Source organism: Comamonas faecalis, assembly GCF_039538025.1.
Classification (GTDB): domain Bacteria; phylum Pseudomonadota; class Gammaproteobacteria; order Burkholderiales; family Burkholderiaceae_C; genus Comamonas_C; species Comamonas_C faecalis.
This window is the reverse complement of the sequence record NZ_BAABBP010000025.1, coordinates 1-56,459: the sequence shown is the minus strand read 5'-3', so window position 1 is coordinate 56,459 and position 56,459 is coordinate 1. Positions and strand designations below refer to the sequence as shown.

General features: G+C 66.7%; 44 protein-coding genes, 2 tRNA genes and 1 pseudogene. 25 read left to right on the top strand and 22 right to left on the bottom strand.

Going from position 1 to position 56,459, the window contains the following annotated elements:
* Window positions 1–97: 97 nt before the first annotated feature.
* Both ABD767_RS13045 and ABD767_RS13040 read right to left on the bottom strand, forming a co-directional pair.
* Window positions 98–253, bottom strand: a complete 156-nt coding sequence (locus ABD767_RS13045; RefSeq protein WP_344869770.1) for a hypothetical protein — start codon at window positions 251–253, stop codon at window positions 98–100.
* An 810-nt stretch (window positions 254–1,063) separates the two neighbouring features.
* Window positions 1,064–1,687 carry a recombinase family protein gene (locus ABD767_RS13040; RefSeq protein WP_344869769.1) on the bottom strand — a complete coding sequence of 208 codons (624 nt, stop codon included), beginning with the start codon at window positions 1,685–1,687 and terminating at the stop codon, window positions 1,064–1,066.
* Between the two features lie 1,015 nt (window positions 1,688–2,702).
* On the opposite strand from ABD767_RS13040, the gene ABD767_RS13035 reads away from it, so the two are divergent.
* Entirely contained in the window at window positions 2,703–3,560 is an 858-nt protein-coding gene (locus ABD767_RS13035) for a DNA ligase (RefSeq protein WP_425549925.1), read from the top strand.
* Here ABD767_RS13035 and ABD767_RS13030 read toward each other — a convergent pair.
* Window positions 3,557–5,947 carry an Orn/Lys/Arg family decarboxylase gene (locus tag ABD767_RS13030; protein WP_103044134.1) on the bottom strand — a complete coding sequence of 797 codons (2,391 nt, stop codon included), beginning with the start codon at window positions 5,945–5,947 and terminating at the stop codon, window positions 3,557–3,559. The two genes, ABD767_RS13035 and ABD767_RS13030, sit on opposite strands and share 4 nt — an antisense overlap.
* A 146-nt stretch (window positions 5,948–6,093) precedes the next feature.
* Between ABD767_RS13030 and ABD767_RS13025 the strand changes: the two genes are divergently transcribed.
* The 6 genes from ABD767_RS13025 (at window position 6,094) to ABD767_RS13000 (ending at window position 16,183) form a co-directional block, all read left to right on the top strand.
* Entirely contained in the window at window positions 6,094–6,519 is a 426-nt protein-coding gene (locus ABD767_RS13025; protein WP_344869772.1) for an NfeD family protein, read from the top strand.
* Window positions 6,520–6,562: 43 nt separating this feature from the next.
* Entirely contained in the window at window positions 6,563–7,474 is a 912-nt protein-coding gene (locus tag ABD767_RS13020) for an SPFH domain-containing protein (RefSeq protein ID WP_103044132.1), read from the top strand.
* Window positions 7,475–7,493: 19 nt separating this feature from the next.
* Complete coding sequence (gene recB, locus ABD767_RS13015) at window positions 7,494–11,291, top strand: exodeoxyribonuclease V subunit beta (protein ID WP_103044131.1); 3,798 nt, start codon at window positions 7,494–7,496, stop codon at window positions 11,289–11,291.
* A complete protein-coding gene (gene recD, locus ABD767_RS13010; RefSeq protein WP_103044130.1) occupies window positions 11,288–13,408 on the top strand; it encodes an exodeoxyribonuclease V subunit alpha in 2,121 nt (706 codons plus the stop codon). The genes recB and recD overlap by 4 nt, the downstream gene beginning before the upstream one ends.
* Before the next feature lie 56 nt (window positions 13,409–13,464).
* Window positions 13,465–14,481 (top strand): tRNA dihydrouridine(20/20a) synthase DusA, encoded by a 1,017-nt coding sequence (gene dusA / locus ABD767_RS13005; RefSeq protein WP_103044129.1) that lies wholly within the window; start codon window positions 13,465–13,467, stop codon window positions 14,479–14,481.
* A gap of 331 nt (window positions 14,482–14,812) precedes the next feature.
* Entirely contained in the window at window positions 14,813–16,183 is a 1,371-nt protein-coding gene (locus tag ABD767_RS13000) for a flavin-containing monooxygenase (protein ID WP_344869768.1), read from the top strand.
* A gap of 158 nt (window positions 16,184–16,341) precedes the next feature.
* Here ABD767_RS13000 and ABD767_RS12995 read toward each other — a convergent pair whose 3' ends face one another.
* Both ABD767_RS12995 and ABD767_RS12990 read right to left on the bottom strand, forming a co-directional pair.
* Window positions 16,342–16,632 (bottom strand): DUF2249 domain-containing protein, encoded by a 291-nt coding sequence (locus ABD767_RS12995; RefSeq protein WP_103044128.1) that lies wholly within the window; start codon window positions 16,630–16,632, stop codon window positions 16,342–16,344.
* A gap of 123 nt (window positions 16,633–16,755) precedes the next feature.
* Entirely contained in the window at window positions 16,756–17,967 is a 1,212-nt protein-coding gene (locus ABD767_RS12990) for an NnrS family protein (RefSeq protein ID WP_103044127.1), read from the bottom strand.
* 210 nt (window positions 17,968–18,177) lie between these two features.
* Here ABD767_RS12990 and ABD767_RS12985 point away from each other — a divergent pair, with 210 nt between their 5' ends.
* Window positions 18,178–18,384, top strand: a complete 207-nt coding sequence (locus tag ABD767_RS12985; protein ID WP_103044126.1) for a putative motility protein — start codon at window positions 18,178–18,180, stop codon at window positions 18,382–18,384.
* Window positions 18,385–18,441: 57 nt separating this feature from the next.
* Here the strand turns inward: ABD767_RS12985 and ABD767_RS12980 are convergent, their stop codons facing one another.
* On the bottom strand, window positions 18,442–18,777 hold the full coding sequence (locus tag ABD767_RS12980) for an SMR family transporter (RefSeq protein WP_103044125.1): 336 nt from the start codon (window positions 18,775–18,777) through the stop codon (window positions 18,442–18,444).
* 156 nt (window positions 18,778–18,933) lie between these two features.
* The gene (rlmB, locus tag ABD767_RS12975; protein ID WP_103044124.1) at window positions 18,934–19,686 is read right to left on the bottom strand and encodes a 23S rRNA (guanosine(2251)-2'-O)-methyltransferase RlmB; all 753 of its coding nucleotides are present in this window, start codon (window positions 19,684–19,686) and stop codon (window positions 18,934–18,936) included.
* Window positions 19,687–19,919: 233 nt separating this feature from the next.
* Here rlmB and sstT point away from each other — a divergent pair, with 233 nt between their 5' ends.
* Window positions 19,920–21,131, top strand: a complete 1,212-nt coding sequence (gene sstT, locus ABD767_RS12970) for a serine/threonine transporter SstT (RefSeq protein WP_103044123.1) — start codon at window positions 19,920–19,922, stop codon at window positions 21,129–21,131.
* A gap of 22 nt (window positions 21,132–21,153) precedes the next feature.
* Here sstT and ABD767_RS12965 read toward each other — a convergent pair whose 3' ends face one another.
* Complete coding sequence (locus ABD767_RS12965; protein WP_103044143.1) at window positions 21,154–21,870, bottom strand: ABC transporter ATP-binding protein; 717 nt, start codon at window positions 21,868–21,870, stop codon at window positions 21,154–21,156.
* On the opposite strand from ABD767_RS12965, the gene ABD767_RS12960 reads away from it, so the two are divergent.
* On the top strand, window positions 21,863–22,507 hold the full coding sequence (locus ABD767_RS12960; RefSeq protein ID WP_103044122.1) for a GDSL-type esterase/lipase family protein: 645 nt from the start codon (window positions 21,863–21,865) through the stop codon (window positions 22,505–22,507). The two genes, ABD767_RS12965 and ABD767_RS12960, sit on opposite strands and share 8 nt — an antisense overlap.
* Before the next feature lie 15 nt (window positions 22,508–22,522).
* Here the strand turns inward: ABD767_RS12960 and ABD767_RS12955 are convergent, their stop codons facing one another.
* On the bottom strand, window positions 22,523–23,752 hold the full coding sequence (locus tag ABD767_RS12955; protein WP_103044121.1) for a PLP-dependent transferase: 1,230 nt from the start codon (window positions 23,750–23,752) through the stop codon (window positions 22,523–22,525).
* 68 nt (window positions 23,753–23,820) lie between these two features.
* On the opposite strand from ABD767_RS12955, the gene ABD767_RS12950 reads away from it, so the two are divergent.
* The 3 genes from ABD767_RS12950 to ABD767_RS12940 are packed head-to-tail and all read left to right on the top strand — an operon-like array spanning window position 23,821 to window position 27,188.
* Complete coding sequence (locus ABD767_RS12950) at window positions 23,821–25,518, top strand: SulP family inorganic anion transporter (RefSeq protein ID WP_103044120.1); 1,698 nt, start codon at window positions 23,821–23,823, stop codon at window positions 25,516–25,518.
* 37 nt (window positions 25,519–25,555) lie between these two features.
* Complete coding sequence (locus tag ABD767_RS12945; protein WP_425549924.1) at window positions 25,556–26,344, top strand: GGDEF domain-containing protein; 789 nt, start codon at window positions 25,556–25,558, stop codon at window positions 26,342–26,344.
* A 10-nt stretch (window positions 26,345–26,354) separates the two neighbouring features.
* Window positions 26,355–27,188 carry a P-loop NTPase gene (locus ABD767_RS12940; protein ID WP_103044118.1) on the top strand — a complete coding sequence of 278 codons (834 nt, stop codon included), beginning with the start codon at window positions 26,355–26,357 and terminating at the stop codon, window positions 27,186–27,188.
* Between the two features lie 64 nt (window positions 27,189–27,252).
* Here the strand turns inward: ABD767_RS12940 and ABD767_RS12935 are convergent, their stop codons facing one another.
* Genes ABD767_RS12935 through ABD767_RS12925 form a run of 3 tightly spaced genes read right to left on the bottom strand, consistent with a single transcriptional unit; the run spans window position 27,253 to window position 29,949 of the window.
* Window positions 27,253–28,224 (bottom strand): LD-carboxypeptidase, encoded by a 972-nt coding sequence (locus tag ABD767_RS12935; protein WP_103044117.1) that lies wholly within the window; start codon window positions 28,222–28,224, stop codon window positions 27,253–27,255.
* A complete protein-coding gene (tadA, locus tag ABD767_RS12930; protein ID WP_425549923.1) occupies window positions 28,208–29,263 on the bottom strand; it encodes a tRNA adenosine(34) deaminase TadA in 1,056 nt (351 codons plus the stop codon). Before tadA ends, ABD767_RS12935 begins: the two co-directional genes overlap by 17 nt.
* A gap of 53 nt (window positions 29,264–29,316) precedes the next feature.
* On the bottom strand, window positions 29,317–29,949 hold the full coding sequence (locus ABD767_RS12925; protein WP_103044142.1) for an FMN-binding negative transcriptional regulator: 633 nt from the start codon (window positions 29,947–29,949) through the stop codon (window positions 29,317–29,319).
* A 98-nt stretch (window positions 29,950–30,047) separates the two neighbouring features.
* Here ABD767_RS12925 and ABD767_RS12920 point away from each other — a divergent pair, with 98 nt between their 5' ends.
* Together ABD767_RS12920 and ABD767_RS12915 are read left to right on the top strand one after the other, a co-directional pair.
* Complete coding sequence (locus tag ABD767_RS12920) at window positions 30,048–32,027, top strand: U32 family peptidase (RefSeq protein ID WP_103044115.1); 1,980 nt, start codon at window positions 30,048–30,050, stop codon at window positions 32,025–32,027.
* A 117-nt stretch (window positions 32,028–32,144) separates the two neighbouring features.
* Entirely contained in the window at window positions 32,145–33,431 is a 1,287-nt protein-coding gene (locus ABD767_RS12915) for an aminotransferase class I/II-fold pyridoxal phosphate-dependent enzyme (protein WP_103044114.1), read from the top strand.
* Window positions 33,432–33,505: 74 nt separating this feature from the next.
* On the opposite strand, the gene ABD767_RS12910 is transcribed toward ABD767_RS12915, so the two are convergent.
* The 4 genes from ABD767_RS12910 to ABD767_RS12895 form a co-directional block, all read right to left on the bottom strand.
* Entirely contained in the window at window positions 33,506–34,387 is an 882-nt protein-coding gene (locus ABD767_RS12910; protein ID WP_146031441.1) for a hypothetical protein, read from the bottom strand.
* Window positions 34,388–35,086: a C39 family peptidase gene (locus ABD767_RS12905; protein WP_103044141.1), complete on the bottom strand. Its 699-nt coding sequence runs from the start codon at window positions 35,084–35,086 to the stop codon at window positions 34,388–34,390.
* A 176-nt stretch (window positions 35,087–35,262) separates the two neighbouring features.
* Window positions 35,263–35,613, bottom strand: a complete 351-nt coding sequence (locus tag ABD767_RS12900) for a hypothetical protein (protein WP_103044111.1) — start codon at window positions 35,611–35,613, stop codon at window positions 35,263–35,265.
* An 84-nt stretch (window positions 35,614–35,697) separates the two neighbouring features.
* Window positions 35,698–37,341, bottom strand: coding sequence for a hypothetical protein (locus ABD767_RS12895; protein WP_344869761.1), 1,644 nt, complete (start codon window positions 37,339–37,341; stop codon window positions 35,698–35,700).
* A gap of 809 nt (window positions 37,342–38,150) precedes the next feature.
* Between ABD767_RS12895 and ABD767_RS12890 the strand changes: the two genes are divergently transcribed.
* Together ABD767_RS12890 and ABD767_RS12885 are read left to right on the top strand one after the other, a co-directional pair.
* Window positions 38,151–39,539 carry an acetate kinase gene (locus ABD767_RS12890; RefSeq protein WP_344869760.1) on the top strand — a complete coding sequence of 463 codons (1,389 nt, stop codon included), beginning with the start codon at window positions 38,151–38,153 and terminating at the stop codon, window positions 39,537–39,539.
* 39 nt (window positions 39,540–39,578) lie between these two features.
* A complete protein-coding gene (locus ABD767_RS12885) occupies window positions 39,579–40,976 on the top strand; it encodes a sigma-54 interaction domain-containing protein (protein WP_344869759.1) in 1,398 nt (465 codons plus the stop codon).
* 74 nt (window positions 40,977–41,050) lie between these two features.
* Here ABD767_RS12885 and ABD767_RS12880 read toward each other — a convergent pair whose 3' ends face one another.
* A complete protein-coding gene (locus tag ABD767_RS12880; protein ID WP_103044107.1) occupies window positions 41,051–42,313 on the bottom strand; it encodes a class I SAM-dependent methyltransferase in 1,263 nt (420 codons plus the stop codon).
* Window positions 42,314–42,408: 95 nt separating this feature from the next.
* The gene (purL, locus tag ABD767_RS12875) at window positions 42,409–46,416 is read right to left on the bottom strand and encodes a phosphoribosylformylglycinamidine synthase (protein WP_103044106.1); all 4,008 of its coding nucleotides are present in this window, start codon (window positions 46,414–46,416) and stop codon (window positions 42,409–42,411) included.
* A gap of 166 nt (window positions 46,417–46,582) precedes the next feature.
* On the opposite strand from purL, the gene map reads away from it, so the two are divergent.
* From map to ABD767_RS12855, 4 genes and pseudogenes are all read left to right on the top strand, one after another.
* Window positions 46,583–47,398, top strand: a complete 816-nt coding sequence (map, locus tag ABD767_RS12870) for a type I methionyl aminopeptidase (RefSeq protein WP_103044105.1) — start codon at window positions 46,583–46,585, stop codon at window positions 47,396–47,398.
* Between the two features lie 31 nt (window positions 47,399–47,429).
* Window positions 47,430–50,033 carry a [protein-PII] uridylyltransferase gene (locus ABD767_RS12865; RefSeq protein WP_103044104.1) on the top strand — a complete coding sequence of 868 codons (2,604 nt, stop codon included), beginning with the start codon at window positions 47,430–47,432 and terminating at the stop codon, window positions 50,031–50,033.
* Between the two features lie 126 nt (window positions 50,034–50,159).
* Window positions 50,160–51,134: a ChaN family lipoprotein gene (locus tag ABD767_RS12860; RefSeq protein WP_344869758.1), complete on the top strand. Its 975-nt coding sequence runs from the start codon at window positions 50,160–50,162 to the stop codon at window positions 51,132–51,134.
* 23 nt (window positions 51,135–51,157) lie between these two features.
* Window positions 51,158–51,441 (top strand): annotated as a pseudogene (locus ABD767_RS12855) (transposase); the annotation flags it as partial.
* Between the two features lie 95 nt (window positions 51,442–51,536).
* On the opposite strand, the gene ABD767_RS12850 reads toward ABD767_RS12855, so the two are convergent.
* On the bottom strand, window positions 51,537–52,133 hold the full coding sequence (locus ABD767_RS12850) for a cytochrome b/b6 domain-containing protein (protein ID WP_103044103.1): 597 nt from the start codon (window positions 52,131–52,133) through the stop codon (window positions 51,537–51,539).
* 272 nt (window positions 52,134–52,405) lie between these two features.
* Here ABD767_RS12850 and ABD767_RS12845 point away from each other — a divergent pair, with 272 nt between their 5' ends.
* The gene (locus ABD767_RS12845; protein WP_344869757.1) at window positions 52,406–53,365 is read left to right on the top strand and encodes an aldo/keto reductase; all 960 of its coding nucleotides are present in this window, start codon (window positions 52,406–52,408) and stop codon (window positions 53,363–53,365) included.
* Between the two features lie 273 nt (window positions 53,366–53,638).
* On the opposite strand, the gene def is transcribed toward ABD767_RS12845, so the two are convergent.
* A complete protein-coding gene (gene def / locus ABD767_RS12840; RefSeq protein WP_344869756.1) occupies window positions 53,639–54,178 on the bottom strand; it encodes a peptide deformylase in 540 nt (179 codons plus the stop codon).
* 40 nt (window positions 54,179–54,218) lie between these two features.
* Here def and ABD767_RS12835 point away from each other — a divergent pair, with 40 nt between their 5' ends.
* The 3 genes from ABD767_RS12835 (at window position 54,219) to ABD767_RS12825 (ending at window position 54,903) form a co-directional block, all read left to right on the top strand.
* On the top strand, window positions 54,219–54,647 hold the full coding sequence (locus ABD767_RS12835) for a YbaN family protein (protein WP_344869755.1): 429 nt from the start codon (window positions 54,219–54,221) through the stop codon (window positions 54,645–54,647).
* 58 nt (window positions 54,648–54,705) lie between these two features.
* Window positions 54,706–54,781, top strand: a tRNA-Asn gene (locus ABD767_RS12830).
* Window positions 54,782–54,827: 46 nt separating this feature from the next.
* Window positions 54,828–54,903 (top strand) — tRNA-Asn (locus ABD767_RS12825).
* A gap of 370 nt (window positions 54,904–55,273) precedes the next feature.
* On the opposite strand, the gene ABD767_RS12820 is transcribed toward ABD767_RS12825, so the two are convergent.
* Entirely contained in the window at window positions 55,274–56,230 is a 957-nt protein-coding gene (locus ABD767_RS12820; RefSeq protein WP_344869754.1) for a TIR domain-containing protein, read from the bottom strand.
* Window positions 56,196–56,459, bottom strand: a 264-nt coding sequence (locus ABD767_RS12815; RefSeq protein ID WP_344869753.1) for a hypothetical protein, incomplete at its 5' end; no start/stop codon positions are given. The genes ABD767_RS12820 and ABD767_RS12815, both read right to left, overlap by 35 nt.

Here is a 56,459-nt window from a genome sequence, read left to right as displayed (position 1 = left end):
CGCCGATTGGGGGCATCCCTCCCGCAGAAGCTGAGGCAAACTACTGGCGGCAACTCGCCGTCAGCAACACCTCGACAGAGGTGTCAACTTAAACCAATCAGCCTCCTTGAAACCCGGGGCGGTTCAGGGGCAGCACACGGCGCACACGGACGATTCGGGCGGCCTGCTGCGCACCAAAGCCAAGAGCTAGCATGGTTGCGGTTGGGACGGTGTTGATGGTATGGGCGAGGCTGGCTCCGGTGCGTATCGCCATGGGGGTTCTCCTGGTGGGGGCTGGGGGGTTGTAGACAAAGAAACCCTCGGGGCATCCTTTGAGGGCGAGACCTACGAGGGGGAGGAACGAAGTTCCCCGTGTGAGCTGTCCCCCTGAAGGCCACCACCAGGACGTTGTTCAGATGGTCTCTGTGTCGTCCTGGTGAACCCCTTCAGGGGTTAGATCTACGAGGGGGAGGAACGAAGTTCCCCGTGGTGGGGCAGCCCCCTGTGGTTCCCTTATAGGTAACCCTATGGGTTTATCTCTAAAGCCTATGCTGGAAACCGTAGGCTCTCCTACCCCCCCTACCCCCCCTTCCTCACCGCAGGTCACCCGAAGGTGCAAGCCATGAGAACCGGTTGGTAGAGTGAGATAGGGAACCTACGGACTCGACACCGCTAGGCCATGCCTAGCACCTACGTGGTGTACCGTTAGTTATCCCTGAGCACTGCACCTTACGATGCCTGCCATCCCCCACCAACACGGGGAGGATGCCCCCAGATAAGCGCCAGCCGCGAGAACACGGCCCCTTATCCGAATAGGGGGGGGCAATTGATTTCCCTGTCTCCAGCCCCCTGCGGGGCCTGCCCCGGGTGGTCTGAACGACTTTCGCTGAAATTTCAGCGTAAGTCCCGGGGGCGTTCAGTAGCGCTGGGCACCGCTAGGCCCATACCGAGCGCCTAGCACCCTGCTAATCCTCACGGTGCCCCTTGGCGAGGCCCGTAAGGGGCCGTAGGGCGTCCGTAGAGGGGCAGGCGAGGGGTAATAGTCACGGCCCCCAAAAGCGTTCCTGGGGGCTTCTAGGGGGTATCAGGCACGGGCTGGCGCAGCTAGCACCGCGTACAGCGTTGACCGTGAGACCCCCAGCGCCGCAGCTACCCGTGCCTTCGGGATGCCCTCTGCAACCATCGCCCGGGCACGGGCCACGCCTTCAGCATCTAGCGATGGCTTGCGCCCCTTGTAGACCCCCTTGGCCTTAGCGATGGCGATGCCCTCCTGTTGACGCTCCCGGATCAATTCCCGCTCGAACTGCCCTACGGCCCCCAGCAGTTGCAGCAGCAGGGTGTTCATGGGGCTGTCCTCCCCCGTGAAGGTCATTCCCTGCTTGGTGAACGTGACCGCGACGCCCCGCTTGGTGAGTCCCTTAACGATGCCTTCGAGGTCACCCAGCGAACGCGCCAATCTATCCATGCTGTGAACGTAGACGCAATCCCCCGCCCGGACGTGGGAAAGCATGGCCTGAAGCTGTGGGCGCTGGGTGTCTTTGCCGCTGGCCCTGTCCGTAAATACCTTGTCCAAGGCCACCCCTTCCAGTTGGCGGGCGTCGTTCTGACCTACGGAGCTAACCCGGATATAGCCTACCCGCTGGCCGGTGCTAGCGCAGCTAGCGGTGGTGCTGGGGGTGGTGCTGGCGCAGCTAGTGGTGTGGGGCATGGGTGAATCTCCATTCAAAAAAAGGGGGGGGGGGCTAGCCGCGCTGGCGGTTGCAGTGTTTGAATGGAGTCTAAGAGTTTTTTCGGAAAGTGTCAAACAATTCCGAAGTCAACCCTAAATGGACACTTTCCAGGGCGCCCTGAGATGTGCGGCTGGGGTGTACTTCAGATGGACGGGGGTATGCTCAAAAATGAGGACACCATGAACCGCCACGGCCCCCTGACCATGACTCGAAGCCCGGGCTGCGGCCCGAGGGAGGGGGGCACGGGGGGAGTCGCCGCACTGTCTGTATCGAGTGGGGCCAGACAAATTTCTACCAAAACTTTTGACCCCCTCCCTCCCGTTGCTAGGCTTGGCCCAGCGCTGCCCCCGTAGCCTTACCGTCAATCACCAGGTGCATACCGAGGCCCCAGACCTCTACCCCAGCGCTCCCGCTGCTGGAGCACCCAGCTGTGCGCCTCTCGAAGTCCCATAGGGGCGCCCCCGTGCGGAACTGAAGAAACAGCCCCCGGCCCCCTGCGCTGCTTGCATAGAAGTGGTGTCCGTTGAGTTCGAGGGTCAGGCCGTGGATTGTCAAAGTCATAGCTATGTAGGTTGCTTCTCACGCGCCAAGATCGGCGCGGGACGGATCATCGGCGCCAAGGTCACACCGCCGGGGGAATGCCCCCACAGCATCCCCTCCCCTATTGACACTCTCGCCACAGAGACGACCTGAGGGGGATTTCAGGGGCGATTCCTCTACCCGCACCGCAGGGAATCCATTAGGAATCATCAAGTTACATCTACAGTGGGCAGGCGCCGCCGTGCCTAGGGCATACGCGGAACAGCGGTCGTTTTGAAACTGCTACCATGGGGCTTCGCTGTGACATTTTCTTGTATCACTGAAGACCCCGAGCAACCGCCTAAACTGTTGATTTGCAAAGAAGTTTGCACGTCATATGGCGGCGGTAAGGCTCGTCACCCCTCTTCTCCCCCCTCCCTCCTGTCTTTGCTGCGGCTTGCGCGGGCATGGCCCGTGGCCGCCCTGATTGCCTGCTGCGCCCTGCCCGTGCAAGCCCAGCCGGCGGCGGTGCAACCCACGCTGGCGCAGTCCTATCACCCGGGCGTGGAGCTCGCACACTACTGGGTCAGCGAGAAATACGATGGCGTGCGCGGCCTGTGGGACGGCCGCCAGCTGCTGAGTCGCCAGGGCCTGCCGATTGCCGCGCCTGCCTGGTTCACCGCCGGCTGGCCGGCCACTGCACTCGACGGCGAGCTGTGGGCCGGACGCGGGCGTTTCGACCAGGCGCAAAGCGCGGTCGCGCAGGCGCAGCCCAATGACAAGGCATGGCGGGCCATGCGCTACATGGTGTTTGACCTGCCCGCCCATCCCGGCACTTTTGACGAGCGCCTGCCGGCGCTGCAACGCACGGTGGCCGCCATCGGCCAGCCCTGGGTGCAGGCCGCGCCCCAGTGGCGCGTGGCCTCTCACGCCGCGCTGATGGAGCAATTGCACGAACTGAACCGCGCCGGCGCCGAAGGGCTGATGCTGCGCCGGGGCGACGCGCCCTGGCGCGGCGGGCGCAGCGCCGACTTGCTCAAACTCAAGGCCTTTGAAGACGACGAGGCCACCGTCGTGGGCCACCTGCCCGGGCGAGGCAAGTACGCCGGCCAGACCGGCGCACTGCTGGTGCAATTGGCAGACGGGCGGCGTCTGCGCCTGGGCTCGGGCCTGAGCGACGCGCTGCGGCGCAACCCGCCGCCCGTGGGCAGCGTGGTGACCTACCGCTTCAACGGCCGCCACGCCAGCGGCCTGCCGCGCTTTGCGCGGTTCTGGCGCGTGCGGGCGGACAATCCGCCGCCAGCCGGCGGGGGCGGATCGCCCAGTCGTTAGAGCGTGCGGCCGAATGGCCCATCGCTGCCCACCTGCACCTGCCGGCCCCGGGCTGCGCGACCGCGTGCGGCGGTCTTGGCCTTGGGCGCGCGCTGCGGGGCGTCGGCCTGGGCCACGCAGTCGGCGTAGTAGCGCACCTCGCCATGCTCGTCCTCGATTTCCACCAGACCATGAATATCGGTCTCGAAACCCGGGCACAGCTTGGCGAACTCGCGCGCGAACTTCAGGTAATCGACGATCTTCTTGTTGAACACCTCTCCCGGGATCAGCAGCGGAATGCCCGGCGGATACGGCGTGATCAGGCTGGTGGTGATGCGCCCTTCAAGCTCGTTGATCGCCACGCGCTCGGTCTTGCGCTGGGCAATGTGGGCGTAAGCGTCGCTGGGCTTCATCGCCGGCGTCAGGTCGCTCAGATACATCTCGGTCGTCAGGCGCGCGATGTCGTACTTGGCGTAGAGCTGGTGCACGTGCTGGCACAAGTCCTTCAAACCCATTTTCTCGTAGCGCTTGTGCTGCTGGCAGAACTCGGGAAGGATGCGCCACATCGGCTGGTTCTTCTCGTAGTCGTCCTTGAACTGCTGCAGCGCGGTGAGCAGCGTGTTCCAACGGCCCTTGGTGATGCCGATGGTGAACATGATGAAGAACGAGTACAGGCCGGTCTTCTCGACCACCACGCCGTGCTCGGCCAGATATTTGGTGACGATGCTGGCCGGGATGCCGTCCTTGCCGAACTTGCCGTCCAGGTTCAGCCCGGGCGTGACGATGGTCGACTTGATCGGGTCGAGCATGTTGAAGCCGTCGGCCAGGTCGCCAAAGCCGTGCCACTTGGCGTCGGTGCCGCCTTTTTTGCGGCCCTTGGCGCGAAACACCCAGTTCTCGGCCGTCCCCAGGCCTTCTTCGATCAGCTCCTGCGGGCCCCAGACCTTGAACCACCAGTCGTTCTTGCCGAACTCTTCCTCCACCTGGCGCATCGCGCGGCGAAAGTCCAGCGCTTCCAGCAGGCTTTCCTCGACCAGCGCGGTGCCGCCAGGCGGCTCCATCATCGCGGCGGCCACGTCGCAGCTGGCGATGATGCTGTATTGCGGCGAGGTGCTGGTGTGCATCAGGTACGCCTCGTTGAACAGGTGACGATCCAGTTTTTCGCTTTGCGAGTCCTGCACCAGCACGTGGCTGGCCTGGCTGATGCCGGCCAGCAGCTTGTGGATGGACTGCGTGGAATACACCACCGAATGCTTGGGCCGCGCCCGCTTCTTGCCCATGGCGTGAAAGCTGCCATAGAACGGATGGAAGGCCGCGTGCGGCAGCCAGGCCTCGTCGAAGTGCAGGTTGTCGACGTAGCCGTCGAGCAGGCCCTTGATGGTCTCGGTGTTGTAGAGCACGCCGTCGTAGGTCGACTGCGTGAGCGTCAGCACGCGCGGCTTGACGGTCTTGGCGTCAACGCCTTCGAGCAGCGGGTTGGCCGCGATCTTGGCGCGGATGGTCTCGGGTTCGAACTCGCTTTGCGGGATCGGACCGATGATGCCGAAGTGGTTGCGCGTGGGCTTGAGGAACACTGGCACCGCGCCCGTCATGATGATGGAGTGCAGGATGGACTTGTGGCAGTTGCGGTCGACGACGACCACGTCGCCCGGCGCCACCGTGTGGTGCCAGACGATCTTGTTGGACGTGCTGGTGCCGTTGGTGACGAAAAAGCAGTGGTCGGCGTTGAAGATGCGCGCCGCGTTGCGCTCGGATTCGCCAATCGCGCCGTTGTGATCCAGCAGCTGGCCCAGTTCCTCGACCGCATTGCACACGTCGGCGCGCAGCATGTTCTCGCCGTAGAACTGGTGGTACATCTGGCCCACCGGGCTCTTGAGGAAGGCCACGCCGCCCGAGTGGCCGGGGCAGTGCCAGCTGTACGAGCCGTCCTCGGCGTAGTCCAAGAGCGCCTTGAAGAACGGGGGCTGCACGCCCTCCAGGTAGCTCTTGGCCTCGCGGATGATGTGGCGCGCCACGAACTCGGGCGTGTCCTCGAACATGTGGATGAAGCCGTGCAGCTCCCGCAGGATGTCGTTGGGCAGGTGGCGGCTGGTCTTGGTCTCGCCGTAGATATAGATCGGCACGTCGGCGTTCTTGCGTCGCACCTCGCCGATGAAACTGCGCAGGCTGTGGATGATCGGATCCTGCCCCGCGCCCAGCGTGAATTCCTCGTCGTCGATAGACAGAATGAAGGCGCTGGCGCGGCTTTGCTGCTGCGCAAACTGCGAGAGGTCGCCGTAGCTGGTCACGCCCAACACCTCGAAGCCCTCCTCCTCGATGGCCTGCGCCAGCGCGCGGATGCCCAGGCCGGACGTATTCTCGGAGCGGTAGTCCTCGTCGATGATGACGATGGGAAAACGGAATTTCATGCGCAGCCTCCCGGGCAAGCGATCAAGCTAAAAACAGACAGGCGCGAAGTGTAAGAAAGAATCCAGGGGCCTGACACGCGTACCCGTGTATTTGGCCCAGAATCGCGATTGGCCACAACATTCGATAAGGAGGGACTCTGGTGGACATGGACGCATCCAACATCTGGTGGCTGCTGGCCGGCTTCGCGGTCGCAGCCGAGCTCATCACCGGCACTTTTTACCTGCTGATGCTGGCCATCGGCCTGGCCGCTGGCGCCGTGGCCGCGCACTTCGGCCTGTCCAGCAGCATGCAGATGGCAACCGCCGCGGTCGTGGGCTCGGTGGCGGTGCTGGCCACCTACTATGTGCGTCGTGCCCGCCCGGGCGACCCGTCGCCGCGCTCCGAGCGCAGCGTCAACCTGGACGTGGGCGAGACCGTGCAGATCGACGCCTGGAGCGCCGACGGCACGGCCCAGGTACGCTACCGCGGTGCCAACTGGACGGCCATCCTCGCCCCCGGCACCACGCCCACACCCGGTTCGCACCGCGTCGTCGAGCTCGTCGGCAGCCGCCTGCTGGTCGAGCCGCTGTAACCCTCGCCTCACCCCGTTTACCCATTCCCGAGAAAGCAAATCCATGGAAGTCGCCATCGTCATCGTCGTCATTGCCGTGCTGTTCATCACGCGCGCGGTCAAGATCGTCCCGCAGCAAAACGCCTGGGTCAAGGAGCGCCTGGGCAAGTACGCCGGCACGCTCGCGCCGGGCATGAAGATCATCATTCCCTTCATCGACCGCATCGCCTACAAGCACAGCCTGAAGGAAATTCCGCTGGACGTGCCCAGCCAGGTCTGCATCACGCGCGACAACACGCAGCTGCAAGTCGACGGCGTGCTGTACTTCCAGGTCACCGACCCGATGCGCGCCAGCTACGGCTCCAGCAACTACGTCGTCGCGGTCACCCAGCTGGCGCAGACGACGCTGCGCAGCGTCATCGGCAAGATGGAGCTGGACAAGACCTTCGAGGAGCGCGACATCATCAACGCCCAGGTGGTCGCCGCCATCGACGAAGCGGCGCTGAACTGGGGCGTCAAGGTGCTGCGCTACGAGATCAAGGACTTGACCCCGCCGGCCGAGATCCTGCGCGCGATGCAGGCGCAGATCACCGCCGAGCGCGAGAAGCGCGCCGTCATCGCCACGTCGGAGGGCAAGCGCCAGGAAGAGATCAACCTGGCCGACGGCCAGAAGCAGGCCGCCATCGCCCGCTCCGAGGGCGAGCAGCAGGCGCAGATCAACAAGGCCCAGGGCGAGGCATCGGCCATTCTGGCCGTGGCCGAGGCCACGGCGCGCGCCATCGCCCGCGTGGCCCAGGCCATCGAGCTGCCCGGCGGCAGCCAGGCCGTGCAACTGAAGGTGGCCGAAAAGGCGGTCGACGCCTACAGCAAGGTGGCCGCCGACGCGACCACCACGCTGATCGTGCCCAGCAACATGACCGAGGTGTCGGCGCTGGTCAGCTCGGCAATGAAGATGATCCAGACCAACCAGAAGTGATGCCCGCCGCGCAACGCGCATGAACCAACCCCTGGATGCCCTCGCCTTCCCTTTGCGCGGCAGCCGGCTGATCGAGGCCAGCGCCGGCACCGGCAAGACCTGGACGATTGCCGCGCTCTACCTGCGCCTGGTGCTGGGCCACGGTGGCGAGAACGCCTTTGCCCGCCCACTGCTGCCGCAGGACATCCTGGTGATGACCTTCACGCGCGCGGCCACGCGCGAGTTGACCGAGCGCATCCGCGCGCGGCTGGTGCAGGCGCTGGCCTGCTTTCGCGGCGAGGCGCCCGTGCCCGACGGCGACGCCGTGCTGCAGGGACTGCTGGCCGACCACGCCGACCCTGCCGAGCGCGAGGCCGGCGCCTGGCGCCTTCAGCTGGCTGCCGAATCCATGGACGACGCGGCCATCCACACCATCGACGCCTGGTGCCAGCGCATGCTGCGCGAGCACGCCTTCGACAGCGGCAACCTGTTCGACGAGACGCTGGAGGCCGACGAGCGCCAGCGGCGCACCGAAGCCGCGCAGGACTACTGGCGCCAGCAGGTCTACCCGCTCGCAGGCAGCGCGCTGGACGCGCTGCTGCAGGTCTGGCCGACGGTGGAAGCGCTGGTGGCCGACATGGCGGCGCTGAGCGACGAACCGCTGGACCCCGCGCTGGGCCAGGGCTGCGCGGCCCAGGTGCTGGAGCAGGCCCAGGCGCAGCGCCAGCAGCAGTTGCTGCAACTGGCCAGCGGCTGGCAGGAGCGCGCCCAGCAACTACAGGGCTGGCTGGCCGGCCAGCTGGCGCACAACGCCGCCGCCTGGACGGCCAGCAAGCTGCGCCCCGCCAACACCGGGCGCTGGCTGCAGCTGCTCAGCGACTGGGCCGCGCAGCCCCACGACGCGCTGCAAGAGGCGCTTGGCACCGGCGCCACCCGCCTCACGCCCGACGGCCTGCTGGATGCATACAAAGGCGCGCCGCCCGCGCCCCTGCCTCAAGAGTCGCAGGCACTGGCCGACCTGCTGGACGCGCTGCGCGAGCTGCCCGGCGCCGGCACCGCGCTGCGCCTGCACGCGGCCGTGCACGTGCAGCAGCGCCTGCGCTGGCTCAAGCGCCAGGCCGGCACCTTCGGCTTTGCCGACATGCTCGACCGCCTGAACGCGGCGCTGGCCGGCGCGCGCGGCCCTAGCCTGCGCGCGTCCATCCTGGCGCAGTACCCGGTGGCGCTGGTCGACGAGTTCCAGGACACCTCGCCCGCGCAATACCTTTTGTTCGACCAGATCTACCGCAGCGCGGACAACGACACGGCAAGCGCGCTGCTGCTGATCGGCGACCCAAAGCAGTCGATCTACGGCTTTCGCGGCGCCGACATCTACAGCTACCTGCAGGCGCGCCGCGCCACCGCCGGGCGCCACTATATGCTGGGCACCAACTACCGCTCCAGCGGCGCGCTGGTGCAGGCCATCAACCACTGGTTCGACCAGGCCGAGCAGCGCGCCGGCAGCGGAGCGTTTCGCTTCCGCTCTGCAAGCACCGGCGCCGCCGAGCAGGACGACCCGGTGCCGTTCACCGGCGTGGCCGCCGCCGGCCGCGCCGAGCGCTTCGTCGCCCAGGGCAGCGCGCAGCCGGCGCTGCACACCGTCTGGCACGCCGGGCCGGGCGACGAGCCGCTTTCCGCCCAGGCGCTGCAGCCCCACCTGGCCCAGTGCTGCGCCGAGCAGATCGTGCAGTGGCTGGGCGACGCAACCACCGGATTCGACCGCCCCGGACACGGCTTCACCCGCCTGAAGGCCGGCGACATCGCCATCCTGGTGCGCAAGAAGAGCGAGGCCGACGCGGTGCGCCGCGAGCTGCAGCGCCGCGGCGTGGCATCGGTCTACCTGTCCGACCGCGAATCGGTCTTCACCAGCGGCGAGGCGCGCGACCTGCTGCTGTGGCTGCGCGCCGTGGCCGACCCGCTGAACACCCGCCACCTGCGAGCGGCACTTGCCACGCCGCTGGTCGGCCTGGCGCTGGCCACGCTTGAGCAGCTGGCCCACGACGACCAGGCGCTGGACGGCTGGAGCGAGCTGCTGCGCCAGCTGCACGGCGCGTGGCAGCGCCAGGGCATCCTTGCCATGCTGCGCCACAGCCTGCACCGCCTGCAACTGCCCGCACGCTGGCTGCAGGACGCGGACGCCGCCGGCGAGCGGCGCCTGACCAACGTGCTGCACCTGGCCGAGCTGCTGCAGAACGCCAGCGCCGACCTGGACGGCGAGCACGCGCTGATCCGCTGGCTGGCCGGGCAGATCGACAGCCCCGGCGGCGACAGCGACGAGCAGGTGCTGCGCCTGGAGAGCGACGCCGACCTGGTGCAGGTCGTCACCATCCACAAGAGCAAGGGCCTGGAATACCCGCTGGTGTGCCTGCCGTTCGCCGTCGGCTACCAGCCGCGCCAGCGGCGCAACACCGCGCTGCTCAAATTGCCCCAACCGGGTGGCGGCCACCTGCTGCGGCTGGACTACAGCGACGCCGAGCTGGCCCAGGCCGACGAGGAGCGCCTGCGCGAAGACCTGCGCCTGCTGTATGTGGCGCTGACCCGCGCGCGCCACGCGCTGTGGCTGGGCGCCGGGCCGCTGCGCCACGGCAACGGCAAGGCCTGCATCAACCAAATGACCGCCTGGGGCTATCTGCTGGGCGGCGACACGCCTCTGGACGGCGCCGCCTGGTGGCAGCGGCTGCAAGCCTGGTGCGCCGGCCAGCCCGCCAGCCGCTGCGAGCGGGCGCCCGAACAGGTGGCGCTCACCCGCCTGCCCGCGCCGCAGGGGCAGCCGGCGCTGCACGCCGCGCCACCCTACCGCGCGCAGTTCGACCGGCGCTGGGGCATAGGCAGCTTCTCGGCGCTGGTGCGCGACCTCTCCCCGCTTGAGAGCCCGCCCCAGGCCGCCAGCGACCCACTGCCCGATCTGCCTGATCTACCCGATCTGCCCGACGCGCCCGCATTGCACGGCCTGGCCACCCCGCGCCCCGCCGACGACGAGCCGGCCAGCCAGCAGCCCGTCGACACCGCGCTGCCCGGTGCCACGCGAGCCACCACCCTCGCGCCCTGGCACCGCTTTCCCGGCGGACCGCTGGTCGGCAACTTTCTGCACGAACAGCTGCAGTGGCTCAGCGACGAAGGCTTTGCCCTGGCGCAGCAGCCCGCGGCAGATGACCCACTGGCCGCCGCGCTCTTGCGCCGCTGCGAGCGTGCCGGGCACGGCCCGCGCGCGCAGGACGCGCTGGCCTGGCTGGCCGCCGCGGCGCACCAGCGCCTGCCCGGCGTGGACGCCTCGCTCGTCCAGCTGGCCCAGGGCGGCGCCCACCAGCGCCTGGCCGAAATGGAGTTCTGGATGCCTGTGCAGCAGCTGCCCGCCGCCCGGGTGGACGCGCTGTGCCGCGCGCACATCCTGCCCGGGCAGGAACGCCCGCCGCTGCCCGAGCGCAGCCTGCACGGCATGCTGATGGGCTTTGCCGACCTGGTGTTTGCCCACCAGGGGCGCTACTGGGTGCTGGACTACAAAAGCAACCGCCTGGGAGCGGACGCCGCCGCCTACGGCGCCGACGCGCTGGCGCAGGCCATGCTGACGCACCGCTACGACGTGCAGGCCGCGTTCTACCTGCTGGCGCTGCACCGCCTGCTGGGCCAGCGCCTGGGCAGCGCCTACGACCCGGCGGCGCAACTGGGCGGCGCGCTGTACTACTTTCTGCGCGGCATCGACAGCGCCGCCGCCGGCGTGCACCTGCTGGCGCCGCCTCTGGCGCTCTTGAACGAGCTGCAGGCGCTGATGGAATCCACCCAGCCGGAGGCACTGGCATGAGCCCGCCGCGCGCCGTACGCGACAGCGCCACCGGCGACCTGTTCGCCGCACTCACTGCGGACGATGCACCGCCGCCCGCCGCGCCGCTGACCGGCGACGCGCTGCTTGCATTGCTGCGCCAGTGGACCGACGCCGGCCTGCTGCGCCATATCGACACCGCGCTCGCCGCGCTGCTGCACGAGCAGCACGCAGACAGCCCGCCCTGCGCGCTGCTGGCCGCCGCGCTGCTGGCGCAGATGGAAGGGCGCGGCCACAGCTGCCTGCCGCTGGCGCCATTGCTTCAGTCGCCGCTGGCCACGCTGGCCTGGCCACCCGAGCATGCCGACGCGGTCGATGCGCTGTGGGCGCAGCTGCCCGCCAGCCTGCCCGGCTGGCTGCAGGCGCTCACCGCCTGCCCCTGGGTGCGCACCGCCACCAGCGACGGCACGCCACTGGACGACGACGCCGGCCAGCCGCTGGTGCTGGTCGACGCCGCAGGCAGCGCGCCGCTGCTGTACCTGCGCCGCTACTGGCTGCACGAGCAGGCGGTGGCACGCCACATCACCGCCCTCAGCAGCGCCACGCCGGCCGCGCCCGTCGACATCGGGGCCGCGCGCGGCTGGCTGGAGCGCTTTTTCGCGCCGACGCCGGACGCCGCGCCCGACTGGCAGAAAATCGCCTGCGCGCTGGCGCTGCGCGGGCAGCTGACGCTGATCACCGGCGGCCCGGGCACCGGCAAGACCTATACCGCCGCGCGCCTGCTGGCGCTGCTGTTTGCCACCGCCGCCCAGCCCGACCAGCTGCGCGTGGCGCTGGCCGCGCCCACCGGCAAGGCGGCTGCGCGGCTGAAGCAGTCCATCGACGAGGCGCTGGGCGCGCTGCAGCACAGCGTGGGCAGCGCGCTGGATCTGGGCGCGCTGGTCGAACGCACCGGCGCGGCGCGCACGCTGCACGCGCTGCTGGGCGCGCGCGCCGGCACGCGCCACTTCAGCCACCATGCGGGCAACCCGCTGGAAGTCGACGTGCTGATCGTCGACGAAGCGTCGATGGTGCACCTGGAGATGATGGCCGCACTGCTGGCCGCGCTGCCCGCCAGTGCGCGCCTGGTGCTGCTGGGCGACAAGGATCAGCTCGCCTCGGTCGAGGCCGGCGCCGTGCTTGGCGACCTGTGCCGCGGCGCCGAGGCCGGCCGCTACGCCCCGGCCACCGCGCAGTGGATTGCCGACCTGACGGGCGAGATCCTCGCGCCGCAATTCCTGGCCACTGGCGCCACGCCCGATCCGCTGGCGCAGCACACCGTGATGCTGCGCGCCAGCCGCCGCTTTGGCGGCCCCATCGGCCAGCTGGCGCAGGCGGTCAACGAGGGCGATGCAGCCGCCGCCGGCGCGCTGCTGCAGCGTGGCCGAGGTGGTGGGGACAGTGGCGAGGTCGCGCTGCGCCAGGGCGGCACGCCCGCACAGGCAGTGCAGCTGGCCTGGCCCGGGCGCGCCGGCACACCCAGCTATGGCGGCTACGCGCAGGCGCTTGCGCGCTGGCAACCGCTGCGCGCCAGTGCCGGGCAGGACGGCTTTGAAGCGGCGCACGCCGCCTGGGCCGCCAACGTGCTGCGCGCCTTCGAGCGCTTTCGCCTGCTGTGCGCGGTGCGCGAGGGAGACTGGGGCGTGCAGGGCCTGAACCGCGCGATCGAGCAGGCGCTGGCGCACGCCGGCGTCATCGCCCAGACGGGCGGCAGCTGGTACGCCGGGCGCCCGGTCATGGTCACGCGCAACGAGCCGCAGCTGGGCGTGTTCAACGGCGACATCGGCATCGCCCTGCCCGGCGCCGCGCCCGACCACGCGCTGCGCGTGTACTTTCTGCAGGGCGAGCAACTGCGCTCGGTCGGTGTGGCGCGGTTGGCACAGGTGCAGACCGCGTTCGCAATGACGGTGCACAAAAGCCAGGGCTCGGAATTTGCCCACGCCGCACTGGTGCTGCCCGCCAGCGCCGGCCAGCTGCTCGCGCGCGAACTGGTCTACACCGGCATCACCCGCGCGCGGCAGGCGTTCACGCTGGTCGAGCAGCACGCCGGCCTGCTGGCCCAGGCCATCGAGCGCCCCACCCAGCGCGCCAGCGGCCTGGCGCGGCTGCTGCGTCGCTGACGCCGCCAAAAACCCGGCACGGCGCCGGCGGCCATGGCACAGGGGACAATCGGGCCATGCCCGCACAACCCCAGGCGCAGCCGGCGCCGCACTCCCCCTGGCGCCTGTCCGTGGCGCCGATGCTCGATTGGACCGACCGCCACTGCCGCTACCTGCACCGCCTGCTGTCGCAGCGCGCCCTGCTCTACACCGAGATGGTGACCACCGGCGCACTGCTGCACGGCGACGTGGCGCGCCACCTGCGCTTTGGCACGGCCGAGCACCCGCTAGCGCTGCAGCTGGGCGGCAGTGAGCCGCACGACCTGGCCCGCGCGGCCCGACTGGGCCAGGACTGGGGCTATGACGAGATCAACCTGAACTGCGGCTGCCCCAGCGAACGCGTGCAGCGCGGCGCCTTTGGCGCCTGCCTGATGCGCGAACCCCAGCTGGTGGCCGACTGCGTCAAGGCCATGGTCGACGCGGTCGGCGTGCCGGTCACCGTCAAGCACCGCATCGGCATCGACCAGGTCGAGGACTATGGCTTTGTGCGCGACTTCGTCGGCACCGTCGCGCAGGCGGGCTGCAAGGTGTTCATCGCGCATGCGCGCAGCGCCTGGCTCAAGGGCCTGAGCCCAAAGGAGAACCGCGAGATCCCGCCGCTGCGCTACGACGTTGCGGCGCGCCTGAAGGCCGACTTTCCCCTGCTGACGATTGCGGTCAACGGCGGTATCAAGGACGACGCCGCGGTGCACGCGCAGCTGACGCAGCTCGACGGCGTGATGGTGGGCCGCGAGGCCTACCACAACCCCTGGTGGCTGGCGCGCTGGGACGAGGCCTTCTTTGGCGCCGCGCCCAACGCCCTCACCCGCGAACAGGTGGAAGAAGCCATGGTGGACTACATGGAGCGCGAGGCCGCCGAGCACGGCACGCACTGGTACGCGGTGGCCCGCCACATGCTGGGCCTGCGCCACGGCCTGGCCGGCGCGCGCCGCTGGCGCCAGGTGTGGAGCGACCACCGCCTCAAGCACTTGGGCGCCCGCGAGGTCATGGCAATTGCACGCACCGCGCCGGCGCCGGCACCACTGGCAGCCTGAAATCAATATCCCCTGGAGAACCAAGGGTGGGGACGCGATACGGCCCGCCCTTGATCAATATTGATATTCTGCTATAATGCGGGCCTTGCGCAGACTTATCTCGCGCTTGTTTTGCAAGCAAATTCGCCTTGCAAACCATTTTGACCCAAGCATGGGTCGCTGAATTACCAGCCAATCGCTGGAACCCATTTATCAGGCAGGCCCACCTCTTCTTGCAGGCTGCAAGCCCCTGCCTCGGCTTTTTTGCCGTGATATTACCCGGGTATATTGGATGTCGAATTTCGGCAGGCATCCATTCGCCCCTTGTTTTAAATTAACCAGGAGATGTTTGATGAGTATCGAAAACATGCGCGTTGCCATTTTGGGCGCCGGCCCCAGCGGCTTGGCACAGCTGCGCGCCTTTGACGCGGCCCGCCGCGCCGGCCAGGCCGTGCCCAAGGTGGTGTGCTACGAGAAGCAGTCGGACTTGGGCGGCATGTGGAACTACACCTGGCGCACCGGGCTGGACGCCTACGGCGAGCCCGTGCACGGCAGCATGTACCGCTATCTGTGGTCCAACGGTCCCAAGGAATGCCTGGAGTTCTCCGACTACAGCTTTGAAGAGCATTTCGGCCTGCCGATTGCCTCCTACCCGCCGCGTGCGGTGCTGCGCGACTACATCATGGGCCGTATCGAGAAAAGCGGCCTGCGCAAGCAGATCCAGTTCCTGCACTCGGTGCAGTGGGTGGAATATGACGAGAACAGCAAGAAGTTCAGCGTCACGGTGCGCGACATGAAGCAAGACCGCATGTTCACCGAGCAGTTTGACTGGGTAGTCGTCGCCACGGGCCATTTCTCCACGCCCAACGTACCGTATTTCGAAGGGGTGGAGAATTTCCCCGGCCGCGTTCTGCATGCGCATGATTTCCGCGATGCGTGCGAATTCACCGACAAAAACGTCCTGATCGTGGGCAGCAGCTATTCGGCCGAGGATATTGGCACCCAGTGCTATAAATATGGCGCCAAATCCATTACCTTCAGCTACCGCTCCGCGCCGATGGGTTTGAAATGGCCGGCCGCTTTCAGTGAAAAGCCCCTGCTCAAGCGGGTCGATGGCAATACCGCGTATTTCAAGGACGGCAGCAGCACCGAGGTGGACGCCATCGTGCTGTGCACCGGCTACCAGCACCACTTCCCCTTCCTGCCCAACGACCTGACGCTGCGCACCCACAACCGCCTGTACCCGGCCAATCTGTACAAGGGCATTTTCTGGATGGACAACCCGCATCTGGTGTACCTGGGCATGCAAGACCAGTACTACACCTTCAACATGTTCGACGCCCAGGCCTGGTATGCGCGCGACGTGATCCTGGGCAACCTGCCCCTGCCCAACAAGGAGGCGATGCGCCAGGACAGCCAGCGCTGGCTGTCCAAGGAGGAGGCCACGACCTGTCCCGAGGAGGACATCGACTTCCAGGCCGCCTACATTCGCGACCTGCTCAAGCCGACCGACTATCCCAACTTCCACGTCGAGGGCATGGCAACGCTGTTCAAGGAATGGAAGCACGACAAGCAGGAAGACATCCTGGGCTACCGCAACCGCAGCTACCGCTCGACCATGACGGGAACGATGGCGCCGCCCCACCACACGCCCTGGATGGAGGCGATGGACGACACGCTGGAGGCCTTCCTGGCCCGGGAGCCCGAGCTGGCCGAGGCCTGATCCACCTGGACTGCTGCCATCCGTGCAAAAGCCCGTGTCGCGAGACACGGGCTTTTTTGCGCTTCACAAAGCAGGCCGCCCGGTGCGATCACGCATTCCGGGCGGTCAAGAGGGTTTCAAGCAGGAGGCGCCCTCTTTCCATCGGGCGCCGCAGGCACTCAGCAGCAGGCACCGCCCGAGCAACAGGAATCTTCGTCTTCGGCGCCGACGGTCTCCAGCCGGCTGATCTGTACGCGCCACAGGCCGGGGCCGGACTGCAGATAAGCCCACTGGTACTGGCCCGGCGCGCGCGACTCCAGCTGGTAGCGCAGCGGCACCGGGTCGTGGTCATTGGCAATCACCAGGGCCTCGCCGGCGTTCAAAGTGTCCAGGCGGCCGAAGATCTGGGCGTGGCGCTCATACGGTGCGATGGTGCGCACGTCGATTTCAGAGATGGCTGCAGTGCTCATCGAGATTCCTTGCGACAGGGGGCGGGGATAAGTGTTGAAAACGGGCGCGGCCACGACTGATGGCGCCCTCATGGGGAAAACAAGAAATTCAGGGCCGGAACACGGGGCCGGAGCCGCCGCGCTTCAGCCGTCCTTGCCATCCAGGCGCGTGCGCGTCAGCCACGGCGTGTAGATCACCAGGTAGATGGCAAACCCCACGGCCCACAGCGCGGCCGCCACCTCCAGGCAGCGCAGGTAGTACTGCGGCTCGATCGCCGGCACGATGGTGCGCAGCACGGCGGCAATCAACACCAGCGCATAGGCGATCGCCTCGCCCTTGGAAGCCTTCAGCGGACGGCCGGTGTGGCCGCGCGCGGTGCGCGTGATCATGCCGATGATCAGCCCGCCGATGACACCCACGGCAAAGGCGTGCACCGCGATCGAGTCGCTGACCCAGCCCAGCTGCGCCATGGCCAGCAGCACGAAGCCGAGGGGCATCCACAGATAGGACAGGTGCAACACCCAGAGAATGGGCCGCGTCAGCGTGACCTGCGGGTGCCATTGGTACAGGCGCACCGCGTGCAGCGCCGCGGCCAGCAGACAGGCCACCAGCGTCAGCATGGCCGGTGCGGAGACCACCCACAGCGCCAGCGCCACCGCGGTCACGGCCAGCAGCGTCAGGTCGAACTTGCGCGGGATCGTGATCACCAGGCCGGGCGTGACGTTCTTGGTGAACATGGGCACGACGCGCCCTGTCATCACGCTGATGACCATCAGGATCAGCGCCAGCTCGGCGTACAGCGAAGCCATGACCGGTACCGTGATCGCGCCCATGGCCGACAGGTGAAACACCAGGTTGGCCGCGCTCATCAATAGCAAGATGCCGATCAGCGGCAGGTTGCGCTTGTTGCCCGCCTGGATCAGCACCCGCAGCAGGATGACCGCCACCGCCGGCAGCAGCACCACGTCCAGCGCGGCGAACACCGGATACGGCGCGACGAAGAAGGCCACGCGCGCCGCCAGCCACAGCAGCGCCAGCGTGCCCAGCAGCGGCCCGCGCGCGGTGTCGCGCCCGGTCCAGGCGCGCACCGCGGTCAGCAGAAAGCCGGCGATCACGCCCGCGGCAAAGCCGAACAACATCTCATGCGCGTGCCAGTACAGCGCAGGCAGTTCCAGATCCCATGGCACGTGGCCGATGAACACGCCGATCCACAGCGGTACCGACACGCAGGCCAGCAGCGCGCTGAGCAGGTAGAACGGGCGAAACCCCAGTCGCAGCAAGGCCATGCCTTTGAGCGCGGGTGCCACGGATGCGGGTGGAGACAGCGGTGATGCGGGCGGTAGGGGTTGTGACATGGCCTGTGAGAGGTGAATGCTCCAGGATCGTGGAGCCGACATGCCGCGCACCGTTGGGCGTGCGACCTATAACATTCATTTTATATGAATCTTAAACCATCCAACCCGGCCAATCAGGCGCGACAGTGACTTGCCCTGGGTACGCGGCCCGGTTCAAGTTCCGGCCGTTGCCGCCGATACCTTGGAGGCTGTCGTCATTTTTCAATCACCATGGATACCGCCCTCACCCAATCGATCGTCCGCACCTCCGCCGCCATGAACCAGCACGCCACTGCCGATGCAGTCGGCGTGGCCGTGCTCAAGAAAGCCATGGACGTGAACGCGGCCACGGCGACCACGCTGATCGAAACGCTGCTGCCCCAGCCAGCGCTGGCCACCGAAGGCGCGCTGGGCACGCAGGTCAACACCTACGCCTGACGTGGCGCGGGGCGCCAGCCCTGCCCAGGCGCGGCTGCGTGCCGCGCACACCCTGCCTCAATGCGCGGCGCCGGCGCTTGAGAACAGCTGAATGACGAGCACGCCGCCGACGATCATCGCCATGCCGGCGATGGCCGGCCCATCGAGCCGCTGGCCATACAGCAGCCAGCCGACGACCGAGATCAGCACGATGCCCAGGCCCGACCAGATGGCGTAGACGACACCGGTGGACATGTGGTTCATCACCCGTGCGACCAGAAAGAACGCCAGGCAATAGCCGGCCACGGCCAGCAGGCTGGGCCACAGGCGGGTGAACCCGGCCGAGGACTTGAGCGCCGAGGTGGCGATCACCTCGGCCGCGATGGAAATGCCGAGCATGACGAGTGGATGCATGGTGGGTCTTTCTTGTACCGCGCTCGCTTCAGAGGTTGAGAATAGATAGCTGGCCCACGCGCTCGGCGCCGGCCTTTGCATAACAAATCAGTCTCATAGCACGCCCTTCTTCGCGGCCGGCCACCGGAGCCAACTGGCGCAACGACGCTTTCGGAATCACGCGCCGCGCTGGCGCCGCGCCTCGTACAGGCAGACGGCGCTTGCCACCGACACGTTCAGGCTCTCGACCGCGCCCTGCATCGGGATGCTCACCAGCGCATCGCAGGTCTTGCGCGTGAGCTGGCGCATGCCCGGCCCCTCTGCGCCCAGAACCAGCGCAACCGGCCCCTTCAGGTCGGCCTGGTACAGGTTCTGTTCTGCGTCACCGCTGGTGCCGATGACCCAGATGCCGCGCTCCTTGAGTTCGCCGAGCGTGCGCGCCAGGTTGGTCACCATGAAGTACGGCACGGTCTCGGCCGCGCCGCTGGCCACCTTGGCCACGGTGGCGTTGATGCCCACCGCGTGATCCTTGGGCGCGATCACCGCATGCGCGCCCGCTCCGTCGGCCACGCGCAGGCAGGCGCCCAGGTTGTGCGGATCGGTCACACCGTCGAGCACCAGCAACAAGGGGTTTGCCACGCCGTCCGCCTCCAGTTGCTCCAGCAGCGCGTCCAGCGAATGCTGCTGCGCCACCGGCTGCACGCGCGCGGCCACGCCCTGGTGGCCGTGGCTGCCGGCGAGCTTGGCAATGCGCAGGCCGTCGGCCTCGATCAGGCGCACGCCCACCTCTTTGGCGCGCTGCACGAACTGGCGCATGCGCGCGTCGCGGCGCGTGGGGTCGACATAGATTTCGACGACGGACTGCGGCGCGGTCTTCAGGCGCACGCCAACGGCGTGAAAACCGAATAGGACTTTGGTAGGGGCGGACATGGCGGCATTATCCGGGCTGCGCAGGGGCCGCGCAGCGACAACCGCGCAAGCCCGGGCGCGGCGCAAGACACTTGCGCCCATACGGACAGGCAGCGCAGCGCCTGCGCGCGCCTTAGAATGCGCGGTTTTCTCCCGCTGCAGCGGGTAGGACGCGGGCTACCCGCCCAAGGCCTGGCACCGCCGCGCAAACCGGCGAGGCGGCGCACCACCCCTGCACACAACCGCCTCCTGCCATGATTCTGTCTCCCTTGATGCGCTGGGTGCAGCGCACCAGCCTGGTCACGCAAATCGTGATCGGCCTGCTCGTCGGCGTTGCGCTGGCCATCGTCTGGCCCGCCGCCACGCCTTCCGTGGCGTTTCTGGGCAACGTCTTCATCGCTGCGCTCAAGGCCATTGCACCGGTGCTGGTCTTCGTGCTGGTGATGGCCGCCATCAGCAACCACCGCCCGGGCGAGGCCACCGCCATCCGCCCGGTGCTGCTGCTGTACGTCGCCGGCACCGTGGCCGCGGCATTGGTGGGCGTGGTCGCCAGCACCTGGTTTCCCAGCACGCTGGTACTGCAGGCGCCGGCCACCAGCGGCACGCCGCCGGGCGCGGTCTCCGAGGTGCTGCTCAACGTGGTCAACAACATCGTCGCCAACCCGGTGCGCTCGCTGATGGAGGCCAACTACATCGGCATTCTTGCCTGGGCAGTGGCGCTGGGCGTGGCGCTGCGTCACGCCAACGCCACCACGCGCGCGGCGCTGCAGGACGCCTCGCACGCGGTCACCCAGGTCATTCTGTGGGTGATCCGCTGCGCGCCGCTGGGCATTCTGGGCCTGGTGGCCGCCACGTTTGCCGAGGCCGGCGCCCAGGCGCTGTGGGGCTACGCCCACCTGCTGGCGGTGCTGCTGGGCTGCATGGTGTTCGTCGCGCTGGTGGTCAACCCGCTGATCGTCTTTGCGGTGCTGCGCCGCAACCCCTACCCGCTGGTGCTGCTGTGCCTGCGCGAGAGCGGCATCACCGCGTTCTTCACGCGCAGCTCGGCGGCCAACATCCCGATCAACCTGGCGCTGTGCCAGCGCCTGGGGCTGGAGGAGGAGACCTACAGCGTCGCGATTCCGCTGGGCGCGACGATCAACATGGCCGGCGCGGCCATCACCATCAGCGTGCTGTCGCTGGCGGCGGCGCACACGCTGGGCATCACGGTGGATCTGCCCTCCGCACTGCTGCTGTGCATCGTCGCATCGGTGTGCGCCTGCGGCGCCTCGGGCGTGGCCGGCGGCTCGCTGCTGCTCATTCCGCTGGCGTGCAGCCTGTTCGGCATCGACAACGACGTGGCCATGCAGGTCGTCGGCGTGGGCTTCATCATCGGCGTGCTGCAGGACTCGACCGAGACCGCGCTGAATTCGTCTACCGACGTACTGTTCACCGCCACCGCCTGCATGGCGCAGGACAAGGGCTGACGTAGCGCAGCCGGCGACGCCCTCAGGCGGCGGCCAGCGGCTGCGCAATGCACCCGGCCTCGATCGTTATCGTGCGTCCGCAGCGCCGGGCGATGTCCCGGTCGTGCGTGACCAGGATCAACGTGGTCGCGCGCTCCTGGTTGAGCGCGAACATCAGCTCGACGATGGTCTGACCGGTGGCGTGATCCAGGCTGCCGGTGGGCTCGTCGGCCAGCAGCAGCGCCGGCTCGACGACGAAGGCGCGCGCCAGCGCCACGCGCTGCTGCTCGCCGCCCGACAGCACCTTGGGCAGGTGCTTGAGGCGCGCGCCCAGGCCCACGCGTTCGAGCATCGCCGCCGCCCGGGTGCGTGCGTCGCGCCGTCCGGCCAGCTCCAGCGGCAGCATCACGTTCTCCAGCGCGCTCAGGTGCGGCATCAGCTGAAAGCTCTGGAACACGAAACCCATCTTCTGCGCACGCAGCGCGGCGCGTACGTCCTCGTCCAGAGCGAACAAGTCCTGCCCCTGCAGCCGCACCGTGCCGCGCGTGGGCGTGTCCAGCCCGGCAATCAGCGACAGCAGCGTGCTCTTGCCCGAGCCCGACGCGCCGACGATGGCCACGGTCTCGCGCGCAGCAACGCGAAAGTCGATATCCCGCAGAATGTCGAGCTGCCCAGTCGAGTCGGCAACGGACTTGTACAAATGGTCGACTTCGATCAGATCCTGGGAATCAATCATGGACAAAGGAATTGGAATGCACATATGGCGACGGCGTGACTGTATCGCGGCCGCGGCGCTGGCACTGGCCTATCCCCTGGCACGCGCCGCTGCCGCGGCCAAACCCGCCACCATCCTGGTCGTCGGCGACTCGATGAGCGCCGAATACGGCTTGCCGCGCGGCAGCGGCTGGGTGCAGTTGCTGCACGAGCGCCTGGAGCGGGAGGCGCCGCAGGCCACGCTGGTCAACGCCAGCATCAGCGGCGACACCACCTCGGGCGGGCGCGCGCGCCTGCCCGCACTGCTGGCGCGCCACAAACCCACGCTGGTGGTGCTGGAGCTGGGCGGCAACGACGCGCTGCGCGGCCTGCCGCTCAAGAGCACCGAGGACAATCTGACCGCCATGGCCCAGGCCTGCCGTGCAGCCGGTGCGCAGGTGCTGCTGGTGGGCATGCAGGTGCCGCCCAACTACGGCGCCGACTACGCGCGCCGCTTTGCCGCGCTGTTCAAGGAGGTGGCGCAGGCGCAGGGTGCGGCGCTGGTGCCATTTCTGCTGGCAGGCGTGGCCGATGCAGCAGATCCCACCGCGCTGTTCCAGCCCGACCGCATCCACCCGAGCATCCAGGCCCAGCCGCGCATGCTGGACAACGTCTGGCCGCACCTGGCGCCGCTGCTGCGCTGAGCGCGCAGCGCCGCTTCAGCCTGCAAACGCCTGGGCCAGCGCCCGCGCCAGATCGGCCTGCAGATCCCGCACGTCCTCCAGCCCGATGCAAAAGCGCACGATGTGCCCCGGCTGCAGCTGCGGCGTGGCACCTTCGCGCATCGAGCCCAACTCGTAAGGCATGACCAGGCTGACCGGCCCGCCCCAGCTGTAGCCCAGGCGAAACAGCCGCAACGCGTCGCAGAACACGTCGACCTGCTGCTGGCTGTAGCGCGCGTCAAACATCACGCTGAAGATGCCGGCGGCCGCGCCCTGCCCACCGCGCGCGCCGCCGCACAGCGCCTGCCAGTGGTCGTGGCCGGGCGCGCCAGCGAGCGCCGGGTGCAGCACCTGCACCACTTGCGGCTGCGCGCCCAGCCAGCGTGCCAGCGCACGCGCCGCGTCGTCCTGCGCGTGGTAGCGCAGCGCCATGCTGGGCAGCGCGCGCAGCACGGCCTCGGCGTCGTTGGCGCCCACGCCCAGGCCCAGGCGCATGTGGGTGAGCTTGAGCCTGAGGTGCAGCGCCTGATCGCGCGTGGTGATCGCGCCCATCAGCACGTCGCCGCCGCCGCTGGGGTATTTGGTCAGCGCGTGCACCGAGACGTCGACGCCCAGGCTGCCGTCGCCCAGCAGGTCGAACGGCGCGAACGCCAGGCCTGCGCCCCAGGTGTTGTCCAGCACGCTGGCCACGCCGCGCTCGCGGCACAGCCGCGCCTGGGCGATCAGGTCGGGAAACTCCATGGTCACCGATCCGGCGGCCTCCAGCCACACCAGGCGCGTCGCCGGGCCGATCTTGGCGGCCAGGTCCTGCACATCCATCGGGTCGTAGACGCGGTGGGTGATGCCGTAGTGCGCCAGCTCCGCCTCGGCCAGCGCCTTGTTGGGACCGTAGGCGTTGTCGGGCAGCAGCACCTCGTCGCCCTGGCGCAGCAGCGACAGCGCCACGGTGGCGATTGCCGCCAGGCCGCTGGGCGCCAGCAGCGTCTGCAGGCCGCCCTCCAGCGTGCTGATGCGCTCCTCCAGCATGTAGGTCGTGGGCGTTCCGTGCAGGCCGTAGGTGTAGCCGGTCTTGTCCTTCCATTCGCGCGTGCGCATCGCGGCAACGTTGGGAAAATACACGGTCGACGCCTTGTGCACCGCCGGCTGCGGCGCGTCAAAGCCCGCTGGCGGCTGGTAGGGGTGGTGAATCAGGCGGGTGGCTGGTTGCGGTGCGGTGGTATCGGTCATGGGGCAATGGTAATGCGCCGCTGCACGGCGGACGGCGCCCGCACGGATCGCTGACAATCGGCGCCACCATGTCCACGTTGTACCGTCTCTTTCCGTTTCTCTCCTGGCCGCGCCCCACCGCATCGCTTCTCAAGGGCGAGTTCTGGGCCGGCCTCACCGTCGGGCTGATGCTCGTGCCCCAGGGCGTGGCCTACGCCCAGCTGGCGGGCATGCCGCTGGTGACCGGTATTTACGCCTCCCTGCTACCGGCGCTGGTCGCGGTGCTGTGGAGCTCGTCGACGCGCCTGGGCGTGGGCCCCACCGCGCTGTCCAGCCTGCTGGTGGGCACCTCGCTGGCCGGCCTGGCCGCCCCCGCCAGCGCCCAGTGGGTGGCACTGGCGGTGTGGCTGGCACTGCTGTCGGGCCTGCTGCAGATGCTGCTGGGCGCGTTTCGCTTCGGCTGGCTGCTGCAGCTGGTCACCTCGCCGGTGCTGGGGGGCTTCACGCAGGCGGCGGCCATCCTGATCCTGCTGTCGCAGCTGCCCGACCTGCTGGGCCTGCGATCGAGCTGGGGGGCGGTGCTGTCCACTCCGTCGATTTACCACTTCGACCTGGGCGCAATGGCCTTTGGCCTGGCCAGTCTGGCGATGCTGGTCGCCGGCAAACGCTGGCGCAAGAACTTTCCCACGGCCATGGTGCTCATCGCGCTGGCATCACTGGCCAGCTGGGCCACGGGTTTTGCCGACCGCGGCGGCGCCGTGATCGGCCACCTGCCCACGGGGCTGCCTGCGCTGTACCTGCCCGGCTGGCCGGGCTGGGAGCAACTGTCCGAGCTGGTCATGCCGGTGCTGGTCATCACGCTGGTGAGCTTTCTGGAGACCGCCTCCAGCGCCAAGGTCGACCACCAGCAGGCGGGTACGCGCTGGAACCAGAACCAGGACTTGATCGCCCACGGCCTGGCCAAGATGAGCTCGGGCCTGAGTGGCGCGTTCCCGACCAGCGCGTCATTCTCGCGCTCGGCGCTGAACCTGTACGCCGGCGCGCAAAGCGGCTGGTCCACGCTGTTCACGCTGGTCGTGGTGCTGGCCAGCCTGCTGTGGCTGATGCCGCTGCTCTACCACGTGCCGCGGTCGGTGCTGGCCGCGGTCGTCGTGATCGCCATCACCGGGCTGATCCGCCCGCGCACCATGCTGGGGCTGTGGCCCATCTCGCGCGTGGAGACCGTGATCGGCCTGGCCACGTTCGCGCTGACGCTGGCGACCGCGCCGCGCCTGTACTGGGGCGTGCTGGTCGGCCTGCTGATGAATCTGAGCCACTTTCTGTACCAGCGCCTGCACCCGCGCATCATCGAGGTGGGCATGCACGCCGACGGCAGCCTGCGCGACCGCCACCTGTGGCAGCTGCCAGCGCTTGCGCCGGGCGTGCTGGCGCTGCGCATGGACGCCGAGCTCGACTTCGCCTCGGCCAACGCGCTGGAGCAGCGCGTGGCCGACGAACTGGCCGCGCACCCGCAGCTGCGCCACCTGTGCCTGTTCGCCGGCGGCATCAACCGCGTGGACGTAACCGGCGTCGAGGCCTTCATGCGGCTGCGCGCCCAGGTGCAGGCACTGGGCGGCACGCTGCACATCAGCGCGCTCAAGCTGCCGGTGCTGCGCGTGCTCGAAGGCGCCGGCGCCCTGGTGCATGGCCCCAACCTGGCCACCTACCGCACCGACGGCCAGGCCGTCGCGGCGCTGCACCAGCTGGCCGACGGCGAGCCGGCGCAAACGGCCCGCTACGCGCCCTGACTGCTACACTCGCGCCCACACTTTTGCGTTGCCTTGCGTGAACAAGACGGCCCCACCCTCCACTTTCGTCGATCTCAACGAGCTGCAGCTGGACACGGCACTGGCGCTCGTCGGGCAGCCGCACATGACGCTGCCCGTCGGCGGCGGCGCCGGCACGCAGTACCTGCAATGCCTGATCGACGGCCTATGCGATCTCTCGCTGACCGATCCGCTGACCGGCCTGCCCAACCGGCGCTACATGCGCCAGGCGCTGGACGGCGAGATCGACCGCGTCTCCCGCTCGGGCGAGGCGGCGCTGCTGCTGATGCTGGACATCGACCATTTCAAGCGCATCAACGACAGCCATGGCCATCATGCGGGCGACCAGGTGCTGCAGTCGGTGGCTCGCACGCTGCAGTCCTGCCTGCGCCCGATGGACACCGTGGCGCGCTACGGCGGCGAGGAGTTCGCCATCATCCTGCCCGCCTGCCAGTTCGGCTTTGGCAAGGTGGTGGCCGAGCGCGTGCGCCGCGCCATCGAATCCACGCCCATCGCCCTCTCGCCCCACCAGAGCGTGCACGTGACGATCAGCATTGGCGGCGCGTTCACGATGCAGTGGATACGCAGCACCGCGCAGCTGTGGATAGAGCGCGCCGACACCCAGCTGTACATCGCCAAGGACAGCGGCCGCAACTGCGTCTCCATCGAGGAGCAGCCCGACAGCACGGTGAGCGCCGAGGAAAAGGACGAATTGCTCGGCATGCTGACGGGCTGCTTCTACAATGATGCGGACGCCAAAACCCTTTCCCCTGCGCCCGAACACAGCACAGGCAGCGCTGCCCACTGAAACCCAGGCCATGAACGACGCGCTGACCACTTTCGCCCCCCCTCGCTCTCCCATGCCCACCGACACGCCTGCCGCCCACATCATCGCGATCACCAGCGGCAAGGGCGGTGTCGGCAAGACCTTTGTCTCGGCCAACCTGGCGGCGGCGCTGACGCGCCGCGGCCACCGCGTGCTGGTGCTGGACGCCGACCTGGGCCTGGCCAACCTGGACGTGGTGCTGAACCTGCATCCCAAGATCACGCTGCACGACGTCTTCACCGGCAAGGCGCAGCTGGACGACGCGGTCATCCCGGCGCCGGGGGGCTTTTCCGTCATCCTGGCCGGCTCGGGAATGATCGAGTACTCGCGCCTCACGCCCGAGGTGCGCAGCGAGTTCCTCAACGTCATCCACACGCTGGCGCCGCGCTACGACGTGGTGATCCTGGACACCGGCGCGGGCATCTCCGACGTCGTGCTGTTCTCGATCTCGATGGCCCCCGAGGTGCTGATCGTCGCCACGCCCGAGCCCACGTCGCTGACCGACGCCTACGCCGCGATCAAGGTGCTGTCGTCGCAGCAAAAACGCCAGCACGTGCGCATGGTGGTCAACCAGACCGCGCGCGCCGGCGACGGCCGCGCCATCACCAGCCAGCTGCAGCAGGTGCTCGACCGCTTCGTCACTACCGAATCGGGCAAGCCGGTGCGGCTGATCCACATGGGCGACATTCCGGCCGACCCCTCGGTGCGCGACGCGGTGATGCGCCGCCAGCTGCTGCTGCAGCAAATGCCCGGCTGCCCCGCGGCGCTGGCGATTGCGCAGCTGGCGGGCAAGGTCGAATCCACGCTGCTCACACCCGCGGCCTGAGGCTGGAGCCGTCTAAAAAACACGGGCCGGCATTGCCGGCCCGCTTCTTTTGGGGTGCGGCGTTTCAGTGCGCGTGGCCCCAGTACAGCAGCGCATCGCGCCCCTCGACCGACAGCGACACCTGCGTGCCCACGGGCAGCAGCACCTTGGTTGGCACATGGCCGAACGGCAGGTTGGTCAGCACGGGGGCCTTGATCTGCGTGCGCAGCCAGTCGATCACGCTTTGCAGCTTGAAGCCCTTGTCGTGCGCGGCCAGCTTGTACTGGGTGAACTGACCCAGCACCACGGCCTTCTGCCACGCCAGCACGCCGGCGTGCAGCAGTTGGGTCAGCATGCGCTCGATGCGGTAGGGGTGCTCGCCAACGTCTTCCAGGAACAGGATGCCGCCCTTGACCTCGGGGAAATACGGCGTGCCCACCAGCGCGGTGAGCACCGCCAGGTTGCCGCCCCACAGCATTGCGGACTTGATGTACACCTCGGGCACGGCGGGCGTGCCGTCGGCGCGCGGCGCCTCCTTGTTCATGCGCCAGCCCGCGCCCTCGCCGTGGCCGGTCAGCAGGTCGTCGAAGCAGGCAGCCATGATCTCGTCGGGCTCGTCCGCCACGCCCCAGTCGATCTCCAGCGAAGGCCCCGCCCAGGTGGTGGCGCCGGTGCGCGCCAGCACCGCGCTCTGGAAGGCGGTGAAGTCGCTCATGCCGACGAAGCGCATGCCGCCCTCGATGGCCTTGGCAATCTTTTTGTACTCGATGCCCGCCAGGATGCGGGTGAAGCCATAGGCGCCGCGCGTGATCAGCGCCACGTCGGCACCGCTGGCCATTGCGCGGTGGATGGCAGCCAGCCGCGTGGCGTCGTCGCCCGCAAAACGCTGGTACCGGGTCAGCGCGTCGGCGTCCACCTCCACCTCGTGGCCCTGGGCCTTCAGCCGGGCGATGCCGCGCTTGAACGCGGCCTTGTCGCGCACCGCGCTGGCGGGCGAGTAGATGTAGATGTGCTTGGGGCCGTGGTCATGGCCGCAGTGTTCATGAGGGTCGTGCATAGCGGGCAGAGTATTCCACAGCGCGCCGGGCCGACGCGGCGCTGGCGTCGGGCAAGGAGCATGCGGCAGCACGCGTCGGCATGTCCAGCCGGGCAAAGGCGCGCAGCCCGGCGCGATGGCCCGCGTCGGGAAACGGCAAGCTGTCGTCCACGGCACGCTGCAGCACCTGCACCAGCGGCACATCGCTGCCCACCGGCGCCGGCAGCACCGCGCCCGGCTGGGCCAGGGTGATGATGTTGTGCAAATCAAGACGCTGCACCAGCTCGGCCAGCACCTGGCGGTGCCAGTCCAGGCGGTGCGCCGCCTCTTTCTTGGGCTTGTCGCTGCGGCCAAAGCCGATCAGGTCGGGCGCCACCACGCGGTGACCCGCCCGCAGCAGTACGGGCAGCATGTGCCTCCATGCATAGCTCCACGCCGGGCTGGCGTGCAGGCACAACCAGGTCAGCGGTGCATCGCGCGGGCCCTCGTCTACGTAATGCATGCGCAGGCCGGCAAGCGCGGGCAGGTCGCTGACGTAGCGCGGCGGCCATGGCCAATCGGGCAACTGGGCAAAGGCCGCATCGGGTGTGCGCAGCGCGTCCTGGCGCAGCGGATGGGCCGCACGCCGGTCTACGCGACGCGCGCGGAAAAAGTCGTGCAGCAGCGCGCCGCACTCGCCGGCCAGCACGCCGGCGCTCACCCGGGTCTGATGGTTCAGCCGCGAGTGGGCAAACAGGTCGAGCAGCGATCCGGCCACGCCCGTCTTGGGGTCGGCAGCGCCATAGACCACGCGCGCCAGGCGGGCGTGCAGCATGGCGCCGGCGCACATGGTGCAGGGCTCCAGCGTCACGTAGAGCGTGCAGCCGTCCAGCCGGTAGTTGCCCAGTTGCTGCGCCGCGGCGCGCAGCGCAATGACTTCAGCGTGCGCGGTCGGGTCGTGGCGCGCCACGGGGGCGTTGGAACCACGGCCAATCACCGCCCCGTCCTTGACCACGACGGCACCCACCGGCACCTCGCCGGCCTGCATCGCCGCACGCGCCAGCTGCAAGGCCTCGCGCATCCAACGCTCATCGTCCGGTAGCAGCCCAGGCGCCAGGTCAAGAAAGCCAGCCGTCATTGCGCCGGCTGACCCGTGATGCCCAGGCGCTCCATCCAATCGGCCAGTGCCTGCTCCTCGGGCGTGCCAGCACGGTAGTGCGCATGCAGCGCGGCATGCGATTCGGGCCGGTGCTGATTGAGCTTGAGCTTGCACTGCCAGCCCAGCACCTGCAGGCGAAACGCGGTGATGCCCGCCAGCATGCCGCGGGTGAATTTCTCGCTCTGCTCGCGCCACTGCTGGGCGTAGGCGGGCTCGTGGTCGGCAATCTGCACCTTCAACAAGGCGTCTTTCTCCTGCTCGTCTTCGACCAGGATTGCCAGCACGCGGCATTGCACGGTCAGGTAGTTCCACGAGGGCACGCGCGCGAGGTCGGGGTAGACGGAGGGCGACAGATAAGCGCCCGGCCCCTGGAAGGTGACCAACGCATGCGGCCGCGCACGCAGGTAGCCGCCATGCGGATTGGCGCGGGCGCAATGGCCGAGCAGCGCGAAGCCGCCGTCGCGCTCTTGCCGTGCATGCAGCGGCAGCGGCGTGACGAAGGGAAAGCCCTCGTCGTCGGTGCTGATCAGGCTGGCCAGCGGGCAGGCGCGCATCAGCGCCAGCGCGTGCGCTGCATCATTGCTTTCAAATTGCCGGGGCAGGTACATGGCGGGCTTGCGCAAATCCGTGGGGCGGACAAATGTACCCCTTTCACCGCCCGTGATCGCGCGGGGCACGCCAGCGCCCCCTGGGATAATCGCCGCCCATGGCTTTGCTCTCCCACCAGCTCGAACTGCTCTCTCCCGCACGCGACGCCGACATCGGCATCGCCGCCATCGACCATGGCGCCGATGCGGTCTACATCGGCGGCCCGGCCTTTGGCGCGCGCCATACCGCGGGCAATGACCTGCGCAGCCTGCAGCGGCTGGTCGACCACGCGCACCGCTTTCGCAGCCGCATCTTCGTCACGCTCAACACCATCTTGCGCGACGACGAGCTGGAAGACGCGCGCAAGATGGCCTGGCAGGTGTACGAGGCCGGGGCCGACGCGCTGATCATCCAGGACATGGGTCTGCTGGAACTCGATCTGCCACCCATCCAGCTGCACGCCAGCACGCAGACCGACATCCGCACGCCCGAGAAGGCGCGCTTTCTGCAGGACGCGGGCCTGTCGCAGATCGTCGTCGCGCGCGAGCTCGACCTACAGCAAATCGCCTCCATCCGCGCCGCTACCGACCCGGCGCGCACCACCATCGAATTCTTCGTGCACGGCGCGCTGTGCGTGGCCTATTCGGGGCAGTGCTTCATCAGCCATGCGCACACCGGCCGCAGCGCCAACCGCGGCGACTGCAACCAGGCCTGCCGCCTGCCCTACGAGGTGCTGGACGGCGCGGGCCGGATCATCGCGCACGAGAAACACGTGCTGTCGATGAAGGACAACAACCAGAGCGACAACCTGCGCGCGCTGATCGCCGCGGGCGTGCGCAGCTTCAAGATCGAGGGCCGCTACAAGGATTTGGGCTACGTGAAGAACATCACTGCCCACTACCGCAAGCTGCTCGACGAAATCATCGAAGAAGGCGAATTCGCCCGTTCATCGAGCGGCCGCACGACGTTCAGCTTCACGCCCGACCCCGACCAGAACTTCAACCGCGAGTTCACCGACTACTTCGTCAATGGCCGCAAGGACGACATCGGCGCCTTCGACACGCCCAAGACCCCGGGCCGCGCCATCGGCTGGGTGACTCAGTTGGGCGACAAATGGATTGAGCTGGAGGTGAGCGACAAGACGACGACGCTGCACAACGGCGACGGGCTGTGCTACTACGACTTGCAGAAAAACCTGGTCGGCGTGCACGCCAACCGCGCCGAATGCGTGGCGCCGAAGAAGGGAATCTGGCGTATCTTCCCCAAGGACGACGTCGCCGGCTTCAAGGACTTGCGCAAGGGCCTGGAGATCAATCGCAACCGCGACATGGATTGGGTGCGCACCTTGGACAAAAAATCCAGCGAGCGGCGCATCGGCCTGTGGGTCGAATTCAAGGAAACAGGGAACGGCTTTGCGCTGACACTGACCGATGAAGACGGCTTTGTGGCCACGGTAACGATTGCCCAGGAGCATCAGCCAGCCGCCGACTCCGCGAAGGCCGAGGCCACGCTGCGCGAGCAGCTGGGCCGCTTCGGCGCCACGGCCTTTGCCGTGCACGACATCGCCCTTCAGCTTTCCCAGCCCTGGTTCGTGCCCGCCTCCGCCCTCAACCAGCTGCGCCGCGAGGCCGCAGCCGCATTGGAAGACGCGCGCGCCAAGGGATTCATCCGCCTGCCGCGCGCCCTGCCCGTGGAGCCGCCCGCGCCCTTCCCCGAGGACACGCTGACCTACCTCGCCAACGTCTACAACCACAAGGCGCACGATTTCTATGTGAAGCACGGCGTGAAGGTGATTGACGCAGCCTACGAGTCGAAAGAGGAGGAAGGCGAGGTCAGCCTGATGATCACCAAGCACTGCGTGCGCTTCTCGATGAGCCTGTGCCCCAAGCAGGCCAAGGGGGTGATCGGCGTCAAGGGCACCGTCAAGGCCGAACCGCTGCAACTGATCAACGGCAAGGAAAAGCTGACCCTGCGCTTCGACTGCAAGCCCTGCGAGATGCATGTGGTTGGCAGGATGAAGAAGTCCGTCATCCACCAGCACGACAGGCAGATGCGCGAGCAGCCCCTGCATTTCTACCGAGCCAAACCACGCGGCTGAACACGGGCAGGCGCCGCTACCGCCGGCGCGCTGCATAAGCTCATAGCCAGAATGTGCTTGAGCGCTCTGCTGCACTGCACCACAATGGCAGGTTTCAAACGACACGGAGAGACAACCATGCGCATTGAAACCCTGGCAGTGCACGCCGGCTACAAGGCCGAGCCGACGACCAAGTCGGCCGCCGTGCCGCTGTACCAGACCACGTCCTACACCTTCGACAGCGCGCAGCACGGCGCCGATTTGTTCGACCTGAAGGTGGCGGGAAACATCTACACGCGCATCATGAACCCGACGACCGACGTGCTGGAGCAGCGCGTCGCGGCCATGGAGGGCGGCGTCGCCGCGCTGGCGCTGGCCTCGGGCATGGCGGCCATCACCGCGGCTATCCAGACCATCGCCCAGGCGGGCGACAACATCGTTGCGGCCAGCACGCTGTACGGCGGCACCTACAACCTGTTCGCCCACACCTTCCCCCAGCAGGGCATCGAGGTGCGCTTTGCCGACCCGCGCGACCCGGCCGGCTTCGCCAAGCTGATCGACGCCAAGACGAAGGCCGTGTTCTGCGAATCGGTGGGCAACCCGCTGGGCAACGTAACCGACATCCGCGCGCTGGCCGACGTGGCGCACGCCGCCGGCGTTCCGCTCATCGTCGACAACACCGTGCCCAGCCCCTACCTGACGCGGCCCATCGAGCATGGCGCCGACATCGTCGTGCACGCGCTGACCAAGTACATGAACGGCCACGGCAACAGCATCGGCGGCATCATCGTCGACAGCGGCAAGTTCCCCTGGGTCGAGCACAAAGAGCGCTTCCCTCGCCTGAACGAGCCCGACGTGAGCTACCACGGCGTGGTCTACACCGAGGCACTGGGCGCGGCCGCCTACATCGGCCGCGCACGCGTCGTGCCGCTGCGCAATATGGGCGCTGCGCTGTCGCCCTTCAACGCCTGGCTGACCCTGCAGGGCATTGAAACCCTGCCGCTGCGCATGGATCGCATCTGCGATAACAGCCTGGCCATTGCCAAGTTCCTCGAAGGCCACGCCAAGGTGGAGTGGGTGCGCTACGCCGCCCTGCCCGGCCACCCCGACCACGCCGTTTGCCAGCGCCAGATGGGTGGGCGCGCCTCGGGCATCCTGTCGTTCAGCCTCAAGCCCGGCGCCGACGGCGACGCCCGCGCCGCCGGCGCGCGCTTTCTCGACGCGCTGCAGCTCATCTTGCGCCTGGTCAACATTGGCGACGCCAAGTCGCTGGCCACCCACCCGGCATCGACCACGCACCGCCAGCTCGACGCCGATGAACTGGCCAAGGCCGGCGTGACCGAGGGCATGGTGCGCCTGTCCATCGGCATCGAGCACATCGACGATCTGCTCGAAGATTTGAACCGCGCGCTGGACGCCGTGTAACCTTCGGGTGAAACCCAAAAAACAAACCCCTGCGAGGCTGATGCCGCGCAGGGTTTGTTTTTTATGTGTACCGCTTAACGACCCAGCGTGCCCATCGACGCCCGGATGCTGTCATTGAGCTGCTGCTGCCAGCTGCCGTCCTTGAACATGGCCAGCGCGTTGGTGCTGATATTGATGGTGGTGAGCTGTTGAATGATTTGGTCATTGAGCGTGTTCTGAATCACCAGGCCCGGGCCTGTGCCCTGCACCTGCGTGACCACCGGTGCCTGTGGTTGCACCGCCGCCGGTGGCGTGGCCTGTGCGGTCACGACAGGCGCGGGCGATGGTGCCTCAGGCGCTGTTGGCTGCGCCACCGCAGGGGGGGGCGCGGGCACTACCGCATCAGGCTGCGCTGGCTGCGCAATCACCGGCGGGGCGGTCGGCGTCGCGTCAGGCAGCGCCGGCTGCACCGCTGCGGGCGGCACGGGTGTTGCTGCATCAGGCACGACAGGCTGCGCCTCCACCGGCGGTGTCGGCGGTGTCGGCGGTGTCGGCGGTGTCGGCGGTGTCGGCAGCGCAGCGGGCGGTGGTGCACTGGCCACCACCACGCCCCCCGCCTCCACGGTATTGCCCGGTCCGTTCTGAATCACCGTGAGGCCGCCAACAAAATCACGAATCAGGCTGAGCTGTTCAACATTGAGTTGACTGAGCTGCACCATGGGCACGCTCACTTGCGTGACCAACTGCCCATTGATGTTCACCAGGCGCTCGAGGCCAACGGAAACCAGCAGGCCACCGCCAAAATTGAAGCCCCCGCGCATGCGGTCGAGCTGGGCATCGGCCACGGTCGTCCACAGCTGTTCGCTCGCGACTGTATCGGCACCACGCGCCGGCGGCGGCTGCACGGCCCAGGCCAGGGGCAACGCGCCAGCCAATGCGCCGGCAACCATGCAAGTCATCATGTTCAGGCGGGACATTTAAAAATCTCCTGAGCCGGCTCCGTTCTTGGGCGTAACCATGTCGTACACACTGGTGCGGCCCACGCCCTGCGCCAACGGGCTGCGCGGGGCCACATGCCAGTCACGCGCCAAATTGAAAAAACCCTGGCCCATGCGGTTGTGCACCACAAACAGCAATTTGCTGGGCCAGGACTGCTCGAACGTCGCGCGCGACATCGCACGCGTTCCTTGGGCCGGATCCCCGAGCAGCACCCTGCCCTTGTCCAGCCCCTTGACGACGACGAAATGCTGGTAGCCGTTTTCGTTGATGAGCACGATGGCCGGCGTCTTCGCTTCGTTGAGCTTGTCCAGATCAAGCTGAAAACCATCGGCCTGCATGCCCAACTGCGCCAAGTAATGCTTCATGTCCAGCAGTGAGAAACCTTCCCTGCGGATCTTGGATTGATCGCCATGGCGAAACATCCACTCAAACACTTGCTGCTCGGTCGTGGGGGTGTTGTAGTGGTACGTCAACAGCGTGGCCAACGCCGCCGAACCACAGCTGAAGTCGTACTGCTGGATCAGCGTGCTCACCGTCTTGGCCGACTGCATGCTGGTGATGGGCAGGTTTACCGTGCCATAGCCCAGCGACGTAAACGGCACCCGTGCCGACGGCGACGCGGGCGACTGACGGGGCATGTCTGCCCGTGCGTCACCCATGTGCAGCGCCGCCAACATGAGCAGCAGCGGCGCCACGAAAAAGGAAAAAGCCCCAACGGAGAATATGCGTCCCATGCCTGTTTCAGTTGCCTGCACCGCGCCCCCCTGGAGGCGGACGCGCGGATCGGGACAGGCCATCCATTGGGTTGAAAGACGTTTTGACATCACATGCGCCCTCCAGGCAGGCCATCCGGTCACTGCATTTGCAGATTGATGACCACGCCGTTTTGAATCAAAACGTTCGCCCCGGAGTTCTGGATCACGATGGGCAGGCCCGCCGCATGATCAAACGCTCCGGCAGAGATGGCATTGTTTCCGGTCGCAACGTTGTGCGCGCTGTTGCCCGCCGTCACGCCTGAAAGATCCATCGAGTTCTCCACATGAAAACTCCCACCGCGCGCCTGCTCCAGTTGGTCGCTGGCCACGGGGGTTGCAAAAATAGGTTCCGCCTGTGCGGCTTGCGACTGCGCCTGGCCTTGTTGGGCCCATGCGCCGCAGAGCACCAGTGCGTACAACCAGGGTCTGCGCAGGACGATGCTGAGCATGGTTCACCTCCTCCTACGTTGCAGGGAAACCGCCTACCGCCGGGCGCAATGCCCGGCGGGAAGCAGTCAGTCAGGCAGTGCCACTCAACGACCCACGGCCAGATTGGCCTGGACGTTCACACCCTGCTGCACCATGGAGGCGATGCCGCTGTTCTGGCTGATCACGGTGATGCCAGCTGCTGCGTTGCCCACATTGGTCATGGAGTTGGCCATGCTGAACGAGCCGGCATTCACGCGGTTGCCGCCGCCAGCGCCACCCGAGCCGCCGGCAGCTGCGCCGCCCGTGGCGCCAGATGCCGATGCCGTGGCGCTTGCCGCGCCGCCGGCACCATTGCCAGCATTGCCACCGTTGCCGCCGTTGCCGGCATTGGCCTGGCCGCTATCGGCACTGCCGGTGCTGGCGTCACCGCTGTTGGTGGCCGTGGCAGTTCCGCCGCAGCACGCGCCGTCACCGCCATCATCGGCGACGAGCGCCGGGCGTACACCTTGGCTGCCCGCCCCTGCCGCACCGCTGGCCCCTGCCGAGGCCGATGCGCTGGCGCCGCCGCTGCCGTTGCCGCCGTTGGAGGCCGCGCCGCCGTCACCGGCCGTGCCGCCGTCGCCGCCGTCGCCGCCACCGGCCATGCCATTGGCCCCAGCCACACCGCCGGTCGCCAGGCCGCCCATGCCGCCCCAGCCGGTGCCGCCTGCGGTATCACCATTGTTATTGGCGTAGTTGCCAATATTGCGCACCGCGTTGTGGGTCACGGCTCCGCTCAGTGAGCTGATGGCAATTGCCTTGGAGACGTTGAAGGCATTGTCGAACTGGCCGGACGAGCCGCCGTTGATCGCCACCGAGCGATCGCCAATGGCCTTGTTGTCCTGTTTGACGATGCTCTTGTGGGCATCGACATTCACATCCACGTCCGTGCTGGCGTGCGAGGAGTTGTCGTTATTCGAATCCGAGGTGTTGCCCGAATTCGAGGTATTGCCCGAGACGGTTTTGGAGTTGTCGTTGTTCGACGCAATGGCATTGCCCGAATGGTTGCCGTTGCTCGATTTGTCGACCGACGTGGTGCGGCTCGAGTTATCCGAATTATTCGAATTGTCCGAATTATTGGAATGATCAGAGTTATCGACCATCTTGGAGAAGGTCGAATTATCCGAATTGTCGTTGTTCGACGCAATGGTCTTGGAACTGCTCGAATTGTCGGAGTTGTCGTTGTTCGACGCAAAGTTGTTGCCCGACTTGGACGTGTTCCCCGTCACGTTCTTGGATGCGTTGACATCCGTGTCGTGCGTCGAGTTGTCAGACTTGTCAACCGTCGTCGAAGAGCTGGAACTGCTCGAGTTGTCGTTGTTCGACGCAAAGTTGTTGCCCGACTTGGAGGTATTGCCCGACACGGTATTGGATGCATTCACATCCGTGTCATGCGTCGAGTTGTCGGAATTGTTGACCGATTTGGAAAAACTGGAATTATCGGATTTGTCGATGTTGTTCGTATGATTGGAACTGCTCGAGTTGTCCGAATTATCGGTCAGCGTATTGGTGTTGCCAGAAAAATTATCGGAAACATTCGCATTGAGCGAGCTATCCGAATTATTGGTCGAGCTATCTGAATTGTTTTGCGTCTGGCTATTGAAGGAATCATGGTAATGATCGCCTGCACTGGCCACATCCTGACCCGGATCATCAACAGCAAATGCACTCATGCTCATACCAAACAGCACTGCAACTGCAGAAGCCATCAGAGTTTTTCTCATATACCCTCCAGAGATAGAAAAAATTCCGGTTGAAGACAAGTGATATGCACTTGCGGATGCGAGCACAGATCGCTGCAAACCAAGCAGATTTCATGCCAGAACAGCAACCAAAACCTGCAACAGCTTGTCCGGTATGGATTTTTGACAATCCGCCCCTTGCAACGCGAACCAACCCACCCAGGAGTCACGGCTAAACCCTTGCTTTCGTCACATGTTTGTGACATCGACCTGTCCATCGGAAGCCTTCAAGCAATTCATTCGGAGAAAAATTAAATGGAAACCCTGATGTCACGTATTTGTTACTTAAAAATGTATACAAATGAAAATCGCACATTGAATTTGATACCGAAGATGGACAACTAACATCCTCTGCCGTCTGCTTGCCAGCTTGCAGAGGGCTTGCGTTAGTGCAAATGGACCCATATGAAAGCGTGACAAAACGGTTAACTTGTGTGCAAGATCGACTATCGTATCGATCAAGATTCACGAAAAATATTAGACCTATACCGAGAGACATAGGGCAAGTACCGCTTGATGGTTTTATATATATATTGATTTTTATCAAATCAAAAATTCATATCCATTCGTATTGAAACCATGCACTGCATGAGCGATACGCTATTTGATTCGGCCATTTGAAAGCTATTGACCACCACACTTTCGCGTTGAATCCGATCTTCCCAGCCAACCCTGGCTTTGCACGCCAATCACCAGCGTCGACACAGGTTGTGGCGGCGAATATCGACGACAGATATCGACATGTGACAGCACCCCAAACACCAAGGAGACTTTCCATGCGACGCCCCCCAGCCCCCAGCCTGCCAAGCCCCAGCGCCATCTGGTTGATTCCTGCGGCAGCAATGCTGCCCCTGTGTGCAGCCAGCCAAACTTTTGAGCTGGCCCAGGCCGCGCCAGCTGCCGCCACGCCCAGCCTGAGCCAGCAGGTGCAGCAACTGCGCAGCCAGGTCGAAGCCCAGACGCAGCAAATTCAGCTGTTGCGCCAGCGCCTCGATGGGCAAAACGCCCGCCAGCAAGAGCTCGAGCGTGTTGTCCAGCAGCAAGGCGGTGGGGCAGGTGCAGGCACGGCCGTCGCAGACGGTGCAGGCCAGCGCGCCGCGCCAGCGGTCGCGGCAGGTGCAGCGGGTGCGGCAGCCTCACAGCAGACGGGCGAGCCGGGCGGGCGCGTCGTGCGCGTGGGTGTGGCGCCCAGCGACGAGCAGCCGCCCCAACTGGCGCAGGTCGCGCAGATTTTCGAGCAGCCGGGCATCCTCACGCAGCCAGGCCACTTCGTGCTCGAACCTTCGCTGCAATACGGCTACTCATCGAACAACCGGGTGGCCATCGTCGGCTACACCATCATTCCATCGCTCGTCATCGGCCTGATGGACGTGCGCGAGGTCAAGCGCCATACGCTGACCGCTGCGCTGACCGGGCGCATGGGCCTGACCAACCGCCTGGAGGGTGAGATTCGCATCCCCTACGTGTCGCGACGCGACACGTCCGTACGCCGTCCGTTCAATGAACCCTCCGCACGTGACGAATCGTTCAGCGCCAACGGCCATGCCATTGGCGACATCGAACTGGGACTGCGCTACCAGCTCAACGAACCCGAATACGGCAAGCCCTACTACATTGCCGGTTTGCGCTACAAGTCAACGACGGGCAAAAGCCCGTTCGATGTGATCTACGACTGCGTGACCAAGTGCATCGATGGGGTGACGGGTTCGGGCGATCCGTTGGAGCTTCCCACCGGGTCGGGCTTTCAGTCGTTGCAGGCCAACGTCACCTGGCTGCTGCCGACCGACCCGGCGGTGTTCTTTGGCGGCCTGAGCTACACCTACAACGTTGGCCGCCACGACGTATACCGCAAGGCTTTTGGCGGCGTGAGCGAGGCGATGGGCTCGATCAAACCCGGCAACGTCTGGGGCATGAACTTTGGCATGGGGCTGGCGCTCAACGAGCGCTCGTCGTTCAGCATCGGCATGGACCTGAACACCATGGGGCCGACCAAACAGCAGGGCGTGACGCTGCCGGGCTCGGTGCGCATCGTCACGTCCTCGCTGCTGCTGGGCTATTCCCATCGCTACCGCCCCGACCGCACGGTCAACATCTCGGTGGCCGCAGGCCTGACACGCGACACGCCCGACCTGACACTGAGCGTGCGCGTTCCATTTTCGTTCTGAGCTGGACGGGGAAAGGCGGGCCGCGGCGTGACCAATCCCATGGTTTTGACCCTGGCCTGGGGCGTCGGTGATGCGCAGCCCCTGCTGCAAGCCATGCGCGACTGCGGCCTGCAGCCCATTGTCGTCAACACCGTGGGCGAGGCGCAGCAGGCGCTGCGCGAGCACGCCATTGCCTGCGGCATGGTGCTGGGCCCCGACCAGCCCCTCCCCGGCGCCAGCGCGTCCTGCAGCGCCAACGAAGCGGGCGAGACACCGCACGCCGTGCACTGGGCCCGCCTGGAAGACACCTTGAGTGAAATCCGCCAGCACAGCGCGCTGGAGTGGGTGGCCTGCTGCGCACCCGATGCGTTGCAATCCCTGCAGCTGCGCGCGCTGCTGATGGAATGCTTTTTCGACTTCTTTGCCTACCCGCCCGACTGGCCCGAAGTCGCCCAGGTGCTGCGCCACATCGGCAAGCGGTGCGCGCTGCGCCAAAGTCTCAGGCGCGACCTGCAGGCCGCCCAGACGCCCCACGTGGGCATCGTCGGCCAAAGCCCGCCCATCAAGCAGTTGCACAAGCAGCTGCGCAAGGTGGCGCAAACCGACGCGCCGGTGCTTCTCTTTGGCGAGAGCGGCAGCGGCAAAGAGCTGGCCGCGCGGGCCATCCACCGCCAGTCCAGCCGCAAGAACGAGCTATTTGTCGCGCTCAACTGCGCGGCCATTGCGCCTTCGCTCATCCAGTCCGAGCTGTTTGGCTACGAGAAAGGCGCTTTCACCGGCGCCAATGCGCGCAAGCAAGGCTTGATCGAGGCGGCTGACGGCGGCACGCTGTTTCTCGACGAAATTGCCGACCTGCCGCTCGACCTGCAGGGCAATTTGCTGCGCTTTCTGCAAGAAAAAACCATCAACCGCCTGGGCGGGCTGGAGAGTCTGAGTGTGGATGTGCGCGTCATCTCGGCCTCCCACACGCAGCTCGAGCGCGCGGTGCACGAGGGGCGTTTTCGCGAAGACCTGTTCTACCGCTTGAACGTTCTGCCGCTCACGGTTCCGGCGCTGCGCGAACGCGGCGACGACGTGCTGCTGTTGGCCGAGCATTTCCTGCAGGCCGGCCGCGGGCACCGCACCGGCCGCCTGCAGGGGTTTTCGCACAACGCGCTGATGGCCATGAAGAACTACGAATGGCCGGGCAATGTGCGCGAGTTGTCCAACCGGGTGCAGCGCGCCGTCGTCATGGGCGAAAGCAGCTGGATCTCGGCAAGCGACCTGGGTCTGTCCATGCCCGAGCGCACCCAGGTGCGCGCGCTCGAGCAGGCCCGCGCCAAGGCCGAGCGCGAACTGCTCGAACACACCTTGAACATGGCCGAGCGCAACGTCACGCGCGCGGCGCGCGACCTGGGTGTCTCACGCATGACGCTGTACCGCCTGATCGACAAGCACGGGCTGATTCTGCAAGAGTGAAGGCGCCGGCCCCGCGCGGAAAGGCGCAGCCGCAGTCCGTGGTGCATCAGCGGTGCAATATCAACTGCACAACGTCAACGGTACATATAGCTGCGGTTGAACGGATAACCCGATTGCGCGCCCCGCATGGTGCCGCTGTCGAGCGCGCCGTCGGGCCGGATGGCCAGGATCTGGTGCAACGCCATCCAGCCACGTTCAAACCCCATGGCGCTGCCGGCCAGGTACAGCCGGTAGGCGCGCAGCGACTTGGCGGCACGCTCGGCGTCGCTCTGTTGCTGCAGCACGCGCAGCGCGGCGTCCAATTGCGCCTCCAGCGCATCCGACCAGGCCCACAGCGTGCGCGCGTAATGCGGGCGCAGGTTTTCCGTATCCACCATCTCCAGGCCGCTGCGCGAGAGCTCGTGCAGCTGCGTGCTGATGTGCAGCAGTTCGCCGCCGGGGAAGATGTATTTCTCGATGAAGTCGCCAAAACCGGCATCGAGTTGCATGTTGTCCGCGCTGGCCGCGGTGATACCGTGGTTGAGCAGCATGCCGCCCGGGCGCAGCAGGCGGGCGATGGTGGCGAAATATGCGCCCAGCTGTGCACGGCCCACATGTTCGACCATGCCCACCGAGGCGATCTTGTCGAACGGCTGATCGACCTGCAGCTCGCGGTAGTCGCACAGCGACATGGTCACGCGCCCGCCCAGGCCCTTGTCCTCGATCAGTTGCTGCACATACGCCAGTTGGTGGTGCGACAGCGTGATGCCCTGTGCCTGCACTCCGTAGTGCTCGGCGGCAAACAGCAGCAAGCCGCCCCAGCCGGCGCCAACGTCCAGGAAACGCTCGCCGGGGCGCAGCTGGAGCTTGCGGCAGATGTGGTCGAGCTTGGCCTCCTGCGCCTGCGCAAGCGTCAGCCCGGTGTCGTTGAAGTATGCGCATGAATACACCCGGCGCGGGTCGAGCCACAGCGCGTAGAAGGCGTCGGACAGGTCGTAGTGGAACTCGATCTGCTGCGCGTCGCGCGCCAGCGTGTGGTGGGCGACCGAGTGCAGGTGTGCCATCACCTGCGCCCAGCGCCCTACGCGCTGGGCTACCGGGCTGGCAGGCAGCATGGCGGCGGCGGCAGCCATCAGCGCGCGCACCGGGCCTATGAAGTCCACCTCGCCCTCGACGATAGCCGCGCCCAGATCACCCAGCCGCCCCTGCGCCAGCGTGGCCAGCTGACTGGCCTGACGCAGCCGCAGCGTCACTTCAGGCTGTTCGGCCCCCAGTTGCTCCCCGGAAGGCAGTTGCAACGCAAGGGGGACGGGCAAGGCCCGCAGCTGGGCCTGGATCTGGTCGGTGATGGCAGTCATGGCTCCTGATTCTTGGAACCCATACTCGGTTCGTCAACCGCCTCGGCCAGAGCCGTACCTCATTCAAGGGAAATCCTGATGCGCCGCCCCAAAGTTCAGCCCACCCACTTGCGCGCGTTGCGCCACAGGCGCATCCAGGGGCTGAGGGCGCTGGCATCCCCGTCGGTCCAGCTCATCTGGATGTTGCGAAACACCCGTTCGGGGTGCGGCATCATGGCCGTGAAGCGCCCGTCTGCGGTGGTCACCGCGGTCAGGCCGCCCGGGCTGCCGTTGGGGTTGAACGGGTAGGCCTCGGTCGCGGCGCCATGGTTGTCGACGAAGCGCATCGCGCGCACCACCGCCGCCGCGTCGCCGCGACGGGCAAAGTTGGCATAACCCTCGCCGTGCGAGACGACGATGGGCAGGCGGCTGCCGGCCATGCCCTGCAGAAAGATGCTGGGCGAATCAAGCACCTCGACCATCGCAAAGCGCGCCTCGAAGCGGTGGCTCTGGTTGGTCGTGAAGCGTGGCCAGGCGGCGGCGCCCGGGATGATGTCGGCCAGTTCGGCAAACATCTGGCAGCCGTTGCACACGCCGAGCGCAAACGTGTCCTGGCGCGCAAAAAACGCCTGGAACTGCTCCGCCAGCACCGGGTTGAACATAATCGAGCGCGCCCAGCCAACGCCAGCGCCCAGCGTGTCGCCGTAGCTGAAGCCGCCACAGGCGACGACGCCGGCAAAGTCCTTGAGCTGCGCGCGCCCGGCCTGCAGGTCGGTCATGTGCACGTCAAACGCCTCGAAGCCCGCGGCGTCGAAAGCGTAGGCCATCTCGACGTGCGAGTTCACGCCCTGCTCGCGCAGCACGGCCACCCTGGGGCGCGCCAGGTTCACGAACGGCGCGGCAATGTCCTCGCCCGCATCGAACGTCAGGCGCTGGTGCAGGCCGGGGTTGGCCGGGTCGCCAGCAGCGGCGTGCTCGGCGTCGGCGCAGGCCGGATTGTCGCGGCCCTGGGCGATCTTCCAGCTCACCGCGTCCCACACCTGATGCAGGTTGGAGAGCGTCGCACCAAACACCTTCTTCGCGTCGCGCCAGACCTGCAGCTCACCTTTGCCGGCGTCGACCGGCGACGAGAGCGGGCGCGTCTTGCCGATGATGTGGCTGCACTGGATCAGGCCGTTCTCGCGCAGCACCTGCATGACCTGCGCACGGTCGGCGGTGCGGATCTGCAGCACCACGCCCAGCTCCTCGCTGAACAGCGCGGCGAGCGTCTGCACCTCGCGCCGGCCGCTGACCTGCTTGGCCCAGTCCTTGCCCTCGCCGCTGTCCATGCGGCCGTCCTGGATGCCGTCGCCCTCGGTGACCAGCATGTCCACGTTCAGCGCCACGCCCAGCTGGCCGGCAAAGGCCATCTCGGCCACCGCCGCCAGCAGGCCGCCGTCGCTGCGGTCGTGATAGGCCAGGATCAGGCCCTGCGCGCGCAGCGTGTTGATGGCGGCCACCAGGCGTTTCAGATCCTCGGCGTCGTCCAGGTCGGGCACCTGCTCGCCGAACTGGCCCAGCACCTGGCCCAGGATGGAGCCGCCCATGCGGTTCTTGCCGCGGCCCAGGTCGATGAGCACCAGCGAGCTGTCATCCACGCCGGCGTCGAGCTGCGGCGTCAGCGTGCCGCGCACGTCGGAGAGCGTGGCAAAGGCGGTGACGATCAGGCTGACCGGCGAGGTGACCTTCTTCTGCGCGCCGGCCTCGCTCCACTGCGTGCGCATCGACAGGCTGTCCTTGCCTACCGGAATGCCGATGCCCAGCTGTGGGCACAGCTGCATGCCCACGGCGTGCACCGTGTCGTACAGCGCGGCGTCCTCGCCCGGCTCGCCGCAGGCGGCCATCCAGTTGGCGCTGAGCTTGACGCGAGGCAGCTCGATCGGCGCGGCCAGCAGGTTGGTGATGGCTTCGGCCACCGCCATGCGGCCCGAAGCCGGCGCGTTGATGCTTGCCAGCGGCGTGCGCTCGCCCATGGCCATGGCCTCGCCGGCAAAGCCGGCATAGTCGGCCAGCGTCACGGCCACGTCGGCCACCGGCACCTGCCAGGGGCCGACCATCTGGTCGCGGTGCGTCAGGCCGCCGACGGCGCGGTCGCCAATCGTCACCAGGAAACGCTTGCTGGCCACCGTCGGGTGCGCCAGCACCTCGATCACGGCTTTTTCCAGCGCCAGACCGTCGAGCTGCAGCGGCTCGCCGCGGCGCGCCACGCGGGTCACGTCGCGATGCATCTTGGGCGGTTTGCCCAGCAGTACGTCCATCGGCATGTCCACCGGCAGTTTCTGCGGGCCGTCGGCCACGGCGGTGTCTTCCAGCACCAGTTGGCGCTCCTCGGTCGCCACGCCAATCACCGCAAATGGGCAGCGCTCACGCTCGCAGAAGGCAGTGAACTGGTCCAGCGATTGCGGGGCGATGGCCAGCACGTAGCGCTCCTGGCTCTCGTTGCTCCAGATCTCCTTGGGCGCCAGGCCCGATTCCTCGAGCTGCACCGCGCGCAGGTCGAAACGCGCGCCGCGGCCGGCGTCGTTCGTCAGCTCGGGAAAGGCGTTGGACAGCCCGCCCGCGCCCACGTCGTGAATGGCGAGAACCGGGTTGTTCTCGCCCTGCGCCCAGCAGTGGTTGATGACCTCCTGCGCGCGGCGCTCGATCTCGGGGTTGCCTCGCTGCACTGAGTCGAAGTCCAGCTCGGCCGCGTTCGTGCCGGTGGCCATCGAGCTGGCCGCGCCGCCACCCATGCCGATGCGCATGCCCGGCCCGCCCAGCTGAATCAACAGCGTGCCGGCAGGGAACAGCACCTTCTTGGTCTGGCGCGCGTCGATGCTGCCCAGGCCGCCGGCAATCATGATGGGCTTGTGGTATCCACGCAGCACGCCGTCCACTGCCTGCTCATACTCGCGGAAGTAGCCGGTGAGGTTGGGCCGGCCGAACTCGTTGTTGAACGCCGCGCCGCCCAGCGGCCCCTCGGTCATGATCTGCAAGGGGCTGGCGATGTGCTCGGGCCGGCCCACGTCGCTGCCCCACAGTTTGGAAACCGTGAAGCCCGTCAGCCCGGCCTTGGGCTCGGAGCCGCGGCCGGTCGCGCCCTCGTCGCGGATCTCGCCGCCCGCGCCGGTCGAGGCGCCGGGAAAGGGGGAGATCGCCGTCGGGTGGTTGTGCGTCTCCACCTTCATCAGCACATGGTGGGTAGCGCTTTGCTTTTGATAGCTGGGAGCGCTTGCTGCGCCTGCGAAAGACTCGAATCTGGCGATGAATTGCTCGACCTCGCTGCCTTCCATGATGGAGGCGTTGTCGGCGTAGGCGACGATGGTGTGCTGCGGCGCGGTAGCCTCGGTGTGGCGGATCATGCCGAACAGCGATTTCTCCTGCGCCACACCGTCGATGGTGAACTGGGCGTTGAAGATCTTGTGCCGGCAATGCTCGCTGTTGGCCTGGGCAAACATCATCAGCTCGACGTCGGTCGGGTTGCGCCCCAGCTGCTGGAAGGCCGCCACCAGGTAGTCGATCTCGTCGTCGGCCAGCGCCAGGCCCCAGGCGGTGTTGGCCGACTCCAGCGCCGCGCGGCCGCCGCCTTGCACGTCGACGAAGGCCATGGGCTCGGCATCCAGCGCGGTAAACAGCTGCTGCGCCGCCTCGCGCGTGGCGACGACGGACTCGGTCATGCGGTCGTGCAGCAGTGCGGCAATCTGCGTGCGCTGCGCGGGCGTGAGCTGCGCCTGGCTGCCCAGCAGCCCGCCCTTGAGCCGGATGCGGTATTCGGTCACACGCTCGACGCGGCGCACCGCCAAGCCGCAGTTGCGCGCGATGTCGGTGGCCTTGGACGCCCAGGGCGAAACCGTGCCCAGGCGCGGCGTGACCAGCAGCACCTCGCCGTCCAGCGCGCCCTCATACGGGTCGCCATAGGTCAGCAGGGCCTGCAGCCTGTCGCACTCGGCCGCGCCAGGCTCGGCGTCGCAGGCCACCAGGTGCAGATGGCGCGCCGCCACCGCGGCCACCTTGGGAGCGATGGCCTGCAGCTGGGGCAGCAGCTGCTCGGCGCGAAACGAACTCAAGGCGTTGCCGCCTTCAATGGTGGTGAGATGCAGGGACACGGTGGCGACCTGTAAGGGAAGAAGCGGGAATGGGAAACGCCGGCTTGCCGCCCGGGCGCGGCCGCTGAATGGGACCGGCAGGTGGCGACAGGCAAAAGGATTGGCAATGAACCCGGTATTTTAAGCGGCCAGCGCAACGCGAAGCCCGATGGGATAATTTGCCGCCATGAGCATCACCATCAAAGACGCTGCCGGCATAGCCGGCATGCGCGAGGCCTGCCGCCTGGCGTCCGAAGTCCTCGACCAGATCACCCCGCACATCCGTCCCGGCCTGACCACGCTGGAGATCGACCAGATCGGCGCCGCCGCCATGGCCGCGCAGGGCACGCGCTCGGCCACCATCGGCTACCAGCCGCCCGGCTACCCGCCCTACCCCGGCCATCTGTGCACCTCGGTCAACCACGTCGTCTGCCACGGCATTCCCAACGACAAGCCGCTCAAGAAGGGCGACATCGTCAACGTCGACGTCACCGTCATCACCAAGGACGGCTGGTTTGGCGACACCAGCCGCATGTTCCTCGTCGGCGAATGCTCGGTGGCGGCCAAGCGCCTGGCACAGCTGACCTATGAGTCGATGTGGCTGGGCATCCAGCAGGTCAAGCCGGGCGCGCGCCTGGGCGACATCGGCCACGTCATCCAGCAGTTTGCCGAAGGGCACAACCTGTCGGTGGTGCGCGAATTCTGCGGCCACGGCATCGGCCAGAAATTCCACGAAGACCCGCAGGTGCTGCACTACGGCCGCCCGGGCACGGGCGTGGAGCTGGTGCCGGGCATGACCTTCACGATCGAGCCCATGCTCAACCTGGGCCGGCGCGAAATCAAGGAGCTGGGCAAGGACGGCTGGACCATCGTCACCAAGGATCGCAGCCTGTCGGCGCAGTGGGAGCACACCATTTTGGTGACCGAGACCGGTTTTGACGTGCTGACGCTGTCGGACGGCTATCCGCCGCTGCCGTCGTTCGTGACGACCACCAGTACCTGAGAGGTTGCGCCCGCTTCGGCGCATCCACCCCATGCCAGCCATGCCCACCTCGCTCACTCCTGCGGCATTGCGCCAGGACTACCAGGAGCGCAAACGCGAGCTGCTGGCGCCGCTGTCGAGCCCGGCGTTTTCCACGCGCAGCATCCGCCCGCTGCTGCGTCGCCTGGCGGCGCTGACCGACACCTGCCTGCGCCAGCTGTGGCAGCTGGCCGACCCGCCCGCCGGCCTGGCGCTGGTGGCCGTGGGCGGCTACGGCCACGGCATGCTGTTTCCGCAGTCGGACGTTGACGTTCTGGTGCTGCTGCCGGAAGGCACCGATGCGCGCACGCAGGCACAGGCCGCCATCGAGCGCTTCATCCGCCTGTGCTGGGACGCGGGACTGGAGATCGGCTCCAGCGTGCGCAGCGTGGCCGAGTCACTGCAGACGGCCAGCCAGGACGTCACCGTGCAGACCGCGCTGCTGGAGGCGCGGCTGCTGTGCGGCGATGCAGCACTGTTCGACACGCTGCGCCAGCGCTGCGCCGCGCAGATGAACCCGCGCGCCTTTCTGACGGCCAAGACGCTGGAGATGCGCCAGCGCCACACCAAATACGACAACACGCCCTACGCGCTGGAGCCGCACTGCAAGGAGTCGCCCGGCGGGCTGCGCGACCTGCAGCTGGTGCGCTGGATTGCCCGCGCCGCCGGCCTGGATGGCAGTTGGCGCACGCTGGCCGCGCAGGGCCTGGCCACGGCCTTCGAAGTGCGCCAGATCGAACGCAACGAGGCGCTGTTGTTCCTGATCCGCGCGCGGCTGCACCTGGCGGCGGGGCGGCGCGAAGACCGGTTGCTGTTCGACCTGCAAGGCGCCGTGGCGCAGGGCTTTGGAGCGCGCTTCGCACAGATCGACGGACGTCCCCAGCGCGCCAGCGAGGCGCTGATGCGCCACTACTACTGGGCTGCCAAGGCCGTCGTGCAACTGACCGAAATCCTGCTGCTGGGGCTTGAGCAGCGCCTGGCTCCCGGCAACGCCCGCGCGCAGCCGATCAACGCGCGCTTCTCCCAGATCGACGGCCTGATCGAAGTGGCCAGCGACGACCTCTACCAGCGCGAGCCCGAGGCCATTCTGGAGACCTTTGCGCTGTTCCAGACCACGCCCGGCCTGCAAGGCCTGTCGGTGCGCACTCTGCGTGCGCTCTACAACACGCGCGCGGTGATGGATGCGCGCTACCGCGCCAGCCCCACCACGCGCGCGCAGTTTCTGCACATCCTGCAGCACGACATGCGCGTCACGCACGTGATGCGGCTGATGGACCAGACCTCGGTGCTGGGGCGCACGCTGTGGCCGTTTCGGCGCATCGTCGGGCAGATGCAGCACGACCTGTTCCACGCCTACACCGTGGATCAGCACATCCTGATGGTGCTGCGCAACGCGCGCCGCTTCTTCCTGGCCGAGCACGCGCACGAGTTCCCCTTCTGCTCGCAGCTGGCCGCCGGCTGGGACAAGCCCTGGGTGCTGTACATCGCCGCGCTGTTCCACGACATCGCCAAGGGCCGCGGCGGCGATCACTCGCGGCTGGGCGCGCAGGAGGTGCGGCGCTTTTGCCGCCAGCACGCGCCCTATGGCCTGGAGCGTGCCGACGCCGAGCTGATCGAATTCCTGGTGCGCGAGCACCTCCTGATGAGCCAGGTCGCGCAAAAGCAGGATCTGACCGACCCCGCCGTCATCGCCGCCTTTGCCGCCCGCGTGGGCAGCGAGCGGCGCCTGACGGCGCTGTACCTGCTGACGGTGGCCGACATCCGCGGCACCGGCCCCAACGTCTGGAGCGCCTGGAAGGGCAAGCTGCTGGAAGACCTGTACCACGCCACACTGGCCACGCAGGGCGGGCGCACGCCCGATGCAAGCGCCGTGATCGAATCACGCAAGCGCGACGCGCTCATCGTGCTGGCGCTGCACGCCCTGCCCCAGGGCGCGCACGAGCGGTTGTGGCAGCAACTGGACGTGAGCTATTTCATGCGCCACGACGCAGCCGACATCGCCTGGCACACGCGTCAGCTGTGGGATCTGGTGGGCTCGCGTACCCCGGTGGTGCGCGCACGCAAATCGCTGGCCGGCGAAGGCCTGCAGGTGCTGGCCTACGCGCCCGACCAGAGCGAGCTATTCCTGCGCATCTGCGCCTACTTCGAGCGCGCGGGCTTTTCCATCCTGGACGCACGCGTACACACCACGCGCGACGGCCACGCAATCGACACTTTCCAGATCATCAGCATCCACCCACTGGGCCACTGGCGCGAGCTGGCCGCACTGGTCGAGAACGACCTGACGCTGGCGCTGGGCTCGGCGCTGGGCCTGCCGCCGCTGCGCCGGCGCCAGGCATCGCGGCGCGCGCGCAGCTTTCCGATTGCGCCCCGCGTCACGCTGCGCCCCGACGCGCAGGCCCGGCGCTGGGTCATCACCATCACCGCCGCCGACCGCCCCGGCCTGCTGCGCCTGGTAGCACGCGTGCTGGCCCGCCACGACCTGAACGTGCAACTGGCCAAGGTCAGCACACTGGGCGAGCGCGTCGAGGACGTGTTCGTCGTGCAGGGCGAGGAACTGGCCAGCAACGCGCAGCAAATCCTGATCGAAACCGAGCTGCTGCAGGCGCTGGCGTAGCGCCCCGCGCCGAGCCAGCGGCAGGGCGGCGATGCATGCCGGCGCGAGTTCTGGGCCGCTCAATCGAGGCGACAATATGGCCCGTCACAAGGGCAAAGCCATCGCGAACACTTGAAGTGCCAAGCCATGCCCATTCAAGAGGTTCACTTCATGTCTGGTTTTTTCCGCTTTTCCCATACTTCCGCCGTCCTGGCTCCCGTGTCCCTGGCGCTGGCCGCCCTGCTTGCCGGCTGCGCCGCCGTGCCGGGCAATGCCGTCGAGCCGGCGCCGCAGCGAACCGGCGTGGCGCCGACTGCGCCAGGCGACTGGCAGCGCCGCCTGCAGGACTGGGCTGGCGTCGACCTGCTGCTGCTCGGCGAACAGCACGACCAGCCCGGCCACCAGGCATGGGAGGCCGCGACCGTGGCGCAGCTCGCCCGCGAGGGCCGGCTTGCCGCCCTGGTGCTGGAGATGGCGCCCGCGGGCGGCTCCACCGAGGGCCTCGCGGCCGACGCGAGTGACGAGCAGGCAAGGGCCGCCCTGCACTGGCAGCAGGGTGCGGCCCAGGGTGGCTGGCCCTGGGAGGTTTACGGGCCCGTGGTCATGGCCGCGGTTCGTGCGCGCGTTCCCGTGCTGGGCGGCAACCTGCCGCGCGACCAGATCAAGACCGCCATGCAGGAGTGGCAGCTCGATGGACATCTGTCACCCGGAGCCTGGAAGCAGCAGCTGCAAGCCATCGATCGCGGGCATTGCGGCCTGCTGCCCGAATCTCAGTGGGCTCCCATGGCTCGCGTGCAATTGGCGCGTGACCGCAGCCTGGCCCGGGTGGCCATAGCCGCCAGCACCAAATATGCGCGCTCGCCAGCAGCCGGGGCCGCCAGGCTCCAGGTGCTGATCGTCTCGGGCAATGGCCACGCGCGCCGCGATCTCGGCATACCGACCTGGCTGCCGGTGGGGCTGGATTACAAGGTCGCCCTGGCAACAACTGCGAGAGGGCCTGCGGTGGATCAGGCCCAGGGCGATTGGTGGCAGGTCACGGCCGCGCACGCCGCCAAGGACCATTGCGGGCAGCTACGCGAGCAATGGAAGGCCGCACCCGGCAGGTCCGGTGGCGCCAGGTGAAGCCAGCCCGCGGGACGTAAACCATGCACGCCAGCGCCCGCCACCGGGCGCTGCACCACTTCGTGGCCAAGGCCCAGTGATCCTCGCCAGAGATGCTGCGCCGCGCAGCGCAGTGGGCGGTGCTCAAGACAAGATGGACTTCTCCAGTGGCGGCCGGTGGATCATCGACGACACGGGCTTTCCGAAGAAAGGGCGCCACCCGGTGGATGTGGCACGCCAGTACTGTGGAATGCTGGGCAGGCAAGACAACTGCCAGGTGGCCGTCAGCACCTCGCTGGCAAATAGCGAAGGTAGCCTTGTCACTGCCCCAGCAAGCATTTGAGGTCATCACCTGGCGCGATGACACCGACGCGCCACTGAGCGTGCGCTTTACTGCCCTGCTTCTCTCGTGACACAGTAAGGTCAGGCGACGCGGCCGATCATGCGCTCGGCCACGCCGTCGTTCCACACTCGCCGATGAACCACCACCATCACGATGTGCCCGACGATCAGCGCCAGCAGCGTCCAGCCCAGCACGCCGTGAAACGCCTTGGCCGGGGCAATCATCCAGTCCACCTTGGGGCCGCTGCCGTCATTGAGCTCAATCAGCCCCAGCCAGGTAAAGGGCCGGTCATTGCCCAGCATGCGCAGCAGCGCAAGCGACGGCACCAGCACCATCAGCGCATACAAGCTGCCGTGGCCCCAGCGCGCTGCCATGCCCAGCCAGCCGCCGGCGTGTCCGGGGCGGCTTTGCCAGTTCATCAAACCCCAGGCACCGCGCACCAGCACCAGCAGCAAAAGCAGCAGCCCCAGGTGGGCATGCGTGCCGACCATGAACTTGGCGAACGCGTCGTCGCGCCCCAGCGTGACCTTGGCCGCCATACCCGCGAACTGCCACAGAAACAGCAGCGCCATGCCCCAGTGCAGCCAGCGGCTGGTGCGGCCAAAGCGCTGCGGCGTGTCGCGCCACGCGCTGGCGGGTGCGGTTTGCACGGTGGGGCGTGGATAGTGAGATGGCATGGTTCATCCTTTCGGGAACATGTGCGTTGGTGTGCGTTGGTGTGCGTTGCCTTTGCAACGAAAAACAGGGCATGGAACATGGGCCGCCAAAGTGGCTTGCAACCGGCAGCGCCTCAACGGGCGAAGTCTGGCGGGGTCGTACGATACTTGGCGATAACCTGTAGTTCCCGTCATTCCCCTGTCTTGCACTTGCCCTCCCAGGATCGGGGCTTCATGAAGGCACTCAGCTTCATTGCCATCGCTTCGTCAACGCTCTTGCGGAAGGATTCGTCATGAACACACGACCATTGGGCAAAACCGGCCTGCGGATCGCACCCATCGTCTTCGGCGGCAACGTCTTTGGCTGGACGGTCGACGAGAAAACCAGCTTCGAGATCCTGGACGCTTTCCTCGACCACGGCTTCAACGCCATCGACACGGCAGACATCTATTCATCCTGGGTTCCGGGCAACCATGGCGGCGAGTCCGAGACCATCATCGGCAAATGGTTCAAGGCTCGGCCCGGAGCGCGCGACAAGATCGTGCTCTTCACCAAGGTGGGCTCCGACCTGGGCAAGCCGGGCCAGAAAGGGCTGTCCGAGCGGTGGATCACCCAAGCGATCGAAGGCTCGCTGTCGCGGCTTGGCGTCGAGAGCATCGACCTGTATTTCTCGCATTGGCCCGACTCCGAAACGCCGTGCGAAGAAACACTCGGCGCCTACGACAAACTGCTCAAGGCCGGCAAGATCAAGGCCATCGGCGCGTCCAACCTGGACGCCAGGCAGCTGACGCAGGCGCTGGCCGTGGCTCGTGACAAGGGACTGCCGCCCTACCAGGTGCTGCAGCCCGAATACAACCTCTACGACAGAGCGTCCTACGACGGCGCGCTGCGCGACCTCGCCGTCGCCGAGGGGCTGGGCGTCGTCACCTACTACAGCCTCGCATCAGGCTTTCTGAGCGGCAAATACCGCTCCAAGGAAGACCTGGGCCAGTCCCGGCGCGGCACGGGAGTCGGCAAATACCTGACCGCACGCGGCGACCGCATTCTCGAAGCGCTTGACGCCGTGTCGGCCCGCCACTCGGCCCAGCCTGCCGAAGTGGCTCTGGCCTGGCTGATCGGGCGCGAGGGCGTGACCGCGCCCATTGCCAGCGCGACCAGCGTGGCCCAGGTGAAGAACTTTGCAAAGGCCGCCAAGCTGGCGCTGCAGCCGCAGGACTGGCAGGCGCTGGACGCAGCCAGCGCAACGCCCTGATTCCCCTAGGGCCTGTTAACGTTATTTTTGACGGATGCGTTGTGATCAAAAGGGCCACTCGCCAAGGCGCCAGCCGCAGCCAAGGTGCCACCCTTGGCAAGGCTGGCAACGCCGGCGATGGCCCTTTTGATCGCAACCCGAAGGGAACATACTCAAAACTGCGCCACTCTCCGTTGCGCTCCTTGCCCAGACACCCAGTCTGGGCTGCGTCGCACGTCTCGATTGACGCCGTTTTGAGTATGTTCGCACCGCCAAAAATAACGTTAACAGGCCCTAATCATCGTCCACGCCTGCCAGCTCGGGAAACAGCACCTCGGTAAAGCCAAAGCGCGTGAAGTCGCGCACCCGCATCGGGTACAGCACGCCCTGCAGGTGGTCGCACTCATGCTGCACCACACGTGCGTGAAAGCCCTCAGCCTCGCGCTCGATCGGGCGGCCCCAGGGGTCGACGCCGCGGTAGCGAATACGCGCAAATCGCGGAACGATGGCGCGCAAGCCAGGTACGGACAGGCAACCCTCCCAGTCGTCGAGCAGGCTGTCGTCGAGCACGGTGATCTCCGGGTTGATCAACACCGTGTCCGGCACCAGCGGGCGGTCGGGGTAGCGCGGGTTGGGCTGATCGCTGCCAAAAATCACCAGTTGCAAGTCAACGCCGATCTGCGGCGCCGCGAGGCCGGCGCCATTGGCCGCCTGCATGGTCTCGCGCATGTCCTGCACCAGTTGGTGCAGCTGCGGCGTGTCAAAAGAAGTCACCGGGCGCGCCACGCGCAGCAGGCGGGCGTCGCCCATTTTCAGGATGCTGTGTACGGTCATATCCGCGCAGCATAGCGCCCGGCTGGGCACAATGGCAGTCATGGCCGACGCATCCAACGCCCCCGAGACCCTGCCCCCTCTTCCCGTGCGCCACCCCCTGCCGGCGCCGGTGCGCTGGCTGCTGCTCGTCTTCGCGGTCTTGAACCTGATCACCGGCGTCATCGGCATCTTCGTGCCCGGCCTGCCCACCACGGTCTTCATCCTGATCGCGGCCTGGGCCGCCGCACGCAGCTCGCCGCGGCTGCACGCCTGGCTGTGGCACCACAGATTGTTCGGGCCCATGCTGCAAAACTGGGCCGACGGCGGGCGTGTGTCACGGCGCGCCAAATGGAGCGCAACCACCGTGATGCTGCTGTGCTCCGTCATCCTGATGCTGGTCGACGCACCCAACTGGGCGCGCATCTTCGCCTGGGCGAACATGGCATGCGTGGGCACTTGGCTGTGGTTTCGCCCCGAGCCCAGGCGCTGACATTTACAGGCAAAACCGCCGAAGACCTCATTTTTTCTGTATATAATCGCGGACTTGATCCCCGATAGCTCAGTCGGTAGAGCGACGGACTGTTAATCCGCAGGTCCCTGGTTCGAGCCCAGGTCGGGGAGCCAAATTTTCAAGCCCTGCAATCGCACAGGGCTTTTTTCACCGCAACATTCCTCAATAGCTCAGTCGGTAGAGCGCCGGACTGTTAATCCGTAGGTCCCTGGTTCGAGCCCAGGTTGAGGAGCCAGACAGCGATTCGGCGTGCAGCCATACACCCGAAATCCTCCAAGCCCCGGTTTCTTTGCAGACCGGGGCTTTTTGTTTATCCCGGCCGCTGGCTCTCACGCGGGGCCATACACGGGCAAGACACAGCGACAAAAAAGCCCGCGATGGCGCGGGCCTGAAAGCAAGTGGATCCCGGCTTGTACTGGTAAATCACTCCCACTCCATCATCAACAGGCCCCCAGAACCGGCATGGTTAAAGGGATTGGCAGAGATCGACATGGAGCCTTACCGTCGCTTTTACCGTCAGAAGCGCACATCTTTTGCTGGCGCGGGAGATGGAGCGATTTGCGGGGCGTCGACACTTCCAGGCTGATCATCGATCAGGGTACATCTTAGCGCGCAAAGGGCACCTTCGCGCCAAGTTCGCCTTCACTCAAGAGCGACTTTCTATATTCCAAATAGTCTTTCCGCGCCAGGCTGCTCGTCTTCTTCAAATCGACGTCAAGAAATTGGACTCTCACGCGGTGAAGCACTTCTTGAAAGACCTCGTGCATCTTCAATCTCGCTTCGTCGATCTGCGCCCAAGCCTTCTGGCTGGCGGCCCTCGAGAGCGTGTCGTGGTCTGTGAAGATGTGCTGCCGGCCGCTGGGGGCCTCGTGATACATGCCTTCGTGAGCCATCGTTTGTCCGAAAGCCGCACGAAACTGCTTGATCAAGTTGAAGAGTTCCGCATCGTTCAAATGGACATCGCTGCCCGACGCCGCGATGTTGAACATGTCCCACATGTGCAGCGCCTCATCAGTGATGCAATGCGGCATTCTCGCGATGTGGTCATCGACCGCCTGTATGTCGATGGTCTTGAAAATCTCTGTGAGCGTTTCCACGTCTCGCTCGTGCTTGACCTCTTCAGGCGAGAGCGTGGCGGTGGGTCGGGTGGGATTGGCTTCCAACGTGGACTTGATCGCGTTTTTCAGTGTGCCCGCGAACGCCTTCAGGTCGTTGGCCTGATCATCGGCACCGTTGGCAAACGGAATGGCCCGGTGTTTGTCAAAGTCGAAGGGCACATCGTCAGGGAACTTTCCCACTCCCGCGTCGAACACCAGCGCGACACGATCCCAGCCCAACGCAGCCACCGCAAATCCGAGCTCGAACAGGACGTTGGGATTGGGCGTCTTCTTCTGCTGGAGATCGGCGTTGATTGGCGTCACGTCGCTGACGACCATGTCAGCCTCCTTGATCTTCTTCATGATCGCAAGGGGGATATTGGGCGAACCCGTCAAGCCTCTTGTCGCTTGGTCAATCGCGATCGAAACGTCAGGCAGCTCCGCCATCACGGTGTTGGCGGCCAAGGTCAGGGCCTTCCGGATGAAGTTCCTGGTGACCGGCAAATCTGATTGCCAAGAATAGAAAACGACAAAATTCTTCATCGGCGCCTCCCCAAGCGCTGGGCAGGAGGGTGTGCAGAATTTTGTGTAAACGGACAATCCACCGCCGGCGTAAGCCGGCCTGTCCGTAAGCGCAATGAACACCAAGAAACACGACGTACCCGAAGAACTGCTGTCTGGCCTGCTGGCCAAC

Coding starts and splice junctions, on each gene's coding strand:
- ABD767_RS13045 (WP_344869770.1), bottom strand. CDS start 253: ATGGCGATACGCACCGGAGCCAGCCTCGCCCATACCATCAACACCGTC.
- ABD767_RS13040 (WP_344869769.1), bottom strand. CDS start 1,687: ATGCCCCACACCACTAGCTGCGCCAGCACCACCCCCAGCACCACCGCT.
- ABD767_RS13030 (WP_103044134.1), bottom strand. CDS start 5,947: ATGAAATTCCGTTTTCCCATCGTCATCATCGACGAGGACTACCGCTCC.
- ABD767_RS13025 (WP_344869772.1), top strand. CDS start 6,094: ATGGACGCATCCAACATCTGGTGGCTGCTGGCCGGCTTCGCGGTCGCA.
- ABD767_RS13020 (WP_103044132.1), top strand. CDS start 6,563: ATGGAAGTCGCCATCGTCATCGTCGTCATTGCCGTGCTGTTCATCACG.
- recB (WP_103044131.1), top strand. CDS start 7,494: ATGAACCAACCCCTGGATGCCCTCGCCTTCCCTTTGCGCGGCAGCCGG.
- recD (WP_103044130.1), top strand. CDS start 11,288: ATGAGCCCGCCGCGCGCCGTACGCGACAGCGCCACCGGCGACCTGTTC.
- dusA (WP_103044129.1), top strand. CDS start 13,465: ATGCCCGCACAACCCCAGGCGCAGCCGGCGCCGCACTCCCCCTGGCGC.
- ABD767_RS13000 (WP_344869768.1), top strand. CDS start 14,813: ATGAGTATCGAAAACATGCGCGTTGCCATTTTGGGCGCCGGCCCCAGC.
- ABD767_RS12995 (WP_103044128.1), bottom strand. CDS start 16,632: ATGAGCACTGCAGCCATCTCTGAAATCGACGTGCGCACCATCGCACCG.
- ABD767_RS12990 (WP_103044127.1), bottom strand. CDS start 17,967: ATGTCACAACCCCTACCGCCCGCATCACCGCTGTCTCCACCCGCATCC.
- ABD767_RS12985 (WP_103044126.1), top strand. CDS start 18,178: ATGGATACCGCCCTCACCCAATCGATCGTCCGCACCTCCGCCGCCATG.
- ABD767_RS12980 (WP_103044125.1), bottom strand. CDS start 18,777: ATGCATCCACTCGTCATGCTCGGCATTTCCATCGCGGCCGAGGTGATC.
- rlmB (WP_103044124.1), bottom strand. CDS start 19,686: ATGTCCGCCCCTACCAAAGTCCTATTCGGTTTTCACGCCGTTGGCGTG.
- sstT (WP_103044123.1), top strand. CDS start 19,920: ATGATTCTGTCTCCCTTGATGCGCTGGGTGCAGCGCACCAGCCTGGTC.
- ABD767_RS12960 (WP_103044122.1), top strand. CDS start 21,863: ATGCACATATGGCGACGGCGTGACTGTATCGCGGCCGCGGCGCTGGCA.
- ABD767_RS12965 (WP_103044143.1), bottom strand. CDS start 21,870: ATGTGCATTCCAATTCCTTTGTCCATGATTGATTCCCAGGATCTGATC.
- ABD767_RS12955 (WP_103044121.1), bottom strand. CDS start 23,752: ATGACCGATACCACCGCACCGCAACCAGCCACCCGCCTGATTCACCAC.
- ABD767_RS12950 (WP_103044120.1), top strand. CDS start 23,821: ATGTCCACGTTGTACCGTCTCTTTCCGTTTCTCTCCTGGCCGCGCCCC.
- ABD767_RS12940 (WP_103044118.1), top strand. CDS start 26,355: ATGAACGACGCGCTGACCACTTTCGCCCCCCCTCGCTCTCCCATGCCC.
- ABD767_RS12935 (WP_103044117.1), bottom strand. CDS start 28,224: ATGCACGACCCTCATGAACACTGCGGCCATGACCACGGCCCCAAGCAC.
- tadA (WP_425549923.1), bottom strand. CDS start 29,263: ATGCGCGAGGCCTTGCAGCTGGCGCGTGCGGCGATGCAGGCCGGCGAG.
- ABD767_RS12925 (WP_103044142.1), bottom strand. CDS start 29,949: ATGTACCTGCCCCGGCAATTTGAAAGCAATGATGCAGCGCACGCGCTG.
- ABD767_RS12920 (WP_103044115.1), top strand. CDS start 30,048: ATGGCTTTGCTCTCCCACCAGCTCGAACTGCTCTCTCCCGCACGCGAC.
- ABD767_RS12915 (WP_103044114.1), top strand. CDS start 32,145: ATGCGCATTGAAACCCTGGCAGTGCACGCCGGCTACAAGGCCGAGCCG.
- ABD767_RS12910 (WP_146031441.1), bottom strand. CDS start 34,387: ATGTCCCGCCTGAACATGATGACTTGCATGGTTGCCGGCGCATTGGCT.
- ABD767_RS12905 (WP_103044141.1), bottom strand. CDS start 35,086: ATGTTGGCGGCGCTGCACATGGGTGACGCACGGGCAGACATGCCCCGT.
- ABD767_RS12900 (WP_103044111.1), bottom strand. CDS start 35,613: ATGCTCAGCATCGTCCTGCGCAGACCCTGGTTGTACGCACTGGTGCTC.
- ABD767_RS12895 (WP_344869761.1), bottom strand. CDS start 37,341: ATGGCTTCTGCAGTTGCAGTGCTGTTTGGTATGAGCATGAGTGCATTT.
- ABD767_RS12890 (WP_344869760.1), top strand. CDS start 38,151: ATGCGACGCCCCCCAGCCCCCAGCCTGCCAAGCCCCAGCGCCATCTGG.
- ABD767_RS12885 (WP_344869759.1), top strand. CDS start 39,579: ATGGTTTTGACCCTGGCCTGGGGCGTCGGTGATGCGCAGCCCCTGCTG.
- ABD767_RS12880 (WP_103044107.1), bottom strand. CDS start 42,313: ATGACTGCCATCACCGACCAGATCCAGGCCCAGCTGCGGGCCTTGCCC.
- map (WP_103044105.1), top strand. CDS start 46,583: ATGAGCATCACCATCAAAGACGCTGCCGGCATAGCCGGCATGCGCGAG.
- ABD767_RS12865 (WP_103044104.1), top strand. CDS start 47,430: ATGCCAGCCATGCCCACCTCGCTCACTCCTGCGGCATTGCGCCAGGAC.
- ABD767_RS12860 (WP_344869758.1), top strand. CDS start 50,160: ATGCCCATTCAAGAGGTTCACTTCATGTCTGGTTTTTTCCGCTTTTCC.
- ABD767_RS12850 (WP_103044103.1), bottom strand. CDS start 52,133: ATGCCATCTCACTATCCACGCCCCACCGTGCAAACCGCACCCGCCAGC.
- ABD767_RS12845 (WP_344869757.1), top strand. CDS start 52,406: ATGAACACACGACCATTGGGCAAAACCGGCCTGCGGATCGCACCCATC.
- def (WP_344869756.1), bottom strand. CDS start 54,178: ATGACCGTACACAGCATCCTGAAAATGGGCGACGCCCGCCTGCTGCGC.
- ABD767_RS12835 (WP_344869755.1), top strand. CDS start 54,219: ATGGCCGACGCATCCAACGCCCCCGAGACCCTGCCCCCTCTTCCCGTG.